65 protein-coding genes (1 of these 65 running past the window's edge) are annotated in these 56330 nt (G+C 61.6%); 16 read left to right on the top strand and 49 right to left on the bottom strand.

The genetic code is table 11. From position 1 onward, the window contains the following. Positions 1-132 carry the start of a glutamine--fructose-6-phosphate transaminase (isomerizing) gene (gene glmS / locus R4P64_RS32485; RefSeq protein ID WP_033231343.1) on the bottom strand. 1731 nt of this gene lie to the left of the window's left edge, so the window shows 132 of its 1863 coding nt (coding positions 1-132); the start codon lies at positions 130-132; its stop codon lies off the left edge, out of view. 89 nt (positions 133-221) lie between these two features. Here glmS and R4P64_RS32480 point away from each other — a divergent pair, with 89 nt between their 5' ends. Further along, positions 222-1079: a chlorophyllase/cutinase-like alpha/beta fold protein gene (locus R4P64_RS32480; RefSeq protein ID WP_051730217.1), complete on the top strand. Its 858-nt coding sequence runs from the start codon at positions 222-224 to the stop codon at positions 1077-1079. On the opposite strand, the gene R4P64_RS32475 is transcribed toward R4P64_RS32480, so the two are convergent. From R4P64_RS32475 to eccCa, 10 genes are all read right to left on the bottom strand, one after another. Further along, a complete protein-coding gene (locus R4P64_RS32475) occupies positions 1040-1363 on the bottom strand; it encodes a hypothetical protein (RefSeq protein ID WP_317824269.1) in 324 nt (107 codons plus the stop codon). The two genes, R4P64_RS32480 and R4P64_RS32475, sit on opposite strands and share 40 nt — an antisense overlap. Then, positions 1360-2643 (bottom strand): hypothetical protein, encoded by a 1284-nt coding sequence (locus tag R4P64_RS32470; RefSeq protein ID WP_317824267.1) that lies wholly within the window; start codon positions 2641-2643, stop codon positions 1360-1362. Before R4P64_RS32470 ends, R4P64_RS32475 begins: the two co-directional genes overlap by 4 nt. Further along, positions 2643-2960, bottom strand: a complete 318-nt coding sequence (locus R4P64_RS32465) for a hypothetical protein (RefSeq protein WP_317824265.1) — start codon at positions 2958-2960, stop codon at positions 2643-2645. The genes R4P64_RS32470 and R4P64_RS32465 overlap by 1 nt, the downstream gene beginning before the upstream one ends. 124 nt (positions 2961-3084) lie before the next feature. Then, positions 3085-4431, bottom strand: coding sequence for a phosphoglucosamine mutase (glmM, locus tag R4P64_RS32460; RefSeq protein WP_233363576.1), 1347 nt, complete (start codon positions 4429-4431; stop codon positions 3085-3087). Between the two features lie 144 nt (positions 4432-4575). Then, positions 4576-5085, bottom strand: coding sequence for a 30S ribosomal protein S9 (rpsI, locus tag R4P64_RS32455; RefSeq protein WP_033231346.1), 510 nt, complete (start codon positions 5083-5085; stop codon positions 4576-4578). After that, positions 5082-5525, bottom strand: a complete 444-nt coding sequence (gene rplM / locus R4P64_RS32450; RefSeq protein ID WP_033231347.1) for a 50S ribosomal protein L13 — start codon at positions 5523-5525, stop codon at positions 5082-5084. The genes rpsI and rplM overlap by 4 nt, the downstream gene beginning before the upstream one ends. A 322-nt stretch (positions 5526-5847) precedes the next feature. After that, the gene (locus tag R4P64_RS32445) at positions 5848-6144 is read right to left on the bottom strand and encodes a WXG100 family type VII secretion target (protein ID WP_033231348.1); all 297 of its coding nucleotides are present in this window, start codon (positions 6142-6144) and stop codon (positions 5848-5850) included. A 117-nt stretch (positions 6145-6261) separates the two neighbouring features. Then, positions 6262-6567, bottom strand: a complete 306-nt coding sequence (locus R4P64_RS32440; protein ID WP_033231349.1) for a WXG100 family type VII secretion target — start codon at positions 6565-6567, stop codon at positions 6262-6264. Positions 6568-6721: 154 nt separating this feature from the next. Further along, the gene (locus R4P64_RS32435; protein WP_317824263.1) at positions 6722-8185 is read right to left on the bottom strand and encodes a type VII secretion-associated protein; all 1464 of its coding nucleotides are present in this window, start codon (positions 8183-8185) and stop codon (positions 6722-6724) included. Between the two features lie 20 nt (positions 8186-8205). Next, a complete protein-coding gene (gene eccCa / locus R4P64_RS32430; protein ID WP_317824262.1) occupies positions 8206-12216 on the bottom strand; it encodes a type VII secretion protein EccCa in 4011 nt (1336 codons plus the stop codon). Between the two features lie 243 nt (positions 12217-12459). On the opposite strand from eccCa, the gene eccD reads away from it, so the two are divergent. Beyond that, a complete protein-coding gene (gene eccD / locus R4P64_RS32425; protein ID WP_317824261.1) occupies positions 12460-13926 on the top strand; it encodes a type VII secretion integral membrane protein EccD in 1467 nt (488 codons plus the stop codon). Positions 13927-13943: 17 nt separating this feature from the next. Further along, positions 13944-15347, top strand: a complete 1404-nt coding sequence (gene mycP / locus R4P64_RS32420) for a type VII secretion-associated serine protease mycosin (protein ID WP_317824260.1) — start codon at positions 13944-13946, stop codon at positions 15345-15347. On the opposite strand, the gene R4P64_RS32415 is transcribed toward mycP, so the two are convergent. Further along, a complete protein-coding gene (locus R4P64_RS32415) occupies positions 15344-17467 on the bottom strand; it encodes an ABC transporter permease (RefSeq protein WP_317824259.1) in 2124 nt (707 codons plus the stop codon). The genes mycP and R4P64_RS32415 overlap by 4 nt on opposite strands. Positions 17468-17620: 153 nt before the next feature. Here R4P64_RS32415 and R4P64_RS32410 point away from each other — a divergent pair, with 153 nt between their 5' ends. After that, positions 17621-18271: a TetR/AcrR family transcriptional regulator gene (locus R4P64_RS32410; protein WP_033231353.1), complete on the top strand. Its 651-nt coding sequence runs from the start codon at positions 17621-17623 to the stop codon at positions 18269-18271. On the opposite strand, the gene eccB is transcribed toward R4P64_RS32410, so the two are convergent. After that, complete coding sequence (gene eccB, locus R4P64_RS32405) at positions 18264-19727, bottom strand: type VII secretion protein EccB (RefSeq protein WP_317824257.1); 1464 nt, start codon at positions 19725-19727, stop codon at positions 18264-18266. The genes R4P64_RS32410 and eccB overlap by 8 nt on opposite strands. Positions 19728-19789: 62 nt before the next feature. On the opposite strand from eccB, the gene eccE reads away from it, so the two are divergent. Then, the gene (gene eccE / locus R4P64_RS32400) at positions 19790-21433 is read left to right on the top strand and encodes a type VII secretion protein EccE (protein WP_317824256.1); all 1644 of its coding nucleotides are present in this window, start codon (positions 19790-19792) and stop codon (positions 21431-21433) included. A 5-nt stretch (positions 21434-21438) separates the two neighbouring features. Here the strand turns inward: eccE and R4P64_RS32395 are convergent, their stop codons facing one another. Both R4P64_RS32395 and R4P64_RS32390 read right to left on the bottom strand, forming a co-directional pair. After that, entirely contained in the window at positions 21439-21996 is a 558-nt protein-coding gene (locus R4P64_RS32395) for an NADPH-dependent FMN reductase (protein WP_233363562.1), read from the bottom strand. Further along, positions 21993-22586 (bottom strand): TetR/AcrR family transcriptional regulator, encoded by a 594-nt coding sequence (locus R4P64_RS32390; protein WP_317824255.1) that lies wholly within the window; start codon positions 22584-22586, stop codon positions 21993-21995. Before R4P64_RS32390 ends, R4P64_RS32395 begins: the two co-directional genes overlap by 4 nt. Before the next feature lie 57 nt (positions 22587-22643). On the opposite strand from R4P64_RS32390, the gene R4P64_RS32385 reads away from it, so the two are divergent. After that, positions 22644-23786 carry an acyl-CoA dehydrogenase family protein gene (locus R4P64_RS32385; RefSeq protein WP_033231358.1) on the top strand — a complete coding sequence of 381 codons (1143 nt, stop codon included), beginning with the start codon at positions 22644-22646 and terminating at the stop codon, positions 23784-23786. 70 nt (positions 23787-23856) lie between these two features. On the opposite strand, the gene truA is transcribed toward R4P64_RS32385, so the two are convergent. From truA to rpsJ, 32 genes are all read right to left on the bottom strand, one after another. Beyond that, the gene (gene truA, locus R4P64_RS32380) at positions 23857-24741 is read right to left on the bottom strand and encodes a tRNA pseudouridine(38-40) synthase TruA (RefSeq protein ID WP_033231359.1); all 885 of its coding nucleotides are present in this window, start codon (positions 24739-24741) and stop codon (positions 23857-23859) included. A 5-nt stretch (positions 24742-24746) separates the two neighbouring features. Beyond that, positions 24747-25295 (bottom strand): 50S ribosomal protein L17, encoded by a 549-nt coding sequence (gene rplQ / locus R4P64_RS32375; protein WP_033231360.1) that lies wholly within the window; start codon positions 25293-25295, stop codon positions 24747-24749. Between the two features lie 29 nt (positions 25296-25324). Further along, positions 25325-26386, bottom strand: a complete 1062-nt coding sequence (locus R4P64_RS32370) for a DNA-directed RNA polymerase subunit alpha (RefSeq protein ID WP_033231361.1) — start codon at positions 26384-26386, stop codon at positions 25325-25327. A 119-nt stretch (positions 26387-26505) separates the two neighbouring features. Then, on the bottom strand, positions 26506-27111 hold the full coding sequence (gene rpsD, locus R4P64_RS32365) for a 30S ribosomal protein S4 (RefSeq protein WP_033231362.1): 606 nt from the start codon (positions 27109-27111) through the stop codon (positions 26506-26508). A 24-nt stretch (positions 27112-27135) separates the two neighbouring features. Next, the gene (rpsK, locus tag R4P64_RS32360; RefSeq protein WP_003940683.1) at positions 27136-27549 is read right to left on the bottom strand and encodes a 30S ribosomal protein S11; all 414 of its coding nucleotides are present in this window, start codon (positions 27547-27549) and stop codon (positions 27136-27138) included. Further along, on the bottom strand, positions 27549-27923 hold the full coding sequence (gene rpsM / locus R4P64_RS32355) for a 30S ribosomal protein S13 (protein WP_033231363.1): 375 nt from the start codon (positions 27921-27923) through the stop codon (positions 27549-27551). The genes rpsK and rpsM overlap by 1 nt, the downstream gene beginning before the upstream one ends. Positions 27924-28172: 249 nt before the next feature. Then, the gene (rpmJ, locus tag R4P64_RS32350; RefSeq protein ID WP_003938068.1) at positions 28173-28286 is read right to left on the bottom strand and encodes a 50S ribosomal protein L36; all 114 of its coding nucleotides are present in this window, start codon (positions 28284-28286) and stop codon (positions 28173-28175) included. 90 nt (positions 28287-28376) lie between these two features. After that, on the bottom strand, positions 28377-28598 hold the full coding sequence (gene infA, locus R4P64_RS32345) for a translation initiation factor IF-1 (protein WP_003418601.1): 222 nt from the start codon (positions 28596-28598) through the stop codon (positions 28377-28379). Positions 28599-28954: 356 nt separating this feature from the next. Continuing rightward, positions 28955-29752: a type I methionyl aminopeptidase gene (gene map / locus R4P64_RS32340; RefSeq protein WP_033231364.1), complete on the bottom strand. Its 798-nt coding sequence runs from the start codon at positions 29750-29752 to the stop codon at positions 28955-28957. Further along, positions 29752-30297 (bottom strand): adenylate kinase, encoded by a 546-nt coding sequence (locus tag R4P64_RS32335; RefSeq protein ID WP_033231365.1) that lies wholly within the window; start codon positions 30295-30297, stop codon positions 29752-29754. Before R4P64_RS32335 ends, map begins: the two co-directional genes overlap by 1 nt. Next, positions 30294-31613: a preprotein translocase subunit SecY gene (gene secY / locus R4P64_RS32330; protein ID WP_033231366.1), complete on the bottom strand. Its 1320-nt coding sequence runs from the start codon at positions 31611-31613 to the stop codon at positions 30294-30296. The genes R4P64_RS32335 and secY overlap by 4 nt, the downstream gene beginning before the upstream one ends. A gap of 239 nt (positions 31614-31852) precedes the next feature. Further along, entirely contained in the window at positions 31853-32296 is a 444-nt protein-coding gene (rplO, locus tag R4P64_RS32325; protein WP_033231367.1) for a 50S ribosomal protein L15, read from the bottom strand. Positions 32297-32298: 2 nt separating this feature from the next. Next, on the bottom strand, positions 32299-32478 hold the full coding sequence (rpmD, locus tag R4P64_RS32320) for a 50S ribosomal protein L30 (RefSeq protein WP_003940751.1): 180 nt from the start codon (positions 32476-32478) through the stop codon (positions 32299-32301). Next, the gene (rpsE, locus tag R4P64_RS32315) at positions 32478-33149 is read right to left on the bottom strand and encodes a 30S ribosomal protein S5 (RefSeq protein ID WP_033231368.1); all 672 of its coding nucleotides are present in this window, start codon (positions 33147-33149) and stop codon (positions 32478-32480) included. The genes rpmD and rpsE overlap by 1 nt, the downstream gene beginning before the upstream one ends. Positions 33150-33180: 31 nt before the next feature. Next, a complete protein-coding gene (gene rplR / locus R4P64_RS32310; protein WP_033231369.1) occupies positions 33181-33588 on the bottom strand; it encodes a 50S ribosomal protein L18 in 408 nt (135 codons plus the stop codon). Position 33589: 1 nt separating this feature from the next. Continuing rightward, a complete protein-coding gene (rplF, locus tag R4P64_RS32305; protein WP_033231370.1) occupies positions 33590-34129 on the bottom strand; it encodes a 50S ribosomal protein L6 in 540 nt (179 codons plus the stop codon). 15 nt (positions 34130-34144) lie between these two features. Then, entirely contained in the window at positions 34145-34543 is a 399-nt protein-coding gene (gene rpsH / locus R4P64_RS32300; protein WP_033231371.1) for a 30S ribosomal protein S8, read from the bottom strand. Between the two features lie 301 nt (positions 34544-34844). Beyond that, positions 34845-35030 (bottom strand): type Z 30S ribosomal protein S14, encoded by a 186-nt coding sequence (locus tag R4P64_RS32295; protein ID WP_033231372.1) that lies wholly within the window; start codon positions 35028-35030, stop codon positions 34845-34847. Between the two features lie 4 nt (positions 35031-35034). Beyond that, positions 35035-35601 carry a 50S ribosomal protein L5 gene (gene rplE, locus R4P64_RS32290; RefSeq protein WP_033231373.1) on the bottom strand — a complete coding sequence of 189 codons (567 nt, stop codon included), beginning with the start codon at positions 35599-35601 and terminating at the stop codon, positions 35035-35037. Position 35602: 1 nt separating this feature from the next. After that, positions 35603-35920 (bottom strand): 50S ribosomal protein L24, encoded by a 318-nt coding sequence (rplX, locus tag R4P64_RS32285; RefSeq protein ID WP_033231374.1) that lies wholly within the window; start codon positions 35918-35920, stop codon positions 35603-35605. After that, the gene (gene rplN / locus R4P64_RS32280) at positions 35920-36288 is read right to left on the bottom strand and encodes a 50S ribosomal protein L14 (protein ID WP_003940951.1); all 369 of its coding nucleotides are present in this window, start codon (positions 36286-36288) and stop codon (positions 35920-35922) included. Before rplN ends, rplX begins: the two co-directional genes overlap by 1 nt. A 327-nt stretch (positions 36289-36615) precedes the next feature. Beyond that, on the bottom strand, positions 36616-36897 hold the full coding sequence (gene rpsQ, locus R4P64_RS32275; RefSeq protein ID WP_003941020.1) for a 30S ribosomal protein S17: 282 nt from the start codon (positions 36895-36897) through the stop codon (positions 36616-36618). Beyond that, on the bottom strand, positions 36894-37130 hold the full coding sequence (gene rpmC / locus R4P64_RS32270) for a 50S ribosomal protein L29 (RefSeq protein ID WP_033231375.1): 237 nt from the start codon (positions 37128-37130) through the stop codon (positions 36894-36896). Before rpmC ends, rpsQ begins: the two co-directional genes overlap by 4 nt. Next, a complete protein-coding gene (gene rplP, locus R4P64_RS32265; protein WP_003940899.1) occupies positions 37130-37546 on the bottom strand; it encodes a 50S ribosomal protein L16 in 417 nt (138 codons plus the stop codon). The genes rpmC and rplP overlap by 1 nt, the downstream gene beginning before the upstream one ends. A gap of 3 nt (positions 37547-37549) precedes the next feature. Then, positions 37550-38356, bottom strand: coding sequence for a 30S ribosomal protein S3 (rpsC, locus tag R4P64_RS32260; RefSeq protein ID WP_033231376.1), 807 nt, complete (start codon positions 38354-38356; stop codon positions 37550-37552). Beyond that, positions 38356-38760: a 50S ribosomal protein L22 gene (gene rplV, locus R4P64_RS32255; protein ID WP_033231377.1), complete on the bottom strand. Its 405-nt coding sequence runs from the start codon at positions 38758-38760 to the stop codon at positions 38356-38358. Before rplV ends, rpsC begins: the two co-directional genes overlap by 1 nt. Further along, complete coding sequence (gene rpsS / locus R4P64_RS32250; RefSeq protein ID WP_003940820.1) at positions 38757-39038, bottom strand: 30S ribosomal protein S19; 282 nt, start codon at positions 39036-39038, stop codon at positions 38757-38759. Before rpsS ends, rplV begins: the two co-directional genes overlap by 4 nt. 13 nt (positions 39039-39051) lie before the next feature. After that, on the bottom strand, positions 39052-39888 hold the full coding sequence (gene rplB, locus R4P64_RS32245; protein ID WP_033231378.1) for a 50S ribosomal protein L2: 837 nt from the start codon (positions 39886-39888) through the stop codon (positions 39052-39054). 39 nt (positions 39889-39927) lie between these two features. After that, positions 39928-40233, bottom strand: a complete 306-nt coding sequence (gene rplW / locus R4P64_RS32240) for a 50S ribosomal protein L23 (protein ID WP_033231379.1) — start codon at positions 40231-40233, stop codon at positions 39928-39930. Continuing rightward, positions 40230-40910: a 50S ribosomal protein L4 gene (gene rplD / locus R4P64_RS32235; RefSeq protein WP_033231380.1), complete on the bottom strand. Its 681-nt coding sequence runs from the start codon at positions 40908-40910 to the stop codon at positions 40230-40232. Before rplD ends, rplW begins: the two co-directional genes overlap by 4 nt. Then, on the bottom strand, positions 40907-41563 hold the full coding sequence (gene rplC, locus R4P64_RS32230; RefSeq protein ID WP_045070827.1) for a 50S ribosomal protein L3: 657 nt from the start codon (positions 41561-41563) through the stop codon (positions 40907-40909). The genes rplD and rplC overlap by 4 nt, the downstream gene beginning before the upstream one ends. Before the next feature lie 17 nt (positions 41564-41580). Next, a complete protein-coding gene (rpsJ, locus tag R4P64_RS32225) occupies positions 41581-41886 on the bottom strand; it encodes a 30S ribosomal protein S10 (protein ID WP_003938093.1) in 306 nt (101 codons plus the stop codon). Positions 41887-42388: 502 nt separating this feature from the next. On the opposite strand from rpsJ, the gene R4P64_RS32220 reads away from it, so the two are divergent. The 5 genes from R4P64_RS32220 to R4P64_RS32200 all read left to right on the top strand — a co-directional run bounded on the left by R4P64_RS32220 (position 42389) and on the right by R4P64_RS32200 (position 47462). Beyond that, positions 42389-42877 (top strand): hotdog fold domain-containing protein, encoded by a 489-nt coding sequence (locus R4P64_RS32220; protein WP_033231382.1) that lies wholly within the window; start codon positions 42389-42391, stop codon positions 42875-42877. A 230-nt stretch (positions 42878-43107) separates the two neighbouring features. Beyond that, a complete protein-coding gene (locus tag R4P64_RS32215) occupies positions 43108-43515 on the top strand; it encodes a chorismate mutase family protein (RefSeq protein ID WP_084703048.1) in 408 nt (135 codons plus the stop codon). Next, a complete protein-coding gene (gene pabB / locus R4P64_RS32210) occupies positions 43512-45611 on the top strand; it encodes an aminodeoxychorismate synthase component I (protein ID WP_317824252.1) in 2100 nt (699 codons plus the stop codon). Before R4P64_RS32215 ends, pabB begins: the two co-directional genes overlap by 4 nt. 6 nt (positions 45612-45617) lie before the next feature. Further along, positions 45618-46502: a prephenate dehydrogenase dimerization domain-containing protein gene (locus R4P64_RS32205; protein WP_317545063.1), complete on the top strand. Its 885-nt coding sequence runs from the start codon at positions 45618-45620 to the stop codon at positions 46500-46502. Positions 46503-46511: 9 nt separating this feature from the next. After that, positions 46512-47462 (top strand): diiron oxygenase, encoded by a 951-nt coding sequence (locus tag R4P64_RS32200; RefSeq protein WP_317545064.1) that lies wholly within the window; start codon positions 46512-46514, stop codon positions 47460-47462. A gap of 13 nt (positions 47463-47475) precedes the next feature. Here the strand turns inward: R4P64_RS32200 and R4P64_RS32195 are convergent, their stop codons facing one another. After that, a complete protein-coding gene (locus R4P64_RS32195; protein ID WP_317545065.1) occupies positions 47476-48327 on the bottom strand; it encodes a glycosyltransferase family 2 protein in 852 nt (283 codons plus the stop codon). Between the two features lie 338 nt (positions 48328-48665). Between R4P64_RS32195 and R4P64_RS32190 the strand changes: the two genes are divergently transcribed. The 5 genes from R4P64_RS32190 (at position 48666) to R4P64_RS32170 (ending at position 54402) form a co-directional block, all read left to right on the top strand. After that, a complete protein-coding gene (locus R4P64_RS32190; RefSeq protein ID WP_092801687.1) occupies positions 48666-49655 on the top strand; it encodes an ATP-binding cassette domain-containing protein in 990 nt (329 codons plus the stop codon). Next, entirely contained in the window at positions 49652-50515 is an 864-nt protein-coding gene (locus tag R4P64_RS32185; RefSeq protein ID WP_033231388.1) for an ABC transporter permease, read from the top strand. Before R4P64_RS32190 ends, R4P64_RS32185 begins: the two co-directional genes overlap by 4 nt. Continuing rightward, the gene (locus R4P64_RS32180; protein WP_033231548.1) at positions 50515-51378 is read left to right on the top strand and encodes an ABC transporter permease; all 864 of its coding nucleotides are present in this window, start codon (positions 50515-50517) and stop codon (positions 51376-51378) included. Before R4P64_RS32185 ends, R4P64_RS32180 begins: the two co-directional genes overlap by 1 nt. A gap of 132 nt (positions 51379-51510) precedes the next feature. Beyond that, positions 51511-52563, top strand: coding sequence for an alpha/beta hydrolase (locus tag R4P64_RS32175; RefSeq protein ID WP_045070840.1), 1053 nt, complete (start codon positions 51511-51513; stop codon positions 52561-52563). A 153-nt stretch (positions 52564-52716) separates the two neighbouring features. Next, positions 52717-54402, top strand: a complete 1686-nt coding sequence (locus tag R4P64_RS32170) for an amidase (RefSeq protein ID WP_317545067.1) — start codon at positions 52717-52719, stop codon at positions 54400-54402. A gap of 8 nt (positions 54403-54410) precedes the next feature. On the opposite strand, the gene R4P64_RS32165 is transcribed toward R4P64_RS32170, so the two are convergent. After that, the coding region (locus tag R4P64_RS32165) for an AMP-binding protein (protein WP_317824251.1) at positions 54411-56330 on the bottom strand (1920 nt) is incomplete at its 5' end.

Raw genomic sequence — 56330 nt, 5'->3', positions numbered from 1 at the left:
CTCAACGCCACCCACTCCGTCGAGAATCGCGATTCCCGAGGAGTCGTAGCCGCGATACTCCATTCGCCGCAAAGCCTCCACCACGACACCCAGAGCTGGGCGGTGGCCGACGTATCCCACGATTCCGCACATGGTGAATCAGGGTACTTGGACACCCGTGGCACGCGCATTCTGCGGTTGCCAGGGCACGCCGACGGCCACATCGGATAACGTCTTGATCCGTGGCACCGAAACTGAAGGCACTGACCCGTGAGCTGTCCAAGCGCGGACCGCACCGCGTTCTGCGCGGCAACCTCGCTCTGGCCGGTCAACCAGGAGTCGTCTACACCCCGGAAACGGGCTTCAATCTCCCCGCCGTCGCCTTCGGGCACGGCTGGATGGTCGGTGCGCACAAATACGAACAAACACTTCAGCATCTCGCTTCCTGGGGAATTGTCGCCGCAGCACCCGAAAGTGAGCGTGGCCCCGTCCCCTCGCACCTCGGATTGGCCGCAGACCTGCGCTCGACCCTCGACATCTGCGTCGGCGTCCGACTCGGTCCCGGGCAGATCAGCGTTCATCCTGACCACGTCGCATTTGCCGGACACGGGATGGGTGCCGGTGCCGCGGTCCTCGCAGCCGCACAACGTGGAAACGTCGCCGCCGTCGCCGCGCTCTTCCCCGCACCCACCGCCCCCAAAGCCGAGAACTACGCGTCCAAGATCACAGCCCCCGGGCTGATCCTCGCCGGCGAGGACGACGTCGACTCACTCACCAGCAACGCCCGCCCGCTCACCCGCGAATGGGGCGGACCCGTAATCGGGCGAACCGTCGACGACGCCCAGGATGCTGGTCTCATCGAAGGGCGTCGCCTTCTGGGAGCATTGGGCCTCGGCGGCTCCGAACGCAAAACACAGGCCACGACGCGTTGCCTGCTGACGGGATTCCTTCTATTCCACCTGACCGGCGACAAGCGCTACGAAGCATTTGCCGATCAGGACACCGAATTCCCGCACACCTCGCCCATGTTCGACGCGGATACTCAGTCCGACACCCACTCTCAGTCCGACGCTCGCCGGAGCCAGGCAGTTTCCCGGTAATCAGCACTCGAATCTCGTACCGGCTGGCCGGACTTCGCAGTGTCGCCAGGCATCGCAGTGTCGCCAGGCATCGCAGTGTCGCCGGGCATCGACGCGGACGCTGATCGCAGAAACGCGCCCTGTTCGAAGGGTAAACGCCCGAACTCCTTCACACCGGTAGACAATTCGCCGAATTGTGCACACCGCTGTTGGTGGTCACGTTCGGCAGCAGATCGTCGCATGCGAAATTCGGCGAGTTGCGAATCCATGGCCGCATTGACGGCGTCGAACTGCGACAAACTCATATCGGCCCCGCCCCGGCTAATTCGGCTCCGGTCACGATCGGTTCGTTCAGCGACTCACGGTGTTCTGGCGGTGCAGGGTCTTCTGACGGCGCAGGGTCTTCTAACGGCGCAGTGTCTACTGGAGTTGGATTCGGGGGTTGGTACGGCTGCGGCGCGGGTTCCGGCGCCTCGGACATTACGGGAGCGGCATCCGTCTCCACCGCGATTCTCGGCCAGCCGTGCTCGTCCAATTCCACAGTGACAGTGACGGACTCCCCTGACAGGTCACGAACTTCAAGACTGACCCCACGTCCGTTCGGCGCGAGCGAGAACCCCCAGGTATTTGCACCGACCGCCAACTCGAGTGCAGGTGCAACCCTGTCCCCCGACGGTTCGACTGCTTGCGGCACGGATGTCTGCGCTGCGTCGGCCGGAACTGAAGAATGCCGCGTTTCGGTAGATTCACTCTCGACCGGAAACAGTTCGGAGACGATACCGGCGGCAACCCCGAAAGCGTCGGTCAGAGCCACCCGGGCCTGCTCGCAGGCGCGGTCGAACTCGTCGCGGGTATCCACGTACACAGGCCTGAAGATCTGATCGATCCAAGGTCTGACGAGATCTGCTGCTGCTCTACAAGTTTCGATCTGATCGACCGGCGCGGCATATCGTACTGCTCTGAATTGCTCATCCGACAACGGCGCAAACCACGTGGCAGCCTTGGCAACTGCGTCGACGCCCCCTTGCTGCGTGCTCACGTCCACCAGCTGATCGATGCGCTGCGCATCGATACCGCCGATCGTTTCTCGATTCAGCGACGCAACCTTGAAAGCCTTGTCCACCACGGCAGTTCGAACGATTCCTGCCAGTTCGTCGGCGACGGAAATCAGCAACGGCATGGCTTCGACATCGACTTCCGCTCTTCGCTGCTCGTCGCGCACTCGTCCGGCAACGTCGTCCACAGCCTCGACATTCCAGATCTCCGCGAGCGACTCGGACAGGACCGCGAAGTCCTGCGAATCGCGCGACGACGCTTCCGCCGCAAGGGACATCGTCGACACGTCAGCGTGCAGAGCCTGCAGATCGATTCCCGATTCGGCACGATACATCTCGTCGTAGGTACCCAGCGGTCGCATTTCGATACCGAGACGACTGGCCGCGTCGTGAAAACGCTCGAAGAAATCCAATCCGACACTACCGGCGTCGAGAATATCGTCCGGAATAGACAGCGAATTGCGTTGCGCAATAATCAATTCCGCAGCATCGGCAGCAGAGCTCGACGTAACCGCGTCGCGACTCGACATCAGAAACCTGACTTCGGATACTCGCGGCTGTGCATTCGCAATTGATCCGCCAACCCCAGATCGACATCCGCAATTGCTCGGGTCGAACTGCCGATACGCGCGCCGAGAGCCTCGACGAACTGGGCACGTTCCACCATCCGTATCCGGAACCCACCCAGCGCAGCAGCTAGCGTGTTGCCACACTCGACGTAATCCCGGCCTGCACACTCGCCCGAGAACTCGGCAAATTCCAACGTTCGTGCAGTGACACCCATCTGTTGCGCAAGCGCCGTTGTCCGACGCTCGAGCTCATCGGTAGCAGTGTGGTCGATATCCATGCGGAACTCCGTTTCGCCCGGCCGCACGAAAGATCCGGCGGTCCATGACTACTTGGACGCACGAACCCCGTGGGTCGTTCCCACGAGAATTCAGTTCCCCCCCGGACGATCACGCTACATGCGGTTACACCGCTGCGACGGTTTCTGCCAGCTCGTCGGCAAGCTTGCGTGCCACACCAAGATCCGCAGCTTCGACCATGACTCGCACCAATTGTTCGGTACCGGAAGGTCGAAGCAGAACACGGCCGGCGTCACCGAGCACACGCTCGGCATCGGCGACCGCTGCCATTACCGAGGTCGCTGCGGCAACTGCTGCTTTGTCTTCCACCCTCACATTCACCAAGACCTGCGGAAGCGACGTCATCGTTGCGGCGAGCAGCGAGGACGACTTACCCGTCTGCGCCATCCTGGCCAGCAATCGAAGTCCGGTGAGCACGCCGTCTCCGGTTGTTCCGAATCCGGGGAACACCACGTGTCCGGACTGTTCGCCGCCCAAGCTGTATCCGCCGGTACGAAGTTCTTCCAACACATAGCGGTCACCGACCGCTGCTGTGACCACGTCGATACCCGCTGCCCGCATCGCAAGGTGCAAACCCAGGTTGCTCATGACGGTCGCCACGAGTGTGTTGTCGACCAATTCTCCGGATTCGTGCATCGCCACCGCCAGCACCGCCATGATCACGTCGCCGTCGATCACTGCCCCGGTCTCGTCGACGGCGAGGCAACGGTCGGCGTCACCGTCGTGGGCAAGACCAAGATCGGCGCCGTGCTCGACCACTGCTTTCTGCAGATTCTCCAGGTGAGTGGATCCACAACCGTCGTTGATGTTGAGGCCGTCCGGTTCGGCGCTGATCGCGATCACCGTCGCACCCGCAGCCCGATAGGCCGCCGGGCCGACCTCGGAGGCTGCCCCGTTTGCGCAGTCCACAACAACGGTCAGGCCGTCGAGCGGCTGCGTCAGAGCGGTGCCGAGATGCTGCAAGTAGAGCGCAGCGGCATCACCGACCGGGCGTACTCGCCCGATACCCGCGCCGGTCGGCAACTTCGGCGCCACACCACCGTCGATGGCGGCCTCGATTGCGGCCTCGACATCGTCGTCGAGTTTGTGTCCACCCGCGGCAAAGATCTTGATGCCGTTGTCCGGCATCGGATTGTGAGAGGCGGAGATCATCACGCCGAGACTCGCATCGAACAAACCAGTCAGATAGGCAACCGCTGGTGTCGGCAGAACGCCGACATCCAAGACGTCGATGCCGGCCGAAGTCAGCCCCGCCGTGACAGCTGCCTGGAGCATTTCACCGCTCGCACGAGGATCGCGTCCGACGACCGCGGTCGGGCGGCGGGTGCCACCACCGGTTGATTCAGCTGCCAGAACATGCGCAGCCGCTATCGACAATCGCAGCGCAAGATCCGCCGTCAGATCACCATTGGCCAAGCCGCGCACACCGTCAGTTCCGAACAACCGCCCCATCGAACAACTCCCTGAATATCTTGTGCGAGTTCTGTGAAATATCTTTCCCGAAAAACACAAGAGCAGGCGTCCGGTAACGATGGACGCCTGCTCTCGAGTCGAACAGGTGCCGAAGCAGACCAGCCGGTCAACCTCGGCGAAGCATCAACGCTTCGAGTACTGCGATGCCTTACGAGCCTTCTTCAGTCCGTACTTCTTACGCTCGACTGCGCGAGCGTCACGGGTCAGGAAGCCGGCCTTCTTGAGTGCCGGACGATCATCGGGGGTGACCTCGATGAGCGCACGAGCGATAGCCAGACGCAACGCGCCTGCCTGACCGGACGGTCCGCCACCGTGCAGCAGTGCAACGATGTCGAAAGACTCGGGACGCTCAACCGTAACCAGCGGAGCCTTGATCAGCTGCTGGTGCACCTTGTTCGGGAAGTAATCCTCGATGGTGCGGCCGTTGAGCTTGAACTGGCCGGTGCCGGGGATCATGCGGACGCGGACGACCGCTTCCTTACGACGACCAACGGTCTGGATCGGGCGATCGATGACGATCGGTGCCAGCGTAGCCGCTGCAACCTCTTCGACGACCTCGACTGCTTCGGCGGCGAATTCTTCCACTGCCTCGATGTTTTCTTCGGTCACGTTCTGCTCTTCCGGCGATGTCACTGTGCGACCTGCTTGATCTCGAACGGCACCGGCTGCTGCGCGGTGTGGGGGTGATTCGGGCCCGCGTAGACCTTGAGCTTGCTGCTCATCGCGCGACCAAGCTTGGTCTTCGGGAGCATGCCGACGATGGCCTTCTCCACGAGGCGATCGGGGGTCCGGTCGAGGACCTCTCCGACGGTGCGGGACTTCAGGCCACCCGGGAATCCGGAGTGGTGGTAGACCTTCTTGCCAACGAGCTTGTTGCCGCTGATGGCAACCTTCTCGGCGTTGATGACGACGACGAAGTCGCCACCATCGATGTGCGGAGCGTAGGTGGGCTTGTGCTTACCGCGCAGCAGGGTCGCTGCCTGAACGGCAAGACGGCCCAGCACCACGTCGGTGGCGTCGATGACGTGCCACGTGTGGGTCACATCTCCGGCCTTCGGGGTGTACGTAGACACAGAACTTCCTCGTCTTAATTCATTCCACTGCTGACCATGTGCGTATCGCATAGACAATTCTCGGCGGCCAGTTGAGACCCGAGAACCGCTGGACCCTGCGCATCGAGTTCCGGGAATCGAACGTGCAGTCGAACACACGATCAAACATCCGGACATCAACATGCGGAGGCCTACGGCACGCCACCGATAGACGATACCGGTATCAACCGTCTCCGGTCAAAGAGAGTCCGGACTACCGTTGGCAGCATTCATACAAGAGCTTTCTACCCCGACGACCGATGCTCGTCGGGGTAGAAAACGGAAAGCCACATGCGACGTGAAGTCAGCGCCCGAAGCCGTTCGCGGCGGCGCGATCGGCGTCGCGCATCGAATCGGAACCACTCGCGGTTGCGTTGGCGATCTGAGCCAGCACGATGTTCAGCTCTTCCGACGCCTGCCCCCACCGACGCTGAGCGTCGTTCCAGGCTTCAGAACCCGCACCTTCCCATCCCGCCTGCAGGTTGTCGACAACAACCTTGATCTCGCCCTGCTTGTCGTTGATCGCCTGCGCCTGACGCTTCATTTCGTCAGACAACATGGCAAGTCCGCCGAAGTCGTACCTGATCATGTTCTCGCTCATAACCACTCCCGTTCCACTTTATGTCCGTATCGAATCTGATCTCTGTATGTCTGTCGCATCCGGGACGATCTCAGACGACTCACCGAATGTTCTTGCGCGGAGCCTGATTCAGAGCACTCAGGACATGTTGACGGTCGCGCCGCGCAACGAACTCACGTTGTCGGATTCTGCGCTGTCGAACGTTCCGGCCGACTGCTTGATCTGCTCACAGATATCGCCCAGCGCCGTATCGAGCTTCATGGCAGCGTTGTTGTAGCGCACCATGATGTCGGCGTATTCGGTGTGCGCACTGCCCTTCCACGAACCGCTCGACGCCTCCGCCTCGGATCGAACAGCATTCACCAGTCCTCTGATGTCGCCCAAATGGCCGTTGATGACATTCGCCGAACTGATCAATTCAGCGGTAGTTGCGGTAAAGCCCATGTTTCCCCCTGGTTGTGATGTGCATGCGCGGTGTCGGCGGTGGCTCACATCCGGCGGACCTTCGCCGGCAACAAGTACCTGATGTGCGCTACACATACTTGGACGCCGCGCACTCGCCGACGGTTCCGGCGGTTCGGAAAGAAATTTCGCGCGGTCAATTCACGAACAACAGTGATTCGACGATCTGAACGCACTCCGGCTCGAACGCGTCCCATTCACCGACGAGGTACTGGCACCCGATACTCACCTGCCTGCCACGTTCGACAAATACCTGCCACCGAACTTCGGAATATCCATCCGGAAATTCCCTGTACAACAGAACCTTTCGTCCGTCCACGGCAACAGTGGACTCGAGGTTTCCGAAGCGGAGTGGATCCTCTATCGCCGAAAGCTGCTCACGCAGATCGATCTCGACCGCGTCGAACTCGACGCCTGCACGGAGCTCCTTCTCGACGATGACGATTTTGCGATCATTCCCAGACGCCGGAATCAAGTCCATCCGTCCTGCGGCCGATCCGCCGCGATCGGGCGCCCACCCCGCCGGCACGACAACGCTCACGTTGCCACCGGCGAGCGGGATTGTTGTCGTCGCCACGGCCGACGTAGTAGAAGGCACCAGCGTGCTCGGCTGGGCACTCCCCAGTGTGGTCGGTTGTGCGGTCGGCGGCACCACATCGGCAGACTCACCGTCAGTAGTTCGGGCTTCGACCGCAGTACCTTCGACCGCAGTGCCTTCTACGCTGCCTCGCCCGGTCGCGACCGCCACGCCCACCCCGAGCAGTCCGACAGCAACGACTGACACCGCCAGCGCTGGCAACCATCGGCGCTGGCGGACACCCGAATCGGCTGGCGTGACCAGCCTTGACGGCGGCACCCACCGATCTCCGAATGCCGAGTTGTCCACAGCCCGACCCGCCGAATTTTCTGCTGTGACCGACTCCAGACGCACCCGCGGATCAACGATCGCTCGCACGATCCGACTCTCGTCGAGAACACGCACGCTCGCATAGCCGTGAATGCTTCGCGACCCACGCTCCAAGGACGACGCAATCGAATGCGAATGTCGCCCGACAACTACTACAGAGTCCCGAACTGTCAGTTCCTCGAATTCACCGAATAGTTGCGGCAATTCCGACAGTGCTCTGCGCTGGGTGTTCATGAGCGTGACGTCTCCGTCGAAATCGCGCACACACGAAACGACAACGTCACCACCGCGGATCTCCACCACGATGCACCTCGCTCGCCAGCTCCCCCGGGTGGCGCGCGCAATCGCAATCGCGGTCGGGACCAGGACAACGTCGTACCCGACCTGGCGCGCAGCGTCGAGCAACCGTCCCTTTCGGGTATTTCCCCACTCGGTCGGATAGCTCAGGTACAGCACATCCGCATCTGCCAGACCGCAACCTTGCACGGTGTGCAAAATCAAGTGCACCAGTTCGAGATCGGTAGGCGCGATTCGTCCACCGATCTCCATGTAGTTGTCGTCGATGAAATCGAGCGGATTGACTGCAGGCAACGCGGCGGCCGGCGACGAATGCTGCTCGGTGTCGACTCTGCAACAGAATTCGCGTTGCCCGGTTGCCGACCACGCGTTGGACGAACCTATATGAACAGACACCGACAACGTGTGACCCGATGTCACAGCGGTGGCATCCACGGTAGCTGCACCAGCTGGGTCTGCGACCGAGACACGTACGTACCCCGCCCCTGCGGCATCTCGGAACCACGCACGGCGCCAACCAGATTCCCTTCGTCGCGGCTGCCACTCATCACGACGCCGGCAGGTGCCATGTCGCGGATCCGGGCAATCACCGGTTCGAACAGTGCGCGCCCTGCCCCGCCGGATCGTCGGGCGATCACCAGATGCAGCCCCACGTCCTTCGAGTGGGGAATGAACTCGAGCAATGCCGCCACCGGGTTGCCGGTGGATGTTGCCACCAGGTCGTAGTCGTCGATGATCACGTAGATTTCCGGTCCCGACCACCACGAGCGTTCTCGCAGTTGTTGTTGCGTCGTATCCGAATTCGGCATTCTTCCGCCGACGATCCGAGCAAGGTCCGCCATCAGTTCACCGAATGTCGCCGCTGAGGCCGAGTATCCACCGAGGTGATTGCCGTCGACCACACCCAACATCGAATGGCGATAGTCACCGATGATCAATTTCGCCTGCGCCGGTGTGTTCGACGCCATGATCCCTTCGGCTATGCCGCGGAGCAGCGACGTTTTCCCGCAGGCGGTATCGCCGAATATCAGGAGGTGCGGATGCTCCGCGAAGTCCATGTAGACAGGTTCGAGGTCGGTTTCACCCAGCCCGACAGGTACCCGCAGACACCGACCGTCACCCGCGCTCGCCTGCGGCCACCTGTCTCCGACGGACGCGAGAAGCTCTGCACGCGTATATGATTCAGGGAGCATCCGAACTGGTGGAGCGGGTCGGGACGTCGACATAGCCGCGATGCGCATCACCGAATCAGATACCGCGGCGCTCAGTTCTACGCTGCTGGAGATACCATCCATACGCGGAAGCCCGGTCAACAAGTGCAGGCCTTCACGAGTGATACCGCGCCCCGCATGACGTTCCGGAACCAGATTCGCTTTCTGGCGCCCCGCGTCGGAGTCTCCTGGGTCACCCAGGCGAAGTTCAATCCGCGTGCCGAGCTGATCCTTCAATGCCGGCCGAATATCTGCCCACCTCGGCGCGGTGACCATGACGTGAACCCCGAATGACAATCCCTGCGCCGCAAGGATACTGATCGGCCCTTCCAGAGATTCGAAGTCGGAACGAACGCTTGGCCACCCGTCGATCACCAGGAAGACATCGCCGAACCTGTCGCGTTCGAGGCCGGCGGCGACACCAACTCCGCGGGGATCGGCAGTGCGCAGTCGCCGGAATTCGACCATTGAGTCGATACCGAGTTCACGGAAGAGTCGCTCCCGTTGCTGCACTACCGTCGAAACCTCCGCCACTGTTCGCCGGACCCTGTCCTGGTCGAGACGATTTGCCACCGAACCGACGTGCGGAAGGTCCCGCAGTCCCAGCAAGGTTCCGCCGCCGAAATCGAGACAATAGAACTGCACCTGCTCCGCGGTATGTGTCAGAGCAAACGCCATGATCAGGGTCCGCAGTGCCGTCGATTTCCCCGACTGCGGGCCGCCGACGATCGCTACATTTCCGGTCGACCCGTTGAGGTCGACGACAAGTGGGTCGCGCCGCTGGTCGAACGGCCTGTCGACAATTCCGAACGCTGCACTCAGATTCCCACGGGGCAGATTCGGATCACGCGACACGGCGCGCGGAAGAAGCTGATCGAGCGTCGGAGACTCGGAGAGCGGAGGAAGCCACACTTCGTGCGCGCGCGGACCGTACTCCTTGATCCTGTCGACGAGAACTCCCATGAGCGTTCGTGATTCGTCACCTGCCTCCCCCATATCTACGAAGTCCGGCTCCACCACATCCTCCGGGAGGTGATCACTGATCACCGTCGCAGCGGTGAACAACACCGGAGCGAGACCGACGGATTGTTCCGTCGCAAGTCGCGTCGGCGCAATCCTCGCACCCTCGTAGGGTCCGGAGACGTACGCGCCTTGAAAGCGCACGATCTCGGCAGAATCCGCTTTCACATATCCGGCGCCTGGATTTCCGGGTAGATAGTATGCGTCGGGGACCCCCAACACGGTCCGAGACTCGTTGGCGGAGAATGTCTTCAAGCCGATTCGGTACGACAGATGGCTGTCGAGCCCACGCAATTTCCCTTCGTCCAGACGTTGGCTGGCAAGCAGCAGGTGGATGTGCAGCGATCTGCCTAGCCGGCCAATCGCCACGAAGAGGTCAGCGAATTCCGGTTGTTGACTGAGCAATTCGGAGAACTCGTCCACTACGACGAACAGGGCAGGCAGCGGGTCGAGTGCGGCACCCGCCATCCGGGCTTTTTCGTAGTCCGACACATTTGCGAAGTTTCCCGCGGCCCGGAGGAGTTCTTGACGACGGTTCATTTCACCGGCAAGTGCGTCGCGCATTCGGTCCACCATGGCCAGTTCTTCGGCAAGGTTGGTGATGACGGCCGCAACGTGCGGTGCCTCTTCGAGACCGAGGAAGGTTGCCCCGCCCTTGAAATCCACGAGGACGAGATTGAGGGCGTTCGGCGAGTGTGTCGCGATCAAACCGAGCACAATCGTCCGAAGAAACTCCGATTTTCCCGAACCTGTTGCCCCGATGCACAAACCGTGCGGCCCCATTCCGTTCTCAGCGGATTCCTTGAGGTCGAGTTCGACAGGTTGACCGTCGGCACCGACACCGATCGGCACCCGCAGTCGATCACGTCCCTGGCGGGGCAACCACGCATGCTCCGGGTTGAACCGCGCAGCGTTTCCGATGCCCAGCATCTGACTCCACGAGCGCGACGCCGTGTCGTCGTCCCCCGAATCGACAGCGTTCTGTGAAGCAGCACGGTACGGCGCCATCCGTCGGCCGAAGGTCTGGGCGGTAGTCGTGGAGACGGAATCAGGGCGCGCAAACTTCTCGACGCCGGCACTACTGACCGCGCCCACTTGATCGGGAGCGACCACCAGACGCAAACCACGACTGGCCGACAACGACGACGAGAAACCACACAGGTCCAGGATCGTCACCGAATCCAGACCCGCTCCCGTCAACAGACCGGAATCGCCTTCCAGCAATCCGCCGTCGACGACAACGACGACATGCGGCACACCTGACGATGCGGGCGCGTTACGCGAGAAGCGGCCTCGCATCGAAAGTTGCTCACCCAGAGCACCTTCCAACTCGAGATAGGAGCCGTACACCATCCGCGCCGCGCCCGCCCCGTCATATGCCTCCGGGTGCTGCGTGTGCGGCAACCACTTGACCCATTCCCATTCGACCTGAGTATCGGGGCCACGCACCACAGCGATCTGCAATATGTCAGGACCGTGAAAAGTACACAACTGCATCAACATCGCCCTGACCAACGACCTCGCCGCGTCCCGCTGACCTTCGAGCGCTATCGAGGCGAACCCCCGCAGCGATACCGCAGTCGGAAGATCCTCGACCACCGAATGGGAACGGACAAATCGTCGAAGCGACACGGATGCAACCGGTTCGAGGTCTTCAACCGGTCCGGTCTCCGGCGAGATCAGACGAGTCGCCAGTCTCTGACTGCCGAGACCGACACGCACGTGACAATAATCGGGGTCCGTTATCTGACGCTCCCACATGCGTGACGTGCCTGCCAGGGTCCACAGCAACGACGGCTGCGGACTACTCCATTCGAGTGCCCGACGTTGCGCCTGCCCGGTCTCGTCGACATCACGACGCAACTGATCGAGATAACGAAGATAGTCCTTACGGTCCTCGTTGACCTCGGCGGTCCGCGCGCCACCACTACGACCCCCACCGGCCAGCATCCCGAGCATCGAGACCATCATCATGATCGGAAACAACAGGGACATGGGATTTCGCGCCATTCCCGACGTGAACATCAACGCGACCATGCCGATCATTGCCACCACCATCACCACCGGGAGCAATTTGGTCAGCAGATTGCCAGGAGTCGCACGAGGGATCTCGGGCGGCGCCTGCAACGTCACCTCGCCGCCTGGCGCCCGCGGCGCCTCACGCCGAGCCCGACGCAAAAATCTGACTGTACTCACTTCGCCCCCTACAGCGCTGCGATGTGTCCGACATCAACCGGACCGCCCCCACGGCACAAAGTCCACGCAACGAGAAGACACTAACCCATCGGGCCGACAAGACCTTCGAGCGCAACCGTTCCACTGGAGCAGTGGCGGCAGCAATTCCCAGTCCGGTGTCGTATGGTTCCGATAAAGAAGGGGGACGCGAACGGGGAATCGCGTCGAAGGGTGGGGTTCGACAGTGAACAGTGGGGTTGATTCATGAGCATGTCGACAACCGACACGGCGCCGGCGGCGCCAGGTGATCGTCGTAGCGCACCGTCGGCAGAGCTGTGTCGACTGACAGTTCTCTCGGCACATTCGCAGGTCGATCTCGCAGTGCCGCTGCGCATTCCGCTCGTACTGGTCATTCCCGGCATAGTCGACACTATTCGAAGCCACAGCGGCTCCAACGATTTCGACACCGTATCCGAACAATTCGAACCGACGGACTGGACACTGGCCAAGGTTGGCCGCGCACCGCTGTCGGGCACGCTCTCCCTTCACGAGCATGGAATCCGTGACGGAGAACTACTCGTTCTCGAAGCCGCGGACGCTGCCGCTCCACCGCCGTTGTTCGACGACATCATGTACACCGTCGCCGCCACCGACGCGCAGACCTACCGGCGGTGGACACCACTGGCCGCACGGATCACCGGCTCTGTGATCGCTGTCCTCGCATCGTTGCTCGGCTCCGCCGCGCTGATTGTCGGCGCAACCGGAATATCGGGTGCCACTTGCGCTTTCATCACGTCCCTTCTACTGACCATTGCGTCGATCGTGACAGCCCGCGTCTACCACGACAGTGGAAGCGCACTGGTCCTCGGTTGCGCCGGCATTCCACTTGCATTCACGGCTGGTCTCCTTGCCGTGCCCGACGACCTAGAGGCGCCACACCTTCTTATGGGTTCCGTGCTCGTCGCATCGGTCGCTTTACTATGCCTGCGCCTCTGCGGCGTCGGGTTAGCCACATTCACAGCACTTTTCGGCATCTCGTTGGCCGCAACCGCAGCTACTGCGGCAGCAACGCTGCTGCCGCGCGTTTCGCTGGAAACTATAAGCGCAGTCGCCATCGCACTCGCGCTGATCACCCTCGCCTACTCGGCCCGGCTATCGATGATTCTTGCCAAGCTTCCGTTGCCGCCAGTGCCGGTACCGGCAAATCCCTTGGACGAAGCTCGTGATCTTGCCGCCGAACCCGACATGCCGAATTTCGACGAACTGACCGAGCGAACCGGACGCGCCCGCAGTTACCTGACCGGTTTGGTGGTCGCGACATCCGTGACGGCCATGACCGGTGCGCTGAGCGTGGCCGCGGTCCACACCGACGACGGAATCGTCTGGTCCGGCCTTGCCCTTGCCGGAGTCACCGCAGGCGTTCTGATGCTCCGCGGACGCACATTTGCCGGTACCGCCCAGGCGGTTCCCCTCATCGCGTGTGGGGCTGCCATCGTGCTAGTTGTTCTGGGCGCCCAGATCTGGTCACACAAAGACGACGCCGTCGTCATATTTGCCCTCGCCATGGCCGTTCTCATCCTGGCACTCGTGCTCGGCATCCTCGCACCGAACCGGGTGTTCAGCCCGGTGATGCGACGGGTTGCAGAGTTGGTCGACTTGGCTGCAATCGCGCTGATCGTGCCTCTGATCTGTTGGGTGACCGATCTATTTTCGGTCATGCGCGGACTCTGAGCGTCGGACATACACGTATGAACCGTGGAATATCCTGGACTGCGACACTCCTCGCCATCGCCGCACTCGCACTATGTGCGGGGCAAGGCGTAGCTGTCGGCGCGATGCCGCCACCCGTCGATCCGTCGATGCTTCCCGAAGACGGCCCCGCGGCGCCACCGCAAGCCACGCAACAGCGCACTCTGTGCGTCCCGGCAGTGTCGGGCGGCGACGGTGCCAACGTCCCTCCTGCCCAGCTGGACTTGGCATTCGATACGGTCTGGCCGATCACGACCGGCGCAGGGCAGCGTGTCGCGGTGATCGATACCGGAGTCAGCCGTCATCCCCGACTTCCCAATCTGGAACCCGGTGGCGACTACGTGGGAGCTGCCGACGGAACGGAGGATTGCGACGCCCACGGTACCGTCGTCGCTGGGTTGATCGGCGCTCAACCTGTGACTGGGTCAGGCTTCTCCGGCGCCGCACCCGGCGCGACAATCATTACGATCCGACAGTCCAGTTCGGCGTACTCCCTTGCCGGCAGCCAAGGCGACCCGAACATCGCCGAGAACTCGTCGGGGTACGGAAATGTCGACACGATGGCCATGGCTGTCCGTCACGCCGCCGACATGGGAGCCACCGTCATCAACATCTCCGAAGTTGCGTGCAAGTCGGCAGCCGAGGGTATCAACGATCAACGCCTCGGTGCCGCAATCCAATACGCCGCGCTCGTCAAGGACATCGTTGTCGTGGCCGCGGCAGGAAATGTCGGATCCGGCGGCTGCAAGAGCCAGAATCCCACTCCTAGCCCGCTGACACCCCATGCTGACCTGTGGAATTCGGTCAACACGCTCGCCAGCCCCGCCTGGTACGACGACTTCGTACTGACCGTCGGATCCGTCGATCCCAACGGGGCGGCAAGTTCGTTCAGCCTCGGTGGTCCCTGGGTCGATGTGGCCGCTCCCGGTACCGCAGTAGTGTCACTCCATCCCACCGAACCTGGGTTGACCAACGGAACGTACGGCCCGGACGGCTCCGTTCAAGCAATCAACGGGACAAGTTTTGCGGCGCCGTACGTCGCGGCAACCGCGGCGCTGGTTCGATCCCGATACCCGGATCTCACTGCTGCACAGGTAGTTCAGCGCATCGAGTCGACGGCGCACGCCCCGGCCGAGGGCTGGAACCCCTACGTCGGGCATGGGGTGGTCGATCCGTTGGCAGCCGTCACCGCGCTGCCGAGCGATGTCGAAACCTATCCGCTCGGTCACCACACCTCGACTCTGGCTGCGCTGCCCGTACCGCCGCCGCCGGACAACCGCGCGCGCGACGCGGCTCTCCTGGGCGTCGCGGCCGTAGGTTCGCTCGGTGTCCTCGCCCTGCTGTCATCGTTTCCGATACGTCGTGTGTTTGCAGAGCGAGGACGCCGTTCACGTCGTCACTAAACAGCAGACAGCTGAGCATGGGGCAGATCCGCGTGCTCCGGGGGCAGATCTTCGGCCCGAGCGGAACGAACCTTGTCGATGACCATGACGCACAGCAAGGAGACAACGCCCCAGATCACAAACGTGATCAGATGCGACCCGACTGTGTCCGCGCCGAAGTACAGAATCGACCGTACCGATTCCACGGCAGCAGGCATCGGCAGGATGCCGTGGAGCACTCGGAATATCTCTGGTTCCATGTAGACCGACATCGCACCACCAGACGCCGGAACCCCGAGGAACATCAAGATTGCGACCGCCGGGATGACTGCGAGGAGCCCGAGTAGCCGTGCGAACACCGTCGTGAACAGCGCGGTACAGAAGATCGCGACGATTCCGGTTCCGAAGAGCTGCCAGAAGTGGTCGTCGATCGCTCCGACTACAGGTCCGGCAATTGTCCAGATCACGGCGGACATGAAGACCGACCACCCGGCTAGCACCGGGAGCAGAGTCCGCAACTTCATCACCGTGGGCGCAGCACTGCTCGCGACGACGATGATCATGAAGCCGGACATGATCCAGCCCATCGCAATGTACATACTGACCGTGCCGCTGGAATCGGAATCGGCAAGCGGCGCAAGATCCTGCGTGGTCAGCGGCACCTGCTGGCCCTGGGCAACCTGCGTGAAAACAGCTGCCACTGCTTGCTGCTGGCTCATGCCGGCAGCTTGGCTGGTGATCAGGGTCGCGGTCGGTGAATCGGCGGACGGCAGTACGTATGCTGCGACAACCGTGCGGTCCTGAACGAGGTCGCTGGCTGCGTCCACCGAATCGACTGCACGCAGATCGAACAATCCGCCCAAGTTCTGTTCAAGTCCCACAACGGCCTGCTCAGCTTGCTCGCTCGAGGCGGCAACCACAGCGACCGGCATGTCACGGGGCGCCGGCTGATACATCGCTCCGAGCATGACCGAAAGCATCAGCACAACCATGGCAAACGGGAAGAACGCGAGCGTGGCGTAGCGAACCTTGTTGCTGGTCGGACGTGGCCCAGCAGTCAGCGACGCCATGGACACCTCAGGCGCACCACCGTCAGGACTGCGACGACGCTTGAGCGCGTCGACGCCCAAGGTCGCGAGAAGCGCAAGCGCTGCTCCGAGCGCCAAAACGATCAGGTGCGAGCTGAGACCGTCGCCGCCGAAGTACAGCACTGATCGAAGCGCCTCACCCGTTGCCGCAGTGGGCAGGAATCCGTGCAGCGTCGCGTAGATCGACGGCAGGGTGTAGACCGACATTCCCATGTTCGAGGCCGGGACGCCGAGCACCATGATGAACAGCATGCCGACCAGAACCGCCATCGGCCCGAATATCCGGGTAAGGAACAACTGCACGGAACCGACGGAAAAGACAGCGAGCCAAGAGATTCCGAGAACTGCCGCCGTATGGCCCTCGACTGCACCGAGAATCGGGCCGGTGACCAACCACACGAGCGCTGCGATCAGCGCAGACCATCCGGCAAGAAGTGGTACGACTCGGCGGAATCGCAGCAGCTCCGGCGAGTTGGACAGCGTGATACTCAGCGGCATGTAGCCCGCAAGCATGAGCGCCGTGGCCATGAACATCGCCGCCAGACCAGCGGTGTCGTGGGCAGGCAATGGAGCCAGATCCTCGACCGTCACGTTGAGCCCCTGCTCCAGCACCTGTGGGGCGACAAGTCCGGTGACCGTCGAGACTTGAGCAGCACCGGCCGCACTCGCGGTGTAGACCGTTGCTGTGTCGCCTCCCGTAGCGGGCAACGACACGACGCCGGATACCTCACGGCCCAGGAGGAGTTGACGTGCCTCGTCCTCGCTACTGACTACTCGCACATCGACGGCCGACGGATCGGACGCCTCGAGCGCAGCAGCAAACTGATCGGCCTGCTGGATCGGCCCGGCCACCGCAATCGGCATGTTGTTCGGGGAAGGCGCGTGCATCGCGGCCAGATACCCCGTGATCATCATGCCGACCATCAGGAAGGGCAGCAGAATCATCGCGACATATCGGCCGATCTGCTCTTTTCGGGCTCGAGCAGCAGCAGCCTCGACTTCCGTGGGCTCGCCTGGCGGATGCTCGGTTTCCGGCGATGCGGTGGTGGTCATAGTCGAACTCCTAAATATCAAAAATTACGCTGCGCGTCTTAAAAAAATTACGCCGCATGACTTAAAATGGCAATCGGTAGAGTCGTGACGTTGATCCCACTTCCGCGGCGTCGCGCCGGAAGACCAGTCAGGGAACCAGCAAACGGAGGAAGCATGGGACAACACGGAGATCGGGTGCGGCAGTCATTGCTGGACTCGGCAGAGGAACTCTTTGCCACCCACGGCATCGACGCGGTGTCGAACCGTCACATCGCCGAACACTCAGGCAACGCCAATCACTCCGCCGTGGCCTATCACTTCGGCGGACGCGACGAACTCATCCGCGCTTTGTTGGAGCGTCACGCGACCGAGACCAAGCTGCGCCGCACACAACTCGTCGCCGTCTTGGGCGAGAACCCCGATCTCCGAGACTTGTTGAGCTGCCTCATCCTTCCGTGGACCGATCAGCTCGCATCGATGCCGCGGCCCAGCTGGCGGGCACGCCTGCTCCAACAATTGAGGTCAGTGCCATCCGGAATGGAACTCATCTCCATGATGTCGGACCCGCTGGAAGACGACCTCATCCAGCAAACGAGAGCCTTCCTCGCGGACGTGCCACCACCCGTACTGGCCGGCAGGGCCTGGATCATGGGTCGCATGGTCACGGACGTCTGCGCCCGGTACGAGTCACTGGTTCAGCAAGACTCGATCGACCCCGACTGGACGGGCTTGGCCTACTTCATCATCGACGCGGCCGTTGGCATACTTTCGGCCCCCGTCACCAGCGTCGGGGACTTTCTCAGCGCACGCACGAGCGCTAATTGACCGGCGCCGCCGGAAACGGGTCTGGCGTCATTCCGTCATGTGCAACAAGGGCATTCGATTTGTCGAGTGACGGTCCCGAAGCCAACAACTCCAACATTTGCCAAGGCGCGCGATCCGGAGGTCTCGAGAGTCCGAGCGACTTCGCCGAATCTTCTTTCGGCACTCCGTATTTCACGCCGGTATCGGCAACATAGAACACGCTGTCGCGCCGAGTACTCTCCGTCTCGATCCCGGTCGCCTGAACAAATCCCCCCATACCCGGCGCGACGTAGGCAAAATCCAACCGATCCCCCGACCCGTCCGCCTGCGCCAGCGCAACCACCCTGGCGTCAGCGGCAATCGGCAGGTCGCTACCCACGAGCACACTCACGCTCGCGGAGCTACGCTGCGCTGCAACCGAAACCGGATCCGGTTTCCAGACAAGACAACTGACCGGAGCTATGTCTTCGTTCACCACGGTCGGAGCCACAGCCGGGAGTGCGGCCGTGGCAAGTTCGTTCACCGAGGGAATGCGATTGATCGCATCCGGCGTCACAGTGGCCATTCCCGAGTCACCTTGAGAGTCGGAGAAGTAGATCAGTTGCGCCACAGCTGAACTGACCTTCTGTATACCGTCCTCGAGAACGACGTAGTACATCATATCGGAGCCCGTGGAGACTTGAACAACGGATCCGACTGTTTTGTCCGCCAACGGATACTGCGGCACTGTGCCAAGACCACGAATGGCCGGAGCCTGTAGCCGCGGAACCTCCGGGATCGCATTGAGCATGCCGACGCTGATCGGCCGCGGCTCGATTCCTTCAAGTCCCAATGCCCGCGTGATCGCCGGATCACCGATGTCGACAGCAGCCCGTTTCCCGTCGTAGACGAGAAAATGATCAGCACCCGAACGCACGAGAAGCGCGTGATCAGAAGGCAAGTACGACGCGACTTCCCGCAACTTCGGCTCGCCGACCAGCACCGTCGAGGCCACGGACCGATTGCCGTCGGCACCTACGGTGTCACACACCGCCCAAGGCGCATTTGTCGGATCTGCCGCCTCCGGTAGTGCCGACGGCCCACCTGGTATCCCCACCAGCGCTCCCCTAGGCTTGCCATCGATTTCGGATTCCTTCACGATCGAAGGCTTGTCAGGCGAACCGATGATCAACCTCGCAGATGCAAGGTTCAGAACCGGGTGAAATGTGCCCTCCATTGCGACAAACATTGCACCCGAGTCTTTTCCGACCACGATGGCTGCATCGGCAATCTTGTCCTGAGGCCGAAAAAGCGCAAGCACACCACACCCCGCAAGACCCAACGACGCCAGCACGATACCGACGATCAAGGCCCGCGATTGCGATCGCATCGGGTCGTGCAGCATCCGCACATCCCGCCTGACCAGTGCATGTTCCATGCGCCGAACCAGGAAGCGGTATCCGTTGACCTGCCACCGAGTTGTAGGTGTAGCAGCCATATTTCCCCCCGTACCTGTCATCCCCTGAGATGACACAGTACAGTTCCCCCGGGGGTGGAACCGTGGACAGATCACGTTTGAAGTACTGGCCGTCGTCGCACAGGATCTCGGCGCGCGAGGTCGTCAGTGCACAGGCCGTGGGTATCAGCGCAGCGTGTCTCGCCCTGTTTGCCGGACTCGAATTGCGGTGGGCAATCGCGATCGCAGCCGCCGTCGCGGTGATCCTGCTGCTGCATATCGGCGGTCGATCGATCACGACGTGGATTCGGACCGCCGTTCGATACATGCGACGGTGCCAGACCTCCAGCGGTACCATCGTGAGCTTCCAGACGCCCAGCGAGCAATCCATCGGCCTACGCGTCGACGGTTCGACGCTGGTGAGCGTCGTCGAGATCATGGCGCCGCACGACTATCTGACTCGAATCGGCCGAACGTCATTCGACGCGTCGCATGCCCTACCCACTGCGGAACTCGCAGATTGCCTTCACCAACACGATATTTCGCTCACCGGGATCGACATCGTCAGCCACGGTTTTCGGGTGGCGTCCGGAACACCGGCAACCGAGGTGTACGACCGTCTGATCGGCCCGCTACCCGCTACGGCCACCAGAATCGTCTGGCTTGCACTACGATTCGACCGAATCGAAGGCTCCGATGCCGTCGACCGCCGCGGTGGTGGCGGCGACGGAGCGGCGCGCAGCATCTCCGTCGCAACAAGCCGAGTGGTGCGGGTTCTCGAAGCTGCCGGCGCACGGGCACGCATCTTGACAGCACCCGAGATCTCCTCGTCGATCGCACAGGTCAGTCGCGGTGTGGAAGTCGCAGACGTGGCCGAAACATGGCGTTCCACACCACTTCCCGGTGTATCGAATCTCGGTTACGGAATCGAGCCGAAGGCAATTACCAAAGGCAGTCTCGCGCAGGTGTGGGCGGCCGCGACACTGGGCACCTCGGTCACCGTTCGGCTCCGGCCACGTCCCGAAACCGGACTGACGGCAGTGAGCGCCACCTGTCGATTCACGACTCGGCATCTCCCGAAAGCTGCCCCGGTCGCCGGGCTGGTATCCATGCGTGGCCGTCAACGCGATGCCCTGCTGACCAACGTGCCGACCGCGCTCACCTCGCTCGACGCCATCTCGCCTACCCGAACGATGGATGCTGCGGACCTGACCGCGCTCGAGCTCCCACTGGCGGGATGCGGACAACTCCTCGGATCCGACGATCGAGGCCAAGGCGTTGCTGCCCTCGTTGCGGGGACCGGCGTGAATACCGTCTTCGTGGCCGGGGAACTCTATCTCGCCCAACAATTGATCTTCCGTGCCGTCGCCACCGGAACCCGGGTTCTGATCCACACGGATCGGCCCGAGACCTGGACACCCTTGATCGACTCGATGGGTGTCCCCGATCGCCTCCGAGTTTCCGGCCACGGGCAAGGACCGGAAGGAACCTTCAATACCGTTGTCTTCGACGGTGTTCGAGCTCTTCCCCCGCGCGCCGGTGTCACCGCGGTCTACGTGTACGGCAACCCGGCGCAGTGGCCTGAGATCGAACCCGATCTCACGATCGTCCAGCCGAATGCCCTCGGCGATCGGATTGTCGTCGCGACCGACAAGACAAGCGTCGAACTCACGCTGGTGACCATCGCCGCCGAAACATCCTTCATCGGACGACCGCGCGCAGGGGCCGAGTTCCCGGTGTCACCGTAGCGGAGTCACCCGGGATACGCCTTCCGGCCGCGATGCTCGCGCAGTCCTCTTCCCCACCAGTCCAATTGACCGATCATCCGGTCGGCGGCATCGGTTGCGATAGCGTCCACCGTAGGATTCGGCGACCGGAATTGCTTGCGGGCCTGGTGAATACTCACGCTTTGACGCACGGAGACCATGTGCAGTTCGGCAACAACCTGCCGCAATTGTTCCGTCGCACGCAACCCTCCCGACACTCCTCCGTACGACACGAAACCGATCGGTTTCGCGCGCCATTCGTGTTTCACCGAATCGAGTGCCGTCTTCAGAGCAGCAGAATATCCATGGTTGTATTCGGGTGTGACCGCAACAACGGCGTCGGCGCGCTCGATGCGTCGACGCAATTCCTCGGCGGCCTCCGACGGCGAGAAATCGGTTGGAAGCATCAATTCGGCGAGGTCGATGACCGAGACAGACCAATTCGGTTGATTCACGGCGCGCGCAACAAACCAATCGGCGACAGCCAAGCCGATTCGTCCCTCGCGCACGGAACCGACAATTACCTCGACGAACAGATCGGTCATGTCGTTGATGATAACGGCGCGCCCGTCGCAGCAATCCCGGTGGTGATCAGGGCGGCAAGTTCGCGGTACGCCTGCGCGTCGTCCAGTCCGGTCGCCTTGTAGACGTCACGTTGCTGTATGCGCACCATCGTGTTCGAGGCTGCGTCAGCGACAAACGACGCGTGTACTTCGCGAAACGCGCCGGCGTCCACGCCTCGAACAATCATCTCGCGTACCCGACTCGCAGCGATCGACGTGTTCTTCTCGTACACCTGACGCGCCGACGTGGACGCCGCGAGGTCCTCCATGAACTGGTGCGATGCGGCGGAAAGCTGATCGCCGACGGCCTCGAGGTACGCGCTCACTTGCTGCAACGGATCCGCGTGAGCTGCAACCGCGTCTTCGACGGCATCGGTCGCGGTACGAAAGAAATGGACCGTGACGGCGCGCACGAGATCGTCCTTGCCGGCTGCGACGGTGTACAGGGTGCTCTTGGAGCAATGCAGGCGCGCGGCGATCTCGTCGAGAGTGAGATGCGCGAATCCTTCGTCGAGAAAAAGCGCAACCAACTGATCGAATAGCTGCACTCTGCGTGCCGTCACTCTTGCCATACTGAAAACAGTACTGCAGTATCGTTGTCAGTACTACTACAGAAACAGGAGTCGACAGTGCCGGTCGAACGTCTGATGCCCAGCCAAGAAGCTCGCGATCTCATCGAACTGACCCGAGACGTGGCAGACAAGGTCCTCGCCCCCAAGGTCAACGAGTACGAAAAGGCCGAGAAGTACCCGGATGGAGTCTTCCCCGCTCTCGGACAAGCCGGGCTCCTGAGCTTGCCGTACCCCGAGGAGTTCGGCGGCGGCGATCAGCCGTACGAGGTCTACTTGCAAGTCCTCGAAGAGATCGCCTCACGGTGGGCTGCAGTTGCCGTCGCAGTGAGCGTTCACAGCCTCTCCTGCTTCCCACTCTTCACCTTCGGCACCGACGAACAGAAGAACAAGTGGCTGCCGGACATGCTGGGCGGCAACACCATCGGCGCCTACAGCCTCTCCGAATCCCAGGCGGGATCCGACGCAGCAGCGTTGTCCTGCAAGGCTGCACCCGTCGACGGTGGATACCGCATCAACGGCAGCAAAGCCTGGATCACGAACGGCGGCAAGGCAGACTTCTACAACCTCTTCGCCCGCACCAGCGACGACGGCTCACGCGGCATCTCCTGCCTCCTGGTGGACAAGGACACCGAGGGCCTCAGCTTCGGTAAGCCCGAGGAAAAGATGGGACTGCGCGCTGTTCCCACCGCCTCTGCGAACTACGACGACGCCTTCATCCCGGACGAGCGCCTCATCGGCCAGCGCGGTCAGGGACTTCCCATCGCATTCAGCGCCCTCGACTCCGGTCGGTTGGGAATTGCGGCCGTTGCGGTCGGCATCGCCCAGGGCGCACTCGACGACGCGGTTGCCTACGCCAAGGAACGCAAGGCTTTCGGCAAGCGGATCATCGACCATCAGGGCCTCGGCTTTGTGCTCGCCGACATGGCCGCAGCCGTCGACTCCGCTCGTGCCACGTACCTCGATGCGGCCCGTCGCCGCGACGCCGGAGTGCCGTACTCCCGCAACGCCAGCGTCGCCAAGCTCATTGCCACAGACGCCGCGATGAAGGTTACGACCGACGCCGTGCAGGTATTCGGCGGCTACGGGTACACCCAGGACTTCCCGGTCGAGCGGTATATGCGTGAAGCCAAAATCACTCAGATCTTCGAGGGCACCAACCAGATTCAGCGTCTGGTCATCGCGCGCCAATTGGCGGGATAGCCGGATACGACAATTGCCCTCCCACAATGGTGGGAGGGCAATGGTGGGAGGGCAATGTCGATGAGCGCCTTCAGTCGCCGCAGCAACCGCCGGCCGACGGCAATTCGCGGGTCTCACGGGTAATCGCGTTGCGGGCCGCCAACTCCGAATAATCCGGGTAATCGACTCGCACCAACGACAAACCATGGGCCGGTGCCACCAGGATGGAACTCGACCGTGAGGATTCGTCGAGCAACCCGGCAAGCCAATCCGACGTACGACGCCCCTCACCGACGGACAGCACGGCGCCGACAAGACTCCGCACCATCGACCAACAAAACGCGTCGGCATTCACGTAGGCCGTGAACACTGTGCCCTCTTGTGTCCAGTCGAACCGCTGAAGTTCGCGTACGGTCGTCGCTCCTTCGCGGCGCTTGCAAAACGCGGCAAAGTCATGAAGTCCCAAGAGTCGCTGCGACGCTTCCTGCATCGCGGCCAGATCAAGAGCCTTCGGGTAGGAAACCATGTCACGCACACGAAGCGGTTCGACACCGAACATCGCGTTGGACACCCGGTACTCGTAATAGCGTCGCATCGCGGAGAAACGCGCGTCGAAATCAGCCGGGACGACGGAAATACTCTTGACTCGAACATCTTTCGGCAGGAACCGAGCGAGCCGCCGAACCAATCGCGACGGATCGTCCGGCAGGAGATCAGCCGGCACGTCGACGTGCGCGACCTGACCACTCGCATGGACGCCGGCATCCGTCCGACCGGCGACGGTCAACTGAACGGGTTGCCGTAGAACAGTTCCCAGTTTGTCTTCGATCTCACCGCACACCGTGCGTAGATCGGTCTGCCTGGCCCAACCAGAGAAGTCGGTGCCGTCATAAGAGATATCGAGCCGCAATCGAACGAGCCCGCCGTCCCCGAGGGGGGCGGCGGGCTCGTTCGATTCAGCGTGTGCTGAAACCAAGGGAACTAGTCCTTCTTGGCCTCGGGGGCGTCGGCCGCAGTTGCGGTCTCGTCCTCGATAGCTTCGACAACTGCATCAGCGTTCTCGACCTCAGCCTCGGTCGCGTCAGCCTCTACGGCCTCGACGACGTTCTCTGCGGCGGGAGCATCCTGCGAAGCCTTGACGCGACGCGCGCGGTCAGCCTCGGAGGTGACGGTCTTTTCCTTGACGAGCTCGATGATTGCCATCGGCGCGTTGTCGCCCTTGCGGGGGATCGTCTTGATGATGCGGGTGTATCCACCGTTACGGTCCGCGTAGAACGGGCCGATCTCGGCGAACAGGGTGTGAACGACATCCTTGTTACGGATGACCTTCAGCACCTCACGACGGTGAGCCAGCGTGCCGGCCTTCGCGTGCGTGACGAGCTTCTCGGCGTACGGGCGCAGTGCCTTGGCCTTGGACTCGGTGGTGGTGATACGACCGTGCTCGAAGAGCGCGGTAGCCAGATTGGCGAAAATCGCCTTCTGGTGGGAAGCCGACCCGCCGAAGCGGGCACCCTTCTTGGGCTTGGGCATGATGATCTCCTAGTAAAGGACCTGAGCTGCTACAGCTGTTCGGTCTCGGCGTAGTCCTCGGTACCGTCGGCATCGCCGAAGGAACCGGCATCGGTGTCACTCCACGTTCCGGTGGCGGCGTCGTAGCCTGCAACGGTCGTGGGATCGAAGGATGCGGGGCTGTCCTTGAGGGACAGGCCGAGCGAATGCAGCTTGACCTTGACCTCGTCGATGGACTTCTGTCCGAAGTTGCGGATGTCGAGCAGATCGGACTCGGTACGGCCGACAAGCTCACCGACGGTGTGAACACCTTCGCGCTTGAGGCAGTTGTAGGAACGGACCGTGAGGTCCAGATCCTCGATGGGGAGTCCGAAGGAAGCGATGTGATCGGCCTCGGCGGGCGAGGGTCCGATCTCGATGCCTTCTGCTTCGACGTTCAGCTCACGGGCCAGGCCGAAGAGCTCAACCAGGGTCTTGCCCGCAGAAGCGAGCGCGTCCCGTGCGGTGATGGAGTTCTTCGTTTCCACGTCGAGAACGAGCCGATCGAAGTCGGTGCGCTGTTCGACGCGAGTGGCCTCCACCTTGTAGGTGACCTTGAGCACCGGCGAGTAGATCGAGTCGACCGGAATGCGGCCGATCTCTGCGCCGGACGCCTTGTTCTGGACGGCGGGGACATAGCCACGACCGCGCTCGACTACGAGCTCGATCTCCAGCTTGCCCTTGTCGTTCAGGGTGGCGATGTGCAGATCAGGGTTGTTCACGATGACGCCGGCCGGGGGCACGATGTCGCCTGCGGTAACAGCGCCGGGGCCCTGCTTGCGGACGTACATGGTGACCGGCTCGTCCTCTTCGGAGCTCACGACGAGACCCTTGAGGTTCAGGATGATGTCAGTGACGTCTTCCTTCACTCCGGGGACCGTGGTGAACTCGTGGAGAACGCCGTCGATGCGGATGCTGGTGACAGCAGCGCCGGGGATCGACGAGAGCAGCGTGCGGCGCAGCGAATTGCCGAGCGTGTACCCGAAACCTGGCTCCAGGGGCTCGATGACGAACTTCGAGCGGTTATCAGCGATGACCTCTTCGGTCAACGTGGGTCGCTGAGAAATGAGCATGGTATTTCCTCCTGTACGGACGTCCACTATTTGACGCCCACGATGGGAAAGGGCCTGCGGCCCCGTGCGCCTTTCCGGTAGTCGGAACTACCGGAAAGGCGCACAGGGCGCGGAGCACCTTACTTCGAGTAGTACTCGACGATGAGCTGTTCCTGCAGAGCAATGTCGATCTGCGCACGCTCGGGAAGCTGGTGAACCAGGATCCGCAGACGCGAGCCGACAACCTGCAGCCACGCGGGAACCGGGCGATCGCCAACGGTCTCACGGGCAACCTGGAACGGAAGCGTTGCGAGCGACTTCTCCTTGACATCGATGATGTCGTACTGCGAGACGCGGTAGCTCGGGATGTCGACCTTCTTGTTGTTCACGAGAAGGTGACCGTGCGTGACCAGCTGACGTGCCTGACGGCGCGTGCGAGCGAGGCCTGCGCGGTACACGACGTTGTCGAGACGCGACTCCAGGATGGTGAGCAGGTTCTCGCCGGTCTTACCGGGGCGGTTGTTCGCCTCCTTGTAGTACAGACGGAACTGCTTCTCCATGACGCCGTAGGTGAAGCGAGCCTTCTGCTTCTCCTGCAGCTGGAGCAGGTACTCGCTCTCCTTGATACGCGCGCGGCCGTGCTGTCCGGGCGGGTACGGGCGACGCTCGAATGCCTGGTCGCCTCCAACGAGGTCGACGCGCAGACGACGCGACTTGCGGGTGATGGGTCCGGTATAACGTGCCATGATTTTCTACCTATTCCTTCCCGCTTATACCCGACGCCGCTTGGGCGGACGGCAGCCGTTGTGCGGCTGGGGAGTTACATCGGAAATGGTGCCGACCTCGAGGCCTGCGGCCTGGAGCGAACGAATCGCGGTCTCGCGACCCGAACCCGGTCCCTTGACGAAGACGTCAACCTTCTTGACACCATGCTCCTGCGCCTTGCGGGCAGCGCTCTCAGCAGCAAGCTGAGCGGCGAAGGGAGTCGACTTACGCGAACCCTTGAAGCCGACGTGTCCCGAGGACGCCCAGGAAATGACATTTCCGGCGGGGTCCGTGATGGACACGATGGTGTTGTTGAAGGTGCTCTTGATGTGAGCGGCGCCGTGCGGGATGTTCTTCTTATCCCTGCGACGCGTCTTCTGGGTCTTCTTCGGACCGGTGCTACGTGACTTCGGGGGCATTACTTCGCCTTCTTCTTGCCGGCAATGGTGCGCTTCGGACCCTTACGGGTACGGGCGTTGGTCTTGGTGCGCTGACCACGCACGGGCAGACCACGACGGTGGCGCAGGCCCTGGTAGCAGCCGATCTCGATCTTGCGACGGATGTCGGCCTGAACCTCGCGGCGAAGGTCACCCTCAACCTTGAGCGACTCCTCGATGTACTCGCGGAGCTTTGCCAGGTCCTCGTCCGAGAGGTCCTTGCTCCGGAGATCCGGGTTGACGCCGGTGGCGTCAAGGATTTCCTTGGAGCGGGTACGGCCGATGCCGTAGATGTATGTCAGTGCGATCTCCATGCGCTTTTCGCGAGGAAGATCAACACCAGAGAGACGTGCCATGTTGGCATTTCCTATCGGTGTGCGGAGGTCTGCTCCCAGCCCATCCCCTGTGCCTCTTGCCGAGTAACCACGTCCGAAAACGTGACTGGTCTCATCAACTAACTCAGTGGGGCCCCGGCCTCCGTGCCGGGGGTGAACCATTGTCCGACCTTGTCGATCGGTAAACGATCGCGTGGGGTCTCGTCAACAATGGCTGGTACTGGAAGGTCTTCTTTGCTTGTTGCCAAGCAGATCTTCGAAAAGCTAGATCTAGCCCTGACGCTGCTTGTGACGCAGGTTCTCGCAGATCACCATGACCCGACCGTTACGGCGGATCACTTTGCACTTCTCGCAGATCTTCTTGACGCTCGGCTGAACCTTCACGTCTTCTGATCTCCTGTTTTGTCGCAGCCTGCAAAGGCGAACCCCGGCAGACGTACTTCTCCCTGACCCAGGTCAGATCCGGGAAGTTCGTTACTTGTAGCGGTAAACGATGCGTCCGCGCGACAAGTCGTAGGGCGAGAGCTCTACGACAACGCGATCTTCCGGGAGGATGCGAATGTAGTGCTGACGCATCTTTCCGCTGATGTGGGCGAGGACCTTGTGGCCATTCTCGAGCTCAATGCGGAACATCGCATTGGGCAGCGGCTCGACTACTCGTCCTTCGACCTCGATGGCCCCGTCTTTCTTAGCCATATCCTCCGCGATCCGTTTGGTTTGGCATGCTTCGTGCATCGGCTTCCGTTACATTGGCACGCAATGGTTTCTTCATCGACATGATTTTTACATCGACTCGGTGCGTTGTTCCCCGTAGCGGCAGTCCTACACACACAAGCTGTCGACACGCATGGCGCACCGCCTAGCTATGTTACGCGAAGAGAACGACCAGGCCAAATGCGCCTCCCCTACGGCAGCGCATCTGGGCGGCAATCCATGCCTCCGCGGCCACCGAACCAGCAACCGAAAAAAGTCCCGACCCCTTGCGGGACCGGGACTTCTCGAAGAGCGAATCACTCTTGCTGTCAACACTTGTCGAGCGTTGGAGCCGAAAACTACTCCGGTCGCAGCGTCAGAATTCGCGGGCCGTCCGCCGTGACAGCAACAGTGTGCTCCCAATGAGCAGCACGCGAACCGTCGGTGGTCACCACAGTCCAGTCGTCATCGAGAATCACGGTATCCGTGGTCCCGAGCGTCAACATCGGCTCGATTGCCAGGCAAGATCCGATCACCAACTCGGGCCCCTTGCCCGGGGCACCTTCGTTGGCCAGGAACGGATCCATGTGCATCTCACGGCCGATACCGTGACCGCCGTAGCCGTCGACGATTCCGTATGAACGGCCGTGTAGCTTCTCGGCGGCCTGGGTGCCGAGCTCGATGGCGTGCGAAACGTCTGTCAGACGGTTGCCTGCGATCATCGCCGCAATGCCGGCTTCCATGGACAATCGAGTTGCTTCGCTCAGATCCTGATCGGCTGCACTGATCTCACCGACACCGAACGTCCACGCGGAGTCTCCGTGCCAACCCTCGAGGATCGCGCCGCAGTCGATGGACACCAGGTCACCCTCGGCGAGGACGTCCTGCGCCGACGGGATTCCGTGAACAACCCGGTCGTTGACCGAAGAACAGATCGAACCGGTGAAACCGTTGTAGCCGAGGAAGGACGGCACCGCACCCGCATCGCGGATGACAGATTCGGCGACCGCATCCAATTCCAGGGTGCTGACACCGGGCTTTGCCGCAGCGCGCACCGCCACCAACGCCGAACCCACGATTGCGCCGGCCGCAGCCATTGCGTCGAGTTCGCCCGCGGAGCGGAACGGAACAACCTTGCGTTTACGCCCGAAAACCATTACTTACCCAGCGCTGCCAGTGCGCGAGCGTTGACTTCTTCGACCTCGCCGATCGCGTCGACGGAAACGATGCTGTCCTTGTAGTAGTCGAACAGCGGCGACGTCTCGTCGCGGTAGACCCGGAGGCGGTTGCGAATCACGTCCTCGGTGTCGTCTGCACGGCCACGTGCGAGCATTCGCTCCACCACGATGTCTTCGTCGACGACGAAGGAAAGCACACCGTCGAGCTTCGTATCGAGATCCTTCAGGATGCCTTCGAGGGCTTCCGCCTGATCGACCGAGCGCGGAAATCCGTCGAGCAGGAATCCGTTGGCGGCGTCCGGCTCGGCAACGCGTGCCTTCACCATGTCATTGGTGATCGAGCTGGGAACAAGCTCACCGGCGTCGATGAACTTCTTCGCTTCCACGCCGAGCGGGGTGGACTGACCGATGTTGGCTCGGAAGAGGTCACCCGTCGAGATATGGGGAACACCGAACTTCTCGGACAGGATCGCGGCCTGGGTGCCCTTGCCGGCACCGGGAGGACCAAGGAGGACAAGTCTCACTTGAGGAACCCTTCATAGTTGCGCTGCATTAGCTGACTCTCGATCTGCTTCACGGTGTCCAGACCGACGCTGACCATGATCAGCACCGCGGTGCCACCGAACGGCAGGTTCTGCGCGCCGCCGCCATTCCCGATGTCGAGGAACAGATTGGGCAGAACAGCAATGGTGCCAAGGTAGATCGCACCCGGAAGGGTGATGCGACTCAGCACGTAGTTGAGATAGTCCGCGGTCGGCTGACCGGGACGGATACCTGGAATGAATCCACCGAACTTCTTCATCTCGTCGGCGCGCTCTTCTGGATTGAAGGTGATCGCGACGTAGAAGTACGTGAAGAACACGATAAGACCGAAGTAGATCAGGATGTACACCGGGTTGGCGGGATTGACCAAGTAGGTGTTGATGATTCGCTGCCACCAACTGGGGTCGACCGCAGTGCTGGCCGACGTGAGCTGCGCAATCAGGTTAGGCAGGTACAGCAGCGACGACGCGAAGATCACCGGGATGACACCGGCCTGGTTGACCTTGAGCGGCAGGTACGTCGACGAGCCGCCGTACATCTTGCGTCCCACCATGCGCTTGGCGTACTGGACGGGAATTCGACGCTGGCCCTGCTCGACGAAGACGACGCCGGCAATGATCAAGAGCGCTGCAAAGCAGACGAGTGCAAAGACGAGGCCACCACGGCTGTCCAGAATGGCCTTGCCTTCGGACGGGATACGCGAGGCGATACCGGCGAAGATGAGGAGCGACATGCCGTTACCGACGCCCCGTTCGGTGATGAGCTCACCGAACCACATGACGAGTGCGGCGCCGGCCGTCATGACCAGGACAAGAATGATCAAGCCGAAGATCGACTTGTCGGCGATGATGTCGTCACAGCCTTGCAGTAGCTGTCCCCTAGCTGCGAGCGCAACGATGCCCGTCGACTGAAGCACCGCCAAAGCGATGGAGAGATAGCGCGTGTACTGCGTCATCTTGGCCTGACCCGACTGGCCCTCCTTGCGAAGTTCCTCGAACTTCGGGATGACCACGGTCAGCAGCTGAACGATAATGCTGGCGGTGATGTACGGCATGATGCCGATCGCAAACACCGACAACTGGAGTAGCGCACCACCGGAGAACAAGTTGATCAGCGAGTAGATGCCCGCCGAGTCACCAGAGTTAGCTATGTCGATGCACTCACGCACTCTGGCGTAGTCGACACCAGGTGACGGAAGCACTGCGCCGACCCGGTAGAGGGCTACCAGGCCGAGGGTGAATAGGATCTTCCGCCTCAGGTCGGGTGTCCTGAGGGCCGAAACGAAGGCGGAAAGCAAAGATCCTCCTGGCACGACGGTTGGGGGCAGATCTTTTGACCTGCCGAACTTCAGAACTCTAACAGTCAATTTATGGGAACTAAACGAGCCGACCACGAAACTCGGGTAAGCCGAAGATACAACCAGTGTGCCTGACCCGGTCGACGGGGCCACACTTTCGGGACGAACAGCACAGACGCCGATGGCCGCAGCACAGCAAATGCTGCGCTGCGGCCATCGGACTAGCTACGCGTGATTACTCACAGCTCGGTGGCGGAACCACCGGCAGCAGCAATCTTTTCCTTGGCGGAACCGGTGAACTTGTCGACGGTCACCTGAACGGCAACAGTCAGTTCGCCGTCGCCCAGAACCTTGACGAGCTGGTTCTTGCGGACTGCGCCCTTGGCAACGAGATCCTCGACCGAGATTGCTCCACCTTCGGGGAACAGACGGGCGATGTCGCCGACATTGACGACCTGGTACTCGGTGCGGAAGGGGTTCTTGAAGCCCTTGAGCTTGGGCAGACGCATGTGAAGCGGCATCTGTCCACCCTCGAAGCCCACGCGCACGGTGTTACGTGCCTTGGTGCCCTTGGTACCGCGACCTGCGGTCTTACCACGCTTGCCGCCCTCGCCGCGTCCAACACGAATCTTGTTGGACTTGGATCCGGGAGCGGGGCGCAGGTGGTGCAGTTTGATGGTCATGGTTAGACCTCCTCAACTGTTACGAGGTGGCGCACCACGTTGATCAGACCGCGGTTCTGTGCGTTGTCCTCACGAACAACGGTCTGACGGATGCCCTTGAGACCGAGCGTGCGCAGAGAATCCTTCTGGTTCTGCTTGGTCCCGATGATGCTCTTGATCTGAGTGACCTTGAGATCTGCCATTACTTCACACTCCCAGCAGCCTGTGCGCGTGCGCGCAGCATGCCGGCGGGTGCAACCTCTTCGAGGGTGAGGCCGCGGCGAGCCGCAACTTCCTCGGGACGCTGCAGACCCTTGAGCGCGGCAACGGTCGCGTGCACGACGTTGATGGCGTTGTCGCTACCGAGCGACTTCGACAGGATGTCCGCGATACCAGCGCACTCCAGCACGGCACGCACCGCGCCACCGGCGATAACACCGGTACCGGGGCTTGCCGGGCGAAGCATGACGATGCCGGCAGCAGCCTCACCCTGAACGGGGTGAGTGATGGTGTTGCCGATCATCGGGACGCGGAAGAAGCTCTTGCGAGCCTCCTCGACACCCTTCTGGATGGCCGCGGGAACTTCCTTGGCCTTGCCGTAGCCGACGCCGACCAGTCCGTTGCCGTCTCCGACGATCACGAGAGCGGTGAAGCTGAAGCGACGACCACCCTTGACGACCTTGGAGACGCGGTTGATCGTGACAACGCGCTCGATGAACTGTGACTTCTCCGCAGCGTTTCCGCCACGGCCACCGTCGCGACGGTCACGGCCGCCACCACGGTTGTCCCCACGAGCGTTGCTGTTGTCGCCGCTGTTGGGGCCATTCTGTCCGGCGGGTCCGCTTCCGCCGTCACGCCTTTGACGTCCCGGCATCAGGCTGTCCTTCCGTTGAAAATGTTGGTCATCAGAACTTCAACCCGCCTTCGCGAGCTGCGTCTGCCAAGGCCGCGATGCGACCGTGGTAGCCGTGTCCGCCGTGGTCGAAGACCACTGCTTCCACGCCGGCAGCCTTTGCGCGCTCGGCGATCAGCTGACCGACCTTCGCGCTCGCAGCCTTCTTGTCGCCTTCGGCCACGCGCACGTCGGCTTCGATGGTCGACGCAGCAGCCAGAGTGTGGCCTGCCAGGTCGTCCACGAGCTGGACGTGGATGTGGCGTGAGGACCGGTTGACGACCAAGCGGGGACGCTCGGGCGTGCCGGAGACCTTCTTGCGGAGACGGAAGTGACGACGTGTCTTCGAGAGACGACGCTTCGTGGACGCATCCTTGCCGAGCGGAATCCGCTTGGCTTTCTGGTTTGCAGTCTGGCTCATATCACTTACCCGTCTTTCCGACCTTGCGGCGGATCTGCTCACCCTCGTAACGCACGCCCTTACCCTTGTACGGGTCCGGACGACGGAGACGACGGATGTTGGCCGAGATCTGCCCGACCTTCTGCTTGTCGATGCCTGACACCGAGAACCGGGTGGGCGACTCGACGACGAAGGTGATGCCTTCGGGAGCCTCGATCGGGACCGGGTGGCTGAAGCCGAGCGCGAACTCGAGGTCCTTGCCCTTCAGCGCCACGCGGTAACCGACACCGTGGATTTCCATCTTCTTGGTGTAACCCTCGGTGACACCGGTGATGATGTTCGCAACCAAGGTCCGCGACAGACCGTGCAGCGCACGGCTGCGACGCTCGTCGTCGGGGCGAGTGACGCTCAGGGAGCCGTCCTCAGCCTTGGCGATCTCGATGGGCTCGGCGATCGTCAGTGCCAGGGTGCCCTTGGGCCCCTTGACCGTGACGTCCTGGCCGGCGATCGTAACGTCGACGCCCGCGGGGACGTTGACCGGAATCTTTCCAATACGCGACATTGTGGTGGCCTCCCTCTACCAGACGTAGGCGAGGACTTCCCCGCCTACTCCTTGATTGGCCGCCTGGCGATCGGTGAGCAGACCGGACGACGTGGAGATGATCGCCACGCCGAGGCCTCCGAGGACCTTGGGCAGGTTGGTGGACTTCGCGTAAACCCGGAGACCGGGCTTGGAAACGCGACGCACGCCGGCGAGGCTACGCTCGCGGCTGGGGCCGTACTTCAGATCGACGACGAGGGTCTTGCCGACCTCGGCGTCTTCGGTACGGAAGTCGGAGATGTAGCCCTCGCGCTTGAGGATCTCGGCAATGTTCGCCTTGATCTTCGAGTGGGGAAGCTTCACCTCATCGTGGTACGCCGTGTTGGCGTTGCGCAGACGCGTCAAGAAGTCTGCGATGGGGTCAGTCATGGTCATAGGTCGACCTCGACACCTTTCTCGCTGTGGTTCCCATGCAACACCGGACGAGTCCGGTCGTGGGCCTCCAGCAATTCGGCTGGGCCGTCCGACTTATGTCAGACGGCGTAAGTTACCGCACCGAGCTGAACGCATGCGTCAGCCACGGCAACCGCTCTAGTGTAGGGAACTTTGGCCGTCCTGTCCAAACAGCGCGTCCCCACATCTGGGAAATACCCGATAAATGCCGAATGGGCGTGGATTCCCGAAGGAACCCACGCCCATTCACAAGCGTGAAGTGACAAGACCCGAAGGTCTCAGATCACCAGGAGCTCTTGCGAACTCCGGGAAGCTCGCCGGCGTGTGCCATCTCGCGCAAGCAGATTCGGCACAGGCCGAACTTGCGGAACACAGCGTGCGGACGACCGCAGCGCTGGCAGCGGGTGTAGGCGCGAACCGCGAACTTGGGCTTCTTGTTGGCCTTGTTGACCAATGCCTTCTTAGCCATGCGCTCAGTTCTCCTTGAACGGGAAGCCGAGGTGCTTGAGCAGTGCACGGCCTTCTTCGTTGTTGGTTGCGGTGGTCACGACGGTGATGTCCATACCGCGGGGGCGATCGATCTTGTCCACGTCGATCTCATGGAACATCGACTGCTCGTTGAGGCCGAACGTGTAGTTGCCGTTGCCGTCGAACTGGTTGCCCGAGAGACCGCGGAAGTCGCGGATACGGGGCAGCGCGACAGACACGAGGCGGTCCAGGAACTCCCACATACGGTCGCCACGGAGGGTGACGCGTGCGCCGATGGGCATGCCTTCGCGAAGCTTGAACTGCGCGATGGACTTACGTGCCTTACGGATCTCGGGCTTCTGGCCCGTGATGAGAGACAAGTCGTGGACAGCGCCGTTGATCAGCTTGGCGTCACGGGCAGCGTCGCCGACGCCCATGTTGACGACAACCTTGACAACACCGGGGATCTGCATGACGTTGGCGTAGTCGAACTCGCTGTTGAGCGCGTCCTTGATCTCAGCGCGGTAGCGCGCCTTGAGGCGCGGCTGGACCTTGTTTTCGGTGGAGGTCATGTCAGATGTCCTTCCCGTTCTTCCGGGAAACCCGAACGCGCTTGCCGGTCTCTTCATCGGTGCGGTAGCCCACGCGAGTGGGGTTTCCGTCCGAGTCGACGACTGCAACGTTGGATACGTGGATCGGAGCTTCCTGCGTGACGATGCCGCCGGAGGATGCTCCGCGCTCGTTCGCGGAAACCGCGGTGTGCTTCTTGATTCGGTTCACGCCTTCGACGAGGACCTTGTCGGTCGCGGGGAAAGCCTGAATGACCTTGCCCTTCGCGCCCTTGTCCTTACCGGCGATGACCAGAACGGTGTCACCCTTGTGCACCTTCATCACAGCACCTCCGGGGCGAGCGAAACGATCTTCATGAACTTCTTCTCGCGCAGCTCACGGCCGACGGGTCCGAAGATGCGGGTTCCACGGGGATCGCTGTCAGCCTTGATGAGCACTGCTGCGTTCTCGTCGAACTTGATGTAGGAACCGTCCGGACGACGGCGCTCCTTGGTCGTGCGAACGATGACGGCCTTGACGACCTCACCCTTCTTGATGTTTCCACCGGGGATTGCGTCCTTGACGGTGGCGACGATGACGTCACCGATCCCGGCGTAGCGACGTGACGAACCGCCGAGAACGCGGATGCAAAGGATTTCCTTGGCACCCGTGTTATCAGCGACGCGAACTCGCGACTCCTGCTGAATCACTTGATCTCCCTAGACCTGGAATTTCGTGCGCAACGGATTACCGACCCGGTGCGCGCGGTCATTGTTGCCACCTGCGTCGTGTCTGAGCTGCTGCCCCACCGAAGTTCATCGATGAAGGCGATCACTGCAAGCACCGGTCGAGCTGCGCACGTGAAGACACACCTCTGCCACAGGCAACCGTTCTATTGTAGGGAAGGGTTCACCGATTACCAAATCAGCGCACCTTGCCCACCATCTGCATTCCTGACCGAAAGCCGAATGGCCCACTCCCCCAACGGGAAGCGGGCCATTCGGTTGTGCTCGATCAGCTCGAGATCACGATCAGGCTTACTTGGCCTTTTCGAGGACCTCGACCAGACGCCAGTGCTTCGTCGCGGACAGCGGACGGGTTTCCATCAGCTGAACGCGGTCGCCGACGCCGGCAACGCCGTTCTCGTCATGCGCCTTCACCTTGGTCGTACGGCGGATGATCTTGCCGTAGAGCTTGTGCTTGACGCGGTCTTCGAGCTCGACCACGATCGTCTTTTCCATCTTGTCGGAAACTACGTATCCGACACGGACCTTACGGCTCGCGCGCTCTTCTGTGCTCACTGCTTTTTCCTCACTCATGCCGCGTCACCTGCATCCGGACCCACAGCGAGTCCGAGCTCACGCTCACGCAGGACGGTGTAGATGCGCGCGATCTCGTGACGAACGGTGCGCAGTCGTCGGTTGTTGTCCATCTGGCCTGTGGCCATCTGGAAACGAAGGTTGAAAAGTTCTTCCTTCGCTTCGCGGAGCCGGGTGACCAGCTCGTCTTCACTGAGCTCGCGGAGCTCTGCTGCTGGGGTTCCAGTAGCCATCAGAACTGCTCCTCTCTGGTCACGATCCGGCACTTGCACGGGAGCTTGTGCATCGCGCGGCGCAGGGCCTCACGAGCGATCTCCTCGTTGGGGTATGTCATCTCGAACAGAACGCGTCCGGGCTTGACGTTGGCAATCCACCACTCGGGCGAACCCTTACCGGAACCCATTCGGGTTTCGGCCGGCTTCTTCGTGAGGGGGCGATCCGGGAAGATGTTGATCCAGATCTTGCCGCCACGCTTGATGTGCCGAGTCATGGCGATACGAGCGGACTCTATCTGCCGGTTGGTGATGTAGGCAGGCTCGAGAGCCTGGATGCCGTAGTCACCGAATGTCACCTGGGTACCGCCCTTGGCGGCACCCGAACGGCTCGGGTGGTGCTGCTTGCGGTGCTTGACCCGCCTAGGGATCAACATGCGTCAGCCCTCCTGATTCTGATCAGTTGCGGGAGCATCGGCGGTTGCGGTCGCTGCGCGGCCGGCCTCGGTGCTAGTCGCGGTGGTGCCGGTTGCGCCGGAACGACGGGGACGGCTCGGACGCTCGCGGCGCGGGCGATCCCCGGCCGGAGCGGCGGCGGTGGCTGCGAGCTCACGCTTGCCGCCAACGATGTCGCCCTTGTAGATCCAGACCTTGACGCCGATGCGACCGAAGGTGGTCTTGGCCTCGTAGAGGCCGTAGTCGATGTCCGCACGAAGCGTGTGCAGCGGCACACGGCCTTCGCGGTAGAACTCCGACCGGGACATCTCGGCGCCGCCGAGACGACCGGAGCACTGAACGCGAATTCCCTTGACGTTCGGCTGACGCATGGCCGACTGAATGGCCTTGCGCATTGCACGACGGAAAGCAACGCGGTTCGAGAGCTGCTCGGCCACACCCTGTGCGACGAGCTGTGCTTCAGCTTCTGCGTTCTTGACCTCGAGGATGTTCAGCTGAACCTGCTTGCCGGTCAGCTTCTCGAGCTCGGAACGGATGCGATCGGCTTCGGCGCCGCGGCGGCCGATGACGATGCCCGGACGTGCCGTGTGGATGTCCACGCGAACACGGTCACGGGTGCGCTCGATCTCGACCTTCGCGATTCCCGCGCGCTCCATGCCGGTGGCGAGGAGCTTACGGATCGCGACGTCTTCCTTGACGTACTCCGCGTACTGCTTGTCTGCGTACCAGCGAGACTTCCAGTCGGTGGTGATGCCGAGACGGAAGCCGTGCGGGTTGATTTTCTGGCCCACTACTGAGCACTTCCCTTCCGGCGATTACGGGTCGATGTTCCGGACTTCGGCAGGCTCTCCACGATCACGGTGATGTGACTGGTGCGCTTGCGAATACGGAACGCACGTCCCTGTGCACGCGGCTGGAACCGCTTGAGGGTCGCGCCCTCGTCCACGAACGCCGTCGCAACGACAAGCGTGCTCGGGTCGAGGTCGAGGTTGTTCTCGGCGTTGGCTGCTGCGGAGGCGATCACCTTGGCGACCGGCTCGCTCGCTGCCTGCGGCGCGAACTTCAGAATGTTCAGGGCGTCTTCAACCGAGCGCCCGCGGACCAGGTCCACAACACGACGTGCCTTCATCGGTGTAACGCGCACGTGGCGCGCTACTGCCTTGGCAGTCGGGTTGGCGGTTTCGGTGTTGCTCATCGCCTCTTCGCCTTCCGATCATCCTTGATGTGACCCTTGAACGTACGGGTCGGTGCAAACTCTCCGAGCTTGTGTCCGACCATGGAGTCGGAAACGAACACGGGGACATGCTTACGGCCGTCGTGAACCGCAAACGTGTGGCCGATGAAGTCCGGGATGATTGTCGAACGACGGGACCAGGTCTTGATGACCTGCTTGGTTCCCTTTTCGTTCTGTACATCCACCTTCGCGAGGAGGTGGTCATCGACGAACGGGCCCTTCTTAAGGCTGCGTGGCATCCTTCACTCCCTCCTAGCGCTTGTTCTTGCCGGTACGGCGGCGACGAACAATCATCTTGTCGCTTGCCTTGTTCTTGCGGGTACGGCCTTCCGGCTTACCCCACGGGCTGACCGGGTGGCGACCACCGGAGGTCTTGCCCTCGCCGCCACCATGCGGGTGGTCGACCGGGTTCATCACGACACCACGAACGGTCGGGCGCTTGCCCTTCCAACGCATACGGCCGGCCTTGCCCCAGTTGATGTTCGACTGCTCGGCGTTGCCGACCTCGCCGACGGATGCGCGGCAGCGCACGTCGACGCGACGGATTTCACCGGACGGCATACGCAGCGTGGCGTAGGAGCCTTCCTTACCGAGGAGCTGGATGCTGGCACCTGCGGAACGGGCCATCTTGGCTCCGCCGCCGGGACGCAGTTCCACACCGTGGATGGTGGTACCTGTCGGGATGTTGCGCAGCGGCAGGTTGTTGCCCGGCTTGATGTCGGCGCCTGCACCGGACTCGATCGGTGAACCCTGCACCAGGCCCTTGGGGGCGATGATGTAGCGCTTCTCACCGTCTGCGTAATGCAGGAGTGCGATGTTTGCTGTGCGGTTGGGGTCGTACTCGATGTGAGCGACCTTGGCCGGGATTCCGTCCTTGTCGTTGCGACGGAAATCGATCAGTCGGTAGGCGCGCTTGTGCCCGCCGCCCTTGTGACGGGTGGTGATACGACCGTGTGCGTTACGGCCACCACGGCCGTGCAGCGGGCGAACCAGCGACTTCTCGGGGGTCGACCGAGTGATCTCGGCGAAGTCCGAGACGCTCGAGCCACGACGGCCCGGTGTTGTCGGCTTGTACTTACGGATTGCCATGAGTCTTCTCGTCCTCTATGTCTCGTCAAGTCCCGGCGCTTACGCGACCGGTCCTCCGAAGATCTCGATGGGCTTGCTGTCGGCGGCGAGAGTCACGAGAGCGCGCTTGGTGTTCTTGCGCTTTCCGTAACCGAACTTCGTCCGCTTACGCTTGCCCTGACGGTTGGCGGTGTTGACGCTGGTCACAGTGACACCGAAGACCTTCTCGACGGCAATCTTGATCTGCGTCTTATTCGAGTCCGGGTGCACCAGGAAGGTGTAGGTGCCTTCCTCGATAAGTCCGTAGGACTTCTCGGAGATGACCGGTGCCAGCAGGATGTCGCGGGGGTCAGCGATGGTCGTCACTTGGCCTCCTCCTTGTTCTCTTCCTGGGCGGTCTCGGCGGGCCCGTGGATGAACGCGTTGAGCGCCTCGACGCTGAACACGACGTCATCCGCATTGAGCACGTCGTAGGTGTTGAGCTGGTCGGGTGCAATGGGATGCACGCCTTCCAGGTTCTGCACGCTCTTCCAAGCGGCTACATCCTGGCGACCCACGACGAGCAGCAGCTTCTTGCGATCCGAGATCTCGCCGAGGAACGCGATTGCGTTCTTGGTCGAAGGCGTCTGCCCTGCAACCAGTTCGGTGATGACGTGGATGCGCTCGTTGCGTGCGCGGTCAGAGAGGGCTCCGCGGAGAGCGGCTGCCTTCATCTTCTTGGGGGTGCGCTGGCTGTAGTCACGCGGCTGCGGGCCGTGAACGGTTCCGCCACCGACGAACTGAGGTGCGCGAGTCGAGCCCTGGCGTGCGCGGCCGGTGCCCTTCTGGCGGTACGGCTTCTTGCCACCGCCGCGGACTTCACCGCGGGTCTTGGTGGAGTGGGTTCCCTGACGAGCAGCGGCGAGCTGCGCGACGACAACCTGATGCAGAAGCGCGATGTTGGCCGGAGCGTCGAAGATCTCAGCGGGGAGATCGACGGTGCCGTTGGTCTTGCCGCCGGCGACCTTGACGTCCAGGGTCAACTTGGTCTCGGTGCTGGTCATGCTCGTGCACCACCCTTCACTGCACTCTTGACGATCACGAGGCCGCCCTTGCGGCCGGGGATCGCACCCTTGATCAGCAGCAGGCCGTTCTCGGCGTCCACCTTGTGGACCGAGAGGTTCTGCGTCGTGATGCGGTCGCTACCCATGCGTCCGGACATGCGCATGCCCTTGAACACGCGGCCGGGAGTTGCACAGCCGCCGATGGAGCCGGGGCGACGGTGAACGGCCTGGGTACCGTGCGATGCACCCTGTCCCTTGAAGCCGTGACGCTTCATGGTTCCGGCGAATCCCTTACCCTTGCTGGTTCCGGTGACGTCGACGAATGCGCCGTCCTCGAAGACCTCAGCGGTGAGTTCCTGGCCGACCTCGTAGTCGGAGGCATCCGCGACGCGGAACTCGACGACGTGGCGACGCGGGGTCACACCAGCCTTGGCGAACTGGCCGGAAATCGGCTTGTTCACCTTGCGCGGGTCGATTGCGCCGAACGCGAGCTGAACAGCCGTGTAGCCGTCACGCTCTTCGGTACGAATCTGGGTTACGACGTTCGGCCCAGCCTTGACGACGGTGACCGGGACAACCCGGTTGTTCTCGTCGAAGACCTGGGTCATGCCGAGCTTGGTGCCCAGGATTCCCTTGATCTTGGTATCAGTCATTGTTTTTGTCTCCGCCGTCACTGAATGTTCACGTCGACACTGGCCGGAAGGTCGATGCGCATAAGCGCGTCAACCGTCTTCGGCGTCGGGTCGAGAATGTCGATCAGCCGCTTGTGAGTACGCATCTCGAAGTGCTCGCGCGAGTCCTTGTACTTGTGCGGCGAGCGGATGACGCAATATACGTTCTTCTCGGTCGGCAACGGCACAGGTCCAACGACGCGGGCACCCGTACGGGTTACCGTCTCGACGATCTTGCGCGCTGACGCGTCGATCGCCTCGTGGTCGTAGGCCTTGAGCCTGATGCGGATCTTTTGTCCCGCCACGCTTAGTGTCCTTTTCTTGCCGCGTTTCGTAGCCCACCTGGTCAGGCTCGAGCTACCTCGTCTGCACAGTCCTTGCCTGGACGATGACACGACGAACACTTAAGCGATCGGGACGCATCCAGATCCGCTGCCGCTGTTCGTTTGTCATTGTTCTCCGGTACACGCGGTCGGGCGTGTCGCTCTCTCACTCATCCTGCGCCGATGATCTTTCGACCATCTGGCGCTTGATGTGTACCGGACGTGTTCGAAGTCGAACACAAAGTAGGTACTGCTTCCGTCTTGCTTTACATCTCGTCTTACTTGGCCACGATCATCGGTGGGTTACCCCAACACGCTGTTCGTGACGTCTTCACCCTTGACTGCTCTTGGCCGCAAGCGACCCAGTCCCAGACAAGGCAACCCGACTAGTATGCCGTAGGCGTCCGAATTACTCAACTCCGGGTGCTCACGTTCTGATCGTGATGTGGGCGACAACGATCTTACTCCCAAGTAAGATCGCGTCATGACTTCGACCTCGAGTACGACGACTCCCACCTATCGCGCCTGGCAGAAGCTTCCGAACAACCCATTCGGTCAGGCAGTTTTCTCACTTGCCATGTCGGTTCGCGTTCCCTACTTCGCGTCCATTCTCCCCCGCGTCACAACCCTGGAACCAGGCCTGTGCGAGGTGCGCGCCCCGAAGTGGTGGGGCGTACACAACCATCTCGGCACTTTCCACGCGATAGCGGCCTGCAACCTCGCCGAAGTCGCGATGGGAATGTTGTGCGAAGCTACCGTCCCCGGCACCCACCGATGGATCCCGAAATCGATGAACGTCGAGTACCTGGCCAAGGCCGAGACCGGCCTGCGCGCCGTGGCACAGCTTTCACCCATGCCGGATTTCAGCGCTATCTCCACCGGCACCGAATTGGTCGTGCCGATCACGATCGTCGATCGCGCCGGCCAGGAAGTCGTCCGCGCCGAAATCACCACCTGGGTGACAAAGAAGTAACAACTAGTACGAATACATTTGGGCAACAGGACGATTCACGAACATCGACGTCGTCCACGACACCGAGAAGTGGCCTTCGCAGGAACGAATGTCCAGGGTTTCGAGTCGCCGGATTGGTGGAACACCTTCCCGAACGGCGATGATCGGTCGGGGTACCGGTGGCCGGCGCCAGCTGAACGCGTCGGTCACGGGTAGGCGTCGCCTCCGACAGCGCAGCAGCAGGAGGCACCGTGGCAGACTTCCAGCACTCGACCGGCACCGACGCGCACGGGGAGATCGCGCAGACCCACGACCGTAATCCCGGCGACGACCTGGAGAAATTCCGGCGCCAACTCGACGCCATCGACGCCACCCTGCTCGAGACCGTGCGTGAACGACTCCTGTTATGCCTGCAGATCGGCGAGTGGAAGCGGACCAGTCACGTTCCGATGATGCAGCCGTCTCGCGTACATGTCGTGCAGGAACGCGCGCGTCAATTCGCCCGCCAGCACAACCTGTCACCTGAGTTCTTCAGCTCCCTTTACGAGCTCCTGATCGCAGAAACATGCCGTCTCGAGGACCTGGTGATCGACGGGCCGGAAGCAAACGTGGAAAATGTGCGGGAATCAGTCGGCCCGAGATCAGGATTAACGAGATGAGTTCCCGCACGCTCCTCGTGGACAATTACGACTCGTTCACGTACAACCTTTTCACCCTCTTGACCAAGGTCAACGGCGTGGTGCCCACTGTGGTGACCAACGACGCCGAGTGGGAATCCCTCGATCTCGCCGAGTTCGACAACGTGGTGATCTCCCCCGGGCCGGGTCGACCGGATCGGGAACGGGATTTCGGGATCAGCCGCAGGTTCATCGACGAAGGTCCGCTCCCCCTACTCGGTGTGTGCCTCGGACATCAAGGACTGTGTCAGCTGTTCGGCGCAGATGTCGTACTCGCGCCGGCACCCATGCACGGGCGGATTTCTCTTGTCGACCACGACGGGTCCGGAGTATTTGCCGGCCTGCCCTCTCCGTTCCGTGCAGTCCGCTACCACTCACTGGCCGTCGAGAATCTTCCCGACGAGTTCGTTCGGACGGCATGGACGCCGGATGGCGTGATCATGGGAGTGCGGCATCGGACGAAGCCGATGTGGGGAGTTCAGTTCCATCCCGAGTCGATCAGCACCGAATTCGGAGTGGAACTGCTCACGAACTTCCGCGATCTGTCGGTCGGCCGAACTCTCGAGTCCGTGATGCGCCCGGATCCGACTCCCCGGGCACCAAGTTTGCGGCCGGCGTCGTCGTACCAGGTCGACAAGGTGCGGCTCGATTTTGCCGTGGATCCGTCCGCCACATACGCCGCTCTCTTTGCCGACGGACCAAACCCGTACTGGCTCGATCGAGCAGCCACGTCGGAACCCGATGCGCGGTTCACGATCATGGGCGACTCTTCCGGTCCGTTGGCGGAGTTCATCACCTATGACGTAGACGCCGGAGTTCTCACCGTGACGCGAAAGGGGCTGCCTGACGAGCACATTCACGTCCCGTTCTTCGACTATCTCGACGGACAACTCGCGACGCGCTACATTCCCGCAGATCCGGAACTGGACTTCAACCTCGGATATGTCGGCTACCTCGGATACGAATTGAAGGCGCAGACCGGTGGTCACCGTGCACACTCGTCCGAGGCGCCCGACGCGGCAATGGTTTTCGCGGATCGCGCGATTGTCATCGATCACACTGCCGGCAAAACCCATGTCTTGCGACTACGTGAAACCCCGGTACGTGAAACACAGCAGGCAGACGATTGTGACGATTGGCTCGCGCATGCCGTCAACGTCCTTGCCGCAGTCGGCGCCGCTGACGAGGAGCGAATTCCGGTTCCCCTGATCAGCGAAACCGTATGGGCACAAGCACGTTTACGTCACGACCGGGCTCGGTACCTGTCGTTGATCGAGGACGCGCTCGAACAGATCCGCGTCGGTGAATCGTACGAGGTGTGCCTGACCAATATGGCCGCTGTCGACGGGGCAATCGACTCCCTGCGCACATTCGAGTATCTGCGCGCAATCAACCCCACTCCCTACAGCGCACTGCTCGATTTCACCGGAATTGCGGTCATCTCAGCGTCTCCGGAACGATTCCTACGAGTCGATTCCAACGGCAAGGTGGAGAGCAAACCGATCAAAGGCACTCGCCCCCGTGGCGTCACTCGGGCGCGGGACGCGGCACTGCGGCAAGACCTCCTCGACAGTGAGAAGGACCGAGCAGAGAATCTGATGATCGTTGATCTCACCCGAAACGACCTGGCGAAAGTCTGCGTCCCGGGAAGCGTCCACGTGCCACGTTTGTTCGGGATCGAATCGTATTCATCCGTTCACCAGATGGTCTCGACGGTGCGCGGAATGTTGCGCGGCGACTCGTCAGCGGTCGACTGCGTTCGAGCGGCGTTTCCCGGCGGATCGATGACGGGCGCACCCAAAGTGCGCACGATGGAAATCATCGACCGACTCGAATCAGGTCCTCGCGGAGTGTATTCCGGCTCGATCGGGTACTTTGCGCTCGGCGGCGCTGCCGATCTGTCGATCGTTATCCGCTCCCTGGTTTCGACGTCTTCCGGAGTGAGCTTCGGTATCGGCGGCGCTATCACCGCGCTGTCGGACGCGGAGGAGGAATTCGACGAGACAACCGTCAAGGCGTCGACGATGCTCCGCGCACTCGATGTAGCTCCGAGCCACCAGAAGGGCATAGGAAGGTAGCCCACGATGCCGGCGCAGGGTGATGTGATCGTAGTGGGTGGCGCCGGCGCGGTGGGATCCATGTTCGTCGATCTCCTGCGCGACGACGGCAGATCCGTGACGGTTCTGGACCGGACGCGCGGCAGCGATCTCGTCGGCGACATCTCCTGCCCCGACGGACCGGTACGGGGCGCACTCGCGCAGGCGGAACTGATTGTCCTGGCCGTAGCCGAGCAAACCGCACTCGCAGCATTGCCGACACTGACGCGTGCCGCACGCGCCGACACGCTGATCGTCGACACCTTGTCGGTCAAATCCCGCATTGCCGTTGCGGTCGAGGAATCCGGTCGCGCCGGTGAATTCCTCGGACTCAACCCGATGTTCCGGCCTTCCCTCGGCCCGCGTGGTCGTGCTGTCATCGCGGTTCCCTACGTCGACGGCCCCCGGTGTCGCGAATTCCTCGACGAGGTCAGATCATGGGGTGCGTCGACGCCTGTCATGGATCCGGACCGTCATGATCGGCTGGCCGCTGCCACCCAGGCCCTGACCCATGCTTCGGTGTTGGCTTTCGGTCTGGCGTTGACGGAACTCGACGTGGCACCGGAGCTCGCCCTCGATGTCGGACCGCCGCCCCATCGAACACTCTCCGCATTGCTTGCCCGAATCGTCACGGGCGAGCCCGAGGTGTACTGGGATGTTCAATCGGGCAATCCCTATGCCGCGACTGCGCGCAAAGCGTTGACTGCTGCGGCTGCCCGGTTGGAGGCGGCAACAGGAAATTTCGACGACTTTTCGGATCTCGTAGCGTCGGCGGCCGGTGCGCTGGGTAATCAGACGGAGGAAATGAACGAGGTCGCCGCGACGCTCTTCGAGGACCTCGGCTCCCACGAAGCCGATCGCAACCGAGAGTAGGAGGGACCAATGCACAATCGAGTGGCACCACCTGCGCTTCCCGGCTTCGACGCCGAGGATCCCGTCGAGAGCGCAATCGTGCGCCGACTTGCCGAGAACTGGCCTCGTCGCGCCGCCGTCAAGAAGCCCGAACCTGATCTGGACGATCTCTTCGACCACACAAAACTCGACTATCCGGACTCGTTGCTGCCGTTTGCCCAGCACCCTGTGTACATGGCACTCGCGCCGCAGCAGCAAGAACGGCTCCGCGCGTGGGCCTGGATTGCTTTCAACAAGAACGTCATGGATATCGAGCGGTCCGTGGTGAATCCCGGGTTCGAGCTACTCGCGACCGACTCGTTCGATGTCGGATTCGCCGATTCCGCCGTTGTTGCTGTCAATCAGGCCATGGTCGACGAGCAGTACCACACGCTGATGCATCTGAACGCGAGTTCCTCGACCCGTCGCGGACGGGGATGGTCGCTGCCGACGAAGTCTCTCCCGGACGTTCTGACTGTGCGTGCTCGCGCGCAAGCACTGTCGGAATGCTCCGATGAGCGTTCCCGCGCAGTGGTCGCACTGGCATATATGACCGTCGCCGAGATCTCGATCAGCTCGTACCTGGACGTGATCATCGACGGTGAGGACATCCAGCCGGTCAATCGTGCGACGGTCCGACTTCACAATCGCGACGAACTTTGTCACGCGTCGATCGCCGACGCTCTGGCCGTGTCGGTGTTCGACACTCTCGACTCGGATGAGCGTCGACGGTTCGTCGACGGCGCGGCTGACGCGATGGCAGCATTTGCCGGCAATGATTTCGGCGCGTGGCGGGCGATCATGGATACCGAGGGCATCGCCGGCGGTCACCGGATGATCGACGACGTCGAGCACTCTCCCGAATCCGGCTTACTCGTGCAGGACTTCAGTGGGATCAAAAAGTTGTACGACGCGCTCGGTGTCGACCGCCCTCTACCGTAGGGATCAGCTTCCTTCAGGCCTCGACCGGCATCTGACGGGCGGCGGGTCTGAAGAACAGTCGCTTCACGGACATTGCGTCGGTGTTCTTGTCGTACATGCGATATGCGGGCCACAGAACTGTGTGAAGTATCGAACTACGGAAAATCATGAAGCGAAGTCGACGGTTCATTGCGCCGTGGTGTTTCAGTGTTGCGATAGACGCTTTGTTGTAGGACAGAAACTCGATCGGACCGGTTTCTCCGCGGCGCCCGGACACTTCTGCTCGCATGGCAAGGTTCTGGACTATTTTCATGCCATTTCCGAGAAGGCAGTACGACAGATCGACGTCTTCGTGGAAATCCTTGCGATCACTGACCGATCCCTGCACGGACAGCCAAGCAGATTTTCTGATCGCCATATTCGACCCGGTCAGGGAAGGCGCATCTTTGAGGCCACCGAGATTTCCGAGATTGTCCTGCTTTGCAACTGCGTTGCGCTGCGCGCTTGCAAACGGCGATTCGTAGAACAACGAGAATCCGGTGACGGCATCGAATTCCCGATCCGTGAATAGATCATGTATTTCGCGAGCCCAGCCAGGTAGTACCCGGGTATCGGCATCTACTCTGCCGATCAATTCTCCCTGCACTGAATTGAATCCCAGATTTCGGGCAAAAACAACACCTTGCCGAGTTTCCACTAAATAGCGAATCTTCGGCGACCGCCGTTCGAATTCTTTGATTATCTCAGCTGTTCCGTCGGTCGAGTTGTTGTCCACAACCACTATCTCGGAAATATCGTCGCCTTGTTCCAACAAGGATTCCAGGCATTCCGAAAGATATTCTTTTTCGTTGTACACCGGAACAACAACCGACAACTGGACGCCCATGGACGGCACGCTATCACCACGCGCGATATTCGACCGATGCGGTCTGGTATCGGACACGGAGCAACCGAGTGTGCGATGGCACACAAATTAGTCCTGGCCAAACTGCGTGCTTGCTTGCCTTATCCAGGCAAAGCGACCGAATCACCCCGTCTGAGGCCAAAGTTGCACGTGTCACCTCCGGTAACATGCTCAGTGCGTTCGGAGATAGACAACCAAGGTTCCCGCAATCCGTGTGGGTCATCCGCGGCTGCGCCCTCCGGCCTCACCACAAGCCGGATCGGCACAACCAGGCCACCCAAAGGTAGCCCCACCACATCCATGTAGACAGCGGAGAATTGATGCCCTTTCCCACGGACGCGGCTGTAGTCGTGGAGGACGTTCACAAGTCCTTCAAAGATGTCCACGCTCTGCGCGGTATCAGCTTCCAGGCCCCCAAAGGATCGGTTCTCGGCATTCTCGGACCCAACGGTGCAGGCAAGACCACCACGGTCAAGGTGCTGTCGACGCTGATTCGTCCCGACAGCGGACGCGCGATGATCGCCGGATACGACGCGGTACGAAATGCCCCCGAAGTTCGTCGTTCGATCATGATGACGGGGCAGTTCGCGGCACTCGACAATGCACTGACCGGCCGCGAGAACATCGAACTGTTTGCACAGTTGATGGGCTTGGATCGTGCGTCGGCGAAGCAGCGGGCCGCTGACCTCCTGGAAGAGTTCGACCTGGTCGAGGCCGGCGCTCGCACAGTGGCCAACTACTCGGGCGGTATGCGTCGTCGCATCGACATCGCCTGCGGGCTCGTCGTTCGTCCCGAGGTCGTGTTCCTCGACGAACCGACCACCGGATTGGATCCACGCAGCCGTCAGAGCGTGTGGAATCTCGTTCAAACGCTGAAGGAACAAGGCATCACGGTTCTGCTGACTACGCAGTACCTCGAGGAAGCCGACCTTCTCAGCGACAACATCATCGTGATCGACAAGGGCTCGGTCATCGCCGAGGGAACCGCAGATCAGCTCAAGGCCCGTACGGGAGCGAGCTTCTGCGAGATCGTTCCACTGTCCGCCGAGTTACTCGGCCCCGCAGCCAACGCTCTGGGCAACCTACTTCCGCCGGACTTCCGTTTCGATATCGCCAAGGACAACGGAAAGATCGCAATCCCGGCACCGCGTGGTTCCGCGACGCTTGCCGAGGCCTTGCGCCGCCTCGATCACGCGAGAATTCCGCTTGCCGACATCGCGCTGCGGCGCCCGTCACTCGACGATGTTTTCCTCTCGTTGACCGGACGCCCTCAGGCTGCCGAACCCGGCAAGGCCGGTGAGCCTGCATGACCACTACGACCAAGTACCAAACCCCTAACCTGACGCTGCAGAAGACCGGTCGCCGTGAGATCTCGGTTCCGGCTGCCACGCGAGTGGGACGTCACCGTCGCCCGAATCCGTCGGCGCTCATGCAGTGGTGGGTTCTCACGGGTCGCACGTTGCGGGCGATGGTTCGACGCTACGAGCTGGTTATCGCCGTCATCGCTCCGCTGATATTCACTGTGGGTTTCTACCTGCCGTTGAAGTTCGTGATGCAGCTCCAAGGCATCGACTACGCGCAGTTCCTGATGCCGATCATCGTGTTGCAGGCGATGGCCTTCACGTCGATTTCGGCCGCGCAGATGTCGGCAAAAGAGAAGATCACCGGATTCAGTTCGCGCATGCAGACCATGCCGGTGTACGGACCGGTCCCCTTGCTGTCCCGGATGAGCAGCGGATTCGTCCGTTCCGTGGTGTCGTTGACGGCCGCACTCGTCTACGGACATGCGATCGGTTTTCGATTCACCGAAGGGTTTGGCCAGGCAGCGCTCTTCTGCGGCTTGGCTTTGGTGTTCAGCACATGCTTGTCACTGGGCGCCGACGCTATCGGCTCACTCTCGAAGAGCCCGCAGGCAACCAGCCAGGCCCTTACCCTTCCCCAGCTGATCCTGGGCATGCTCTCGTGTGGGTTCGCTCCTGAGACGGGCTTTCCCGAGTGGATCCGCCCCTTCGTGCGCAATCAGCCAGTCTCACAATTCTCCTTCGCGATGCGCGATCTCGCGCACGGCGGCGTCACGTCGCACACGATGTTCCCGGTTGTGATGTGGTCGTTGGGACTGCTGGTCGTCTGCGCTCCCCTTGCCTACTGGGCAAGTACAAGGCGGGCATGATGACAAGTACCGACAGGAGCAAACTCGACCAGAGCGAGCCACGACGCGGTCGCACGCTGAACTTCCCGGAACCCAACGCCGCGTTGCCGGAAAACTCCGCGAAGGCTCTGTGGACTCACAGCCTGATTCAAGCTCGGCGGCTGCTCGTCAGTTGGGCGCGTGATCCATCCACCGCGATCCAAGCCCTGTTGTACCCGGCCTTGACGCTCATCATGTTCCGCGTTGTCCTCGGAAATTCGATCAGCGCGGCAACCGGTCAGCCGAGTATCTACGGAACTGTTCCGCTGATCATTCTGGTCGGCGCGATGTTCGGTTCCATTGCGAGTGCTGTCGGGCTACGGACCGAGAAGACCAGCGGACTACTCAGCCGCTTCTGGACGCTGCCGGCCCACCGTGCGTCGGGGTTGGTCGGGCGCATGATCGCCGAGGCCATCCGTGTCCTTGTGACGACGATCGTGATCATCGGAGTCGGTTTCATCGCCGGTTTCCGATTCAACCAAGGCCCAGTTGCCGCGATCGGAATGCTTCTTCTGCCGATTGTCTTCGGTATCGGATTTGCCGTGATGGTGACGGCTCTCGCTACGGTGTCCGACAATCTTCCACTCGTCGAGATCGTCTCCATCGTTTGCACACTGCTGATGTTCTTCAACAGTGGTTTTGTCCCCACAATGGCGTATCCCGTCTGGTTGCAACCGGTGATCGCGGCACAACCGATGTCGGTAGCAGTGGAAGCGATGCGCGGAATGTCGCTTGGTGGGCCAGTTCTCGAACCTGTGCTCAAAACATTTGCCTGGTCCTTCGGAATGATCGCAATATTCATATATCCGGCAATTCAGGGATACCGTCGGGCTGCATCGGACTAACGCCTGAATGAAAATCGATCTACCGAGTCGGGGGCGTCCCGTAACGTATCCGACGGTCGGGTCGACATATCCAATCGGGAAGCAAAGACCGCCGCTTTTCCGAGAACCGTTTCAACCGAGAGGTAAGAAGTCTTGACGCGAAACACGAAACCAGCCTGGCGTCGCGCCACACATGTCGGAGTTCTGGCAATCGCCTGCTCATTGTTCACCGCCGGTATTGCACAAGCCGCTCCCGACAACTCGGGCAATTCCGCATCCGACGTGGCCGCGAACGGTTCGTACGTCAAGTCCGTGCAGAAGATCAATGATCGGCAACTCGTCGTCAATGTCTACGCTGCGTCGATGGACAAGATGGTGCCCATTCAGGTCATCACCCCGGCCGATAATTCCGAACCACGGCCCATTCTCTATCTCTTGAACGGTGCAGGCGGCGGCGAAGACTCCGCGACCTGGCAGCGTCAGACAGACGTCGTCGACTTCTTCAGCGACAAGAACGTCAATGTCGCGACGCCGGTGGGCGGACGCCTCTCCTACTACACCGATTGGGAGCAGGACGACCCGAAGGCCGGGCGCAACAAGTGGTCGACCTTCCTCGGCGAGGAACTGCCTCCACTCCTGAACAAGGAACTGGGCAGCAACGGGGAGCAGGCATTGTCCGCCATCTCGATGTCCGGTACGTCTGTTCTGAACCTCGCTATCGAGCATCCCGGACTGTACAACTCGGTTGCCGCGTACAGTGGCTGCGCTCAGACCAGTGACCCGCTCGGCCAGCAGTTCGTCAGGATCACCACTGAATGGATCGGTGGAGTCGACGACGTCACCAACATGTGGGGTCCGCTCGACGGTCAGGGCTGGCGCGATCACGATCCGCTGGTCAACGCCGAAAAGCTCCGCGGAACTCCGATCTACATGAGCACCGGCAACGGTCTTCCCGGCTTCCCGAACGACACGAGCCTCAACCCTCGCATGAATGACGGACGCGCAAACCTGGAGAACCAGATCATCGTCGGCGGCGTCATCGAAGCTGCTACCAACCTGTGCACCTCCAACATGGCCAAGCGCCTGTACGAGCTGAACATTCCCGCCGTGGTCGACTTCCGCCCGACGGGCACCCACTCGTGGGGTTACTGGCAGGACGATCTCCACAAGTCGTGGCCGTTCATCGCCGGTTCGCTCGGAATCTGATTTGCCTCTGATTCACCTCGAAGGCCACCTGCTCGCGACACTCCCGTTGTGGAGTGTCCGAGCAGGTGGCCTTAGTCGTCAGATGCGGTTCCGCTTACCTGACCTGACAAAATCTCCTGATCATCCCCAGCAACACTTTCGAAGGCATCTCTTGTGAACACAGGCATTTCCCGACGTGGTTTCCTCGGCGCCGCAACGGCACTCGGAGTAGCCGGTGCCACTGCAGTTGGCGCTGCCGTACAACCTGCAGCTGCCACGCCGATTCGTTCGGCGTCTCGACACAGTCAATTGCCGGCTCCGAGCACAATTGACGCGACCGACCCTGCACTGCTCAGCGCTACCGAAGCCGCGAGTCTGCTCCAGGAAGGCATCCTTCATCCACGCGAGCTACTCGACGCGTGCTTGACACGCAGTCACGAGTACGACGGTGGAATCGGTTCATGGATCCGGATCTATCCGGAGGTCGCGTACGCTGCCGCCGAGAAGGCAGCGCAACGACTCTCGACCGCAGGGCAGACGAGCGACGGTGAAGCGCCACCACTGGTCTGTGGGTTGCCGATCGCTCTGAAAGATATGTTTGCGGTATCGGGATTACCGGTCACAGCCTCGAGTCGCGTCCTCGAAGGGAACATCGCCGCGGGTGACTCGACCGTATGGCGCCGCCTGAGTGACGCGGGCATGGTGTTGATGGGTCACGCGCACTGCGACGAGTTCGCCATCGGTGTGGCGACGGCACAAGTGGGCAACCCCTGGAATGCCGAGTACTCACCGGGTGGGTCGTCGGGCGGCAGTGCTGCAGTCCTGGCCGCCCGCTTCAGTCCGCTGGCAACTGGAACCGACACTGGCGGATCGCTCCGCTTGCCGGCAAGCGCAACGGGAATCACCTCTGTCAAACCGACTTTCGGACGTTGCAGCACGTACGGAACGATCCCCCTCAACTGGACGCGTGACCATACCGGCCCTATGGCCCGAAGTGCGGCCGATGCGTCCTTGCTGCTCAGTTACATGGCCGGCGTCGACGTCAACGATCCAACTACGTCTGCCGGTCCCCCGGTTCCGGCTGACGGGTACCCCTTGGCAGCTCAGGGTGGACAGTCACCGCTCGCCGGCCGCCGATTCGGCATCCCCCGTAAAGGTGTCGACAAATTGCCGGCGTCGTTGGGCACACTGTTCGCCGAGTTCACGGACACTGTTGTGGCACTGGGAGGCACGCTTGTCGACGTGACGATGCCGACCTATCCGACAGGACTACTGACCGGAGATATGGCCGAGGCCGGCCATTATCACCAGCAGTTCTCCGACCGGATCGGCCTGTACAAGCCGGAGCGAGCACTCTTCGTCGGGCAGGCCCTTGCATCGATGGCTGTTCCAGTCGCCGACTACATGACGTTGGCGCACAACAGGCTTCGCTACCAACACGACTACAACCGCATGCTCTCCGAGCAGAATCTCGACGCCATTCTCGTACCAGGCGCCAGTGTGGACGGCAGTAAGCGTTCTGAGGTCGCGGGCATCGCACTGTTCGACGGAGTCACCGCCGACGTCGCCTGGGCCAACTACACAGGCGCTCCGGTTGTCACGACGCCGGCCGGAAGGTCGAAGGAGACCGGACTTCCGTTCGGAGTCCAACTCGGTGGTCGTATGTGGGACGAAGCCGGTCTCATTCAGATTGCGTTGGAACTCCAAGCTGCCCAGCCTTTTTGGCAGGAAGCGCCACCTCTGACCCAAAATGCCAGGCAGATACCGACGTCGGTTATTGCCCAACCTGGCCCGGGACCTGACCCGACAAACACGCAGAACGTCGGCTTCTCGTTCAGATTTGTGCCGACGTCCTCTTAACGCTCCGTTCAGCTCCTGAAGAACGCCGCCAATCGTGGACCGATCAGCTCGAGCTGATCGGTTTCCATCATCGAGTGATGCGAACTCTCGACCGTTGTCTCAGTCAAAGTTCCATTGACATAGGGCTTCCAGGCCTCGGCAAGTTCGATTGTCGAACCGACTCCCACGGTGGCGCTGAGAAGTACAGCGTCACCGTCGAAGACGCGCGGTACGTACCCGTCGATTATCGAGGCAGCTGAGATCGCAAAATCGTACAGAGATCCGAGTTGCTCGTCGGAGAGGAACGACAGGGAATCGAGCGATCGGCCGAGCGCGAGAATCTCGTCCCGGCCCAACGCACCGAGATCCAGGGTGTCCCCGACGTCGACCCCCCATCCCGCGGCCAGTTCGGAGACGTTGTCCCGGGCCTGATTTTCCCCGACTTCGGTAGTGCCGCGAGGATCGATCATTGCCAGCTTCACGTCGAACCCCTTCGAGCGCAATAGAACTGCACACGCGTGTCCGATGAACCCGCCGAGCGAGTAGCCGACGATGTGGAACGGGCCGCTCGGATTCACACTCAGCATCTCGCGAACGTAGCGTTCGGCCAATGCGTCGACCGACGTGGGCAGAGACCACGGTTCCGCCATCACCGGTGCCTGCAGACCGTAGAGCGGCGTCTGCGCGTCGAGGTGAGGTACCAGGCCGGAGGCCTTCCATGCCAGCCCGCTCATCGGGTGGATGAAGAATACCGGTACGGACGATCCAGCTTCCCGGATCGGCAATAGAACATCGAGTGCCTGATTCGACGACGCCGCGCTGCCACAAAGCGTGTCTTCGATTCGAGCGGAGAGGGATTCAACTGTCGATGCACCGAACAGCGTGCGCACGGGGACGTCGGCACCAACAGATGCACTCAGTTCGGACGCCAACTTCATCGCGATGAGGGAGTTACCACCCAACTCGAAGAAATCATCATCCAACCCCACCCGATCAACACCCAACACACCCACAAACGCCGACGCCACCACCAACTCCACCGACGACACCGGAGCCCGAAACACCCGAGCCTCGAACACCGGCTCCGGCAACAACGCCCGATCCAACTTCCCCGACGAATTCAACGGAAACGCATCCAACACCACCACAGCAGCCGGAACCATATAACCCGGAACCCGCTCCCCCACAAACCCCCGCAACACCGACACATCCACAACCGACCCCACCGCCGGCACCACATACCCCACCAACTGATCACCCATCACCGACCCACGCACCACCACCGCAGCCGACAACACCGACCCATGCGACACCAACGCCGCCTCGATCTCCCCCAACTCGATCCGCTGACCACGAAACTTCACCTGAAAATCAGTACGACCGATGTACTCCAGATCCCCCTCAGACGACCACCTCACAAGGTCACCCGTCCGATACATCCGCTCCCCACCCACACCGAACGGCGACGCCACAAACCGATCCGCACTCAAATCCGGACGACCCACATAACCCCGAGCCAACTGCACACCCGACAAATACAACTCACCCGCTACACCCACAGCAACCGGCCGAAGGCGCGAATCCAACACAAACACCCGGCAATTCCACTCCGGCACACCAATCGAGACCACCGACCCCGACCCAGCACCCGTCACATCCGCAAACGTAAACGACACCGCAGCCTCAGTCGGACCATACAAATTATGCAACCGCGCCGACGACACCAACCCGAACTCACGCACCGCCTCCACCGGCAACGCCTCACCAATGACCAACACATCACGCAACGAACCCAACAACCCCGGATCCACCAACGACGAAAACGTCGACAACATCGTCGGCACAAAATCCGTCACCGACACACCCTGCTCGTCAATCACCGACGCCAAATACCCCGGATCCCGATGACCATCAGCCGACGCCAACACCAACACCGCACCCACCCGCAA

It is taken from the genome of Rhodococcus sp. IEGM 1366 (assembly GCF_033142425.1).
Taxonomy (GTDB): domain Bacteria; phylum Actinomycetota; class Actinomycetes; order Mycobacteriales; family Mycobacteriaceae; genus Rhodococcus_F; species Rhodococcus_F globerula.
The sequence above is the reverse complement of the archived record's forward strand: the minus strand, read 5'-3'. Positions and strand labels throughout refer to the sequence as shown.

Coding starts and splice junctions, on each gene's coding strand:
- R4P64_RS32185 (WP_033231388.1), top strand. CDS start 49,652: ATGACCACTACGACCAAGTACCAAACCCCTAACCTGACGCTGCAGAAG.
- R4P64_RS32205 (WP_317545063.1), top strand. CDS start 45,618: ATGCCGGCGCAGGGTGATGTGATCGTAGTGGGTGGCGCCGGCGCGGTG.
- rplP (WP_003940899.1), bottom strand. CDS start 37,546: ATGTTGATCCCTAGGCGGGTCAAGCACCGCAAGCAGCACCACCCGAGC.
- rplV (WP_033231377.1), bottom strand. CDS start 38,760: ATGAGCAACACCGAAACCGCCAACCCGACTGCCAAGGCAGTAGCGCGC.
- mycP (WP_317824260.1), top strand. CDS start 13,944: ATGAACCGTGGAATATCCTGGACTGCGACACTCCTCGCCATCGCCGCA.
- R4P64_RS32410 (WP_033231353.1), top strand. CDS start 17,621: ATGGGACAACACGGAGATCGGGTGCGGCAGTCATTGCTGGACTCGGCA.
- map (WP_033231364.1), bottom strand. CDS start 29,752: ATGGTTTTCGGGCGTAAACGCAAGGTTGTTCCGTTCCGCTCCGCGGGC.
- rpsD (WP_033231362.1), bottom strand. CDS start 27,111: ATGGCACGTTATACCGGACCCATCACCCGCAAGTCGCGTCGTCTGCGC.
- glmM (WP_233363576.1), bottom strand. CDS start 4,431: ATGGGGCGGTTGTTCGGAACTGACGGTGTGCGCGGCTTGGCCAATGGT.
- rplD (WP_033231380.1), bottom strand. CDS start 40,910: ATGACCAGCACCGAGACCAAGTTGACCCTGGACGTCAAGGTCGCCGGC.
- rpmC (WP_033231375.1), bottom strand. CDS start 37,130: ATGGCTACTGGAACCCCAGCAGCAGAGCTCCGCGAGCTCAGTGAAGAC.
- infA (WP_003418601.1), bottom strand. CDS start 28,598: ATGGCTAAGAAAGACGGGGCCATCGAGGTCGAAGGACGAGTAGTCGAG.
- R4P64_RS32370 (WP_033231361.1), bottom strand. CDS start 26,386: ATGCTCATTTCTCAGCGACCCACGTTGACCGAAGAGGTCATCGCTGAT.
- eccB (WP_317824257.1), bottom strand. CDS start 19,727: ATGGCTGCTACACCTACAACTCGGTGGCAGGTCAACGGATACCGCTTC.
- pabB (WP_317824252.1), top strand. CDS start 43,512: ATGAGTTCCCGCACGCTCCTCGTGGACAATTACGACTCGTTCACGTAC.
- rpsH (WP_033231371.1), bottom strand. CDS start 34,543: ATGACCATGACTGACCCCATCGCAGACTTCTTGACGCGTCTGCGCAAC.
- eccD (WP_317824261.1), top strand. CDS start 12,460: ATGAGCATGTCGACAACCGACACGGCGCCGGCGGCGCCAGGTGATCGT.
- R4P64_RS32295 (WP_033231372.1), bottom strand. CDS start 35,030: ATGGCTAAGAAGGCATTGGTCAACAAGGCCAACAAGAAGCCCAAGTTC.
- rpsE (WP_033231368.1), bottom strand. CDS start 33,149: ATGCCGGGACGTCAAAGGCGTGACGGCGGAAGCGGACCCGCCGGACAG.
- rpsS (WP_003940820.1), bottom strand. CDS start 39,038: ATGCCACGCAGCCTTAAGAAGGGCCCGTTCGTCGATGACCACCTCCTC.
- R4P64_RS32475 (WP_317824269.1), bottom strand. CDS start 1,363: ATGAGTTTGTCGCAGTTCGACGCCGTCAATGCGGCCATGGATTCGCAA.
- R4P64_RS32390 (WP_317824255.1), bottom strand. CDS start 22,586: ATGGCAAGAGTGACGGCACGCAGAGTGCAGCTATTCGATCAGTTGGTT.
- R4P64_RS32465 (WP_317824265.1), bottom strand. CDS start 2,960: ATGGATATCGACCACACTGCTACCGATGAGCTCGAGCGTCGGACAACG.
- rpsM (WP_033231363.1), bottom strand. CDS start 27,923: ATGGCACGTCTCTCTGGTGTTGATCTTCCTCGCGAAAAGCGCATGGAG.
- rplX (WP_033231374.1), bottom strand. CDS start 35,920: ATGAAGGTGCACAAGGGTGACACCGTTCTGGTCATCGCCGGTAAGGAC.
- R4P64_RS32180 (WP_033231548.1), top strand. CDS start 50,515: ATGACAAGTACCGACAGGAGCAAACTCGACCAGAGCGAGCCACGACGC.
- rplF (WP_033231370.1), bottom strand. CDS start 34,129: ATGTCGCGTATTGGAAAGATTCCGGTCAACGTCCCCGCGGGCGTCGAC.
- R4P64_RS32415 (WP_317824259.1), bottom strand. CDS start 17,467: ATGACCACCACCGCATCGCCGGAAACCGAGCATCCGCCAGGCGAGCCC.
- rplO (WP_033231367.1), bottom strand. CDS start 32,296: ATGACCATCAAACTGCACCACCTGCGCCCCGCTCCCGGATCCAAGTCC.
- rplE (WP_033231373.1), bottom strand. CDS start 35,601: ATGACCTCCACCGAAAACAAGGTCCAGCCGCGCCTCAAGGCGCGCTAC.
- R4P64_RS32195 (WP_317545065.1), bottom strand. CDS start 48,327: ATGGGCGTCCAGTTGTCGGTTGTTGTTCCGGTGTACAACGAAAAAGAA.
- R4P64_RS32470 (WP_317824267.1), bottom strand. CDS start 2,643: ATGTCGAGTCGCGACGCGGTTACGTCGAGCTCTGCTGCCGATGCTGCG.
- rplB (WP_033231378.1), bottom strand. CDS start 39,888: ATGGCAATCCGTAAGTACAAGCCGACAACACCGGGCCGTCGTGGCTCG.
- rplR (WP_033231369.1), bottom strand. CDS start 33,588: ATGAGCCAGACTGCAAACCAGAAAGCCAAGCGGATTCCGCTCGGCAAG.
- rpmD (WP_003940751.1), bottom strand. CDS start 32,478: ATGGCAGATCTCAAGGTCACTCAGATCAAGAGCATCATCGGGACCAAG.
- R4P64_RS32200 (WP_317545064.1), top strand. CDS start 46,512: ATGCACAATCGAGTGGCACCACCTGCGCTTCCCGGCTTCGACGCCGAG.
- rplQ (WP_033231360.1), bottom strand. CDS start 25,295: ATGCCCAAGCCCAAGAAGGGTGCCCGCTTCGGCGGGTCGGCTTCCCAC.
- rpsQ (WP_003941020.1), bottom strand. CDS start 36,897: ATGAGTGAGGAAAAAGCAGTGAGCACAGAAGAGCGCGCGAGCCGTAAG.
- rplC (WP_045070827.1), bottom strand. CDS start 41,563: ATGACTGATACCAAGATCAAGGGAATCCTGGGCACCAAGCTCGGCATG.
- R4P64_RS32440 (WP_033231349.1), bottom strand. CDS start 6,567: ATGGGCTTTACCGCAACTACCGCTGAATTGATCAGTTCGGCGAATGTC.
- rpsK (WP_003940683.1), bottom strand. CDS start 27,549: ATGCCCCCGAAGTCACGTAGCACCGGTCCGAAGAAGACCCAGAAGACG.
- R4P64_RS32190 (WP_092801687.1), top strand. CDS start 48,666: ATGCCCTTTCCCACGGACGCGGCTGTAGTCGTGGAGGACGTTCACAAG.
- R4P64_RS32445 (WP_033231348.1), bottom strand. CDS start 6,144: ATGAGCGAGAACATGATCAGGTACGACTTCGGCGGACTTGCCATGTTG.
- R4P64_RS32395 (WP_233363562.1), bottom strand. CDS start 21,996: ATGACCGATCTGTTCGTCGAGGTAATTGTCGGTTCCGTGCGCGAGGGA.
- R4P64_RS32220 (WP_033231382.1), top strand. CDS start 42,389: ATGACTTCGACCTCGAGTACGACGACTCCCACCTATCGCGCCTGGCAG.